The sequence below is a fragment of the Kroppenstedtia sanguinis genome (assembly GCF_050433445.1).
GTDB classification, from domain to species: Bacteria; Bacillota; Bacilli; order Thermoactinomycetales; family DSM-45169; genus Kroppenstedtia; species Kroppenstedtia sanguinis.
Map to the genome: position 1 here is coordinate 1 of NZ_JBNPXF010000025.1, position 53,650 is coordinate 53,650.

The 53,650-nt window shown below is 49.5% G+C and carries 41 protein-coding genes, 9 tRNA genes and 1 rRNA gene; 13 read left to right on the top strand and 38 right to left on the bottom strand.

The features are described 5' to 3' along the window. Positions 1-270 precede the first annotated feature (270 nt). Positions 271-696: a DUF2621 family protein gene (locus JOD24_RS13455; RefSeq protein WP_429247084.1), complete on the bottom strand. Its 426-nt coding sequence runs from the start codon at positions 694-696 to the stop codon at positions 271-273. Positions 697-995: 299 nt separating this feature from the next. On the opposite strand from JOD24_RS13455, the gene JOD24_RS13460 reads away from it, so the two are divergent. After that, positions 996-3,242 carry a transglycosylase domain-containing protein gene (locus tag JOD24_RS13460; RefSeq protein ID WP_380164801.1) on the top strand — a complete coding sequence of 749 codons (2,247 nt, stop codon included), beginning with the start codon at positions 996-998 and terminating at the stop codon, positions 3,240-3,242. Positions 3,243-3,359: 117 nt separating this feature from the next. On the opposite strand, the gene JOD24_RS13465 is transcribed toward JOD24_RS13460, so the two are convergent. The 3 genes from JOD24_RS13465 to JOD24_RS13475 all read right to left on the bottom strand — a co-directional run bounded on the left by JOD24_RS13465 (position 3,360) and on the right by JOD24_RS13475 (position 7,146). Continuing rightward, positions 3,360-4,130 (bottom strand): SDR family NAD(P)-dependent oxidoreductase, encoded by a 771-nt coding sequence (locus JOD24_RS13465; RefSeq protein ID WP_380164803.1) that lies wholly within the window; start codon positions 4,128-4,130, stop codon positions 3,360-3,362. 434 nt (positions 4,131-4,564) lie between these two features. Beyond that, positions 4,565-6,082 carry an ABC transporter permease/substrate-binding protein gene (locus JOD24_RS13470; RefSeq protein ID WP_380164971.1) on the bottom strand — a complete coding sequence of 506 codons (1,518 nt, stop codon included), beginning with the start codon at positions 6,080-6,082 and terminating at the stop codon, positions 4,565-4,567. Between the two features lie 5 nt (positions 6,083-6,087). After that, positions 6,088-7,146, bottom strand: coding sequence for an ABC transporter ATP-binding protein (locus tag JOD24_RS13475; protein WP_380164805.1), 1,059 nt, complete (start codon positions 7,144-7,146; stop codon positions 6,088-6,090). 200 nt (positions 7,147-7,346) lie between these two features. Here JOD24_RS13475 and JOD24_RS13480 point away from each other — a divergent pair, with 200 nt between their 5' ends. The 3 genes from JOD24_RS13480 (at position 7,347) to JOD24_RS13490 (ending at position 8,763) form a co-directional block, all read left to right on the top strand. Next, positions 7,347-7,640, top strand: a complete 294-nt coding sequence (locus tag JOD24_RS13480; RefSeq protein ID WP_380164807.1) for an antibiotic biosynthesis monooxygenase family protein — start codon at positions 7,347-7,349, stop codon at positions 7,638-7,640. 42 nt (positions 7,641-7,682) lie between these two features. Further along, positions 7,683-8,132, top strand: coding sequence for a hypothetical protein (locus JOD24_RS13485; RefSeq protein ID WP_380164809.1), 450 nt, complete (start codon positions 7,683-7,685; stop codon positions 8,130-8,132). A gap of 112 nt (positions 8,133-8,244) precedes the next feature. Further along, entirely contained in the window at positions 8,245-8,763 is a 519-nt protein-coding gene (locus JOD24_RS13490; RefSeq protein ID WP_429247085.1) for an NfeD family protein, read from the top strand. A gap of 144 nt (positions 8,764-8,907) precedes the next feature. On the opposite strand, the gene JOD24_RS13495 is transcribed toward JOD24_RS13490, so the two are convergent. The 4 genes from JOD24_RS13495 to JOD24_RS13510 all read right to left on the bottom strand — a co-directional run bounded on the left by JOD24_RS13495 (position 8,908) and on the right by JOD24_RS13510 (position 14,516). Next, a complete protein-coding gene (locus JOD24_RS13495) occupies positions 8,908-10,167 on the bottom strand; it encodes an MFS transporter (protein WP_429247086.1) in 1,260 nt (419 codons plus the stop codon). Positions 10,168-10,306: 139 nt separating this feature from the next. Next, positions 10,307-11,011 carry a helix-turn-helix domain-containing protein gene (locus JOD24_RS13500; RefSeq protein WP_380164815.1) on the bottom strand — a complete coding sequence of 235 codons (705 nt, stop codon included), beginning with the start codon at positions 11,009-11,011 and terminating at the stop codon, positions 10,307-10,309. 75 nt (positions 11,012-11,086) lie between these two features. Then, positions 11,087-12,343, bottom strand: a complete 1,257-nt coding sequence (locus tag JOD24_RS13505; RefSeq protein ID WP_380164817.1) for an MFS transporter — start codon at positions 12,341-12,343, stop codon at positions 11,087-11,089. A 235-nt stretch (positions 12,344-12,578) separates the two neighbouring features. After that, entirely contained in the window at positions 12,579-14,516 is a 1,938-nt protein-coding gene (locus JOD24_RS13510; protein WP_380164819.1) for a heavy metal translocating P-type ATPase, read from the bottom strand. Between the two features lie 335 nt (positions 14,517-14,851). On the opposite strand from JOD24_RS13510, the gene JOD24_RS13515 reads away from it, so the two are divergent. Next, positions 14,852-15,217, top strand: coding sequence for a DUF423 domain-containing protein (locus JOD24_RS13515; RefSeq protein WP_380164821.1), 366 nt, complete (start codon positions 14,852-14,854; stop codon positions 15,215-15,217). 67 nt (positions 15,218-15,284) lie between these two features. Here the strand turns inward: JOD24_RS13515 and JOD24_RS13520 are convergent, their stop codons facing one another. From JOD24_RS13520 to JOD24_RS13545, 6 genes are all read right to left on the bottom strand, one after another. Next, a complete protein-coding gene (locus tag JOD24_RS13520; RefSeq protein WP_429247087.1) occupies positions 15,285-16,802 on the bottom strand; it encodes a class I adenylate-forming enzyme family protein in 1,518 nt (505 codons plus the stop codon). A gap of 675 nt (positions 16,803-17,477) precedes the next feature. Beyond that, positions 17,478-18,635: a C39 family peptidase gene (locus JOD24_RS13525; RefSeq protein WP_380164825.1), complete on the bottom strand. Its 1,158-nt coding sequence runs from the start codon at positions 18,633-18,635 to the stop codon at positions 17,478-17,480. A 147-nt stretch (positions 18,636-18,782) separates the two neighbouring features. Beyond that, the gene (locus tag JOD24_RS13530; RefSeq protein WP_380164827.1) at positions 18,783-19,691 is read right to left on the bottom strand and encodes a C40 family peptidase; all 909 of its coding nucleotides are present in this window, start codon (positions 19,689-19,691) and stop codon (positions 18,783-18,785) included. A gap of 589 nt (positions 19,692-20,280) precedes the next feature. Then, positions 20,281-21,894, bottom strand: coding sequence for a peptide ABC transporter substrate-binding protein (locus tag JOD24_RS13535; RefSeq protein WP_380164831.1), 1,614 nt, complete (start codon positions 21,892-21,894; stop codon positions 20,281-20,283). Positions 21,895-22,751: 857 nt separating this feature from the next. Next, positions 22,752-23,354, bottom strand: coding sequence for a TetR/AcrR family transcriptional regulator (locus JOD24_RS13540; RefSeq protein ID WP_380164973.1), 603 nt, complete (start codon positions 23,352-23,354; stop codon positions 22,752-22,754). Positions 23,355-23,368: 14 nt separating this feature from the next. Further along, positions 23,369-24,088 carry an MBL fold metallo-hydrolase gene (locus tag JOD24_RS13545; protein WP_429247088.1) on the bottom strand — a complete coding sequence of 240 codons (720 nt, stop codon included), beginning with the start codon at positions 24,086-24,088 and terminating at the stop codon, positions 23,369-23,371. 723 nt (positions 24,089-24,811) lie between these two features. Between JOD24_RS13545 and JOD24_RS13550 the strand changes: the two genes are divergently transcribed. The 7 genes from JOD24_RS13550 to JOD24_RS13580 all read left to right on the top strand — a co-directional run bounded on the left by JOD24_RS13550 (position 24,812) and on the right by JOD24_RS13580 (position 33,886). Next, a complete protein-coding gene (locus JOD24_RS13550; protein WP_429247089.1) occupies positions 24,812-26,131 on the top strand; it encodes an alkaline phosphatase in 1,320 nt (439 codons plus the stop codon). Positions 26,132-26,587: 456 nt separating this feature from the next. Further along, positions 26,588-27,508 (top strand): ArsR/SmtB family transcription factor, encoded by a 921-nt coding sequence (locus JOD24_RS13555; protein ID WP_380167459.1) that lies wholly within the window; start codon positions 26,588-26,590, stop codon positions 27,506-27,508. A gap of 696 nt (positions 27,509-28,204) precedes the next feature. Beyond that, on the top strand, positions 28,205-29,377 hold the full coding sequence (locus JOD24_RS13560; protein ID WP_429247090.1) for an ABC transporter substrate-binding protein: 1,173 nt from the start codon (positions 28,205-28,207) through the stop codon (positions 29,375-29,377). Positions 29,378-29,414: 37 nt separating this feature from the next. Then, a complete protein-coding gene (locus JOD24_RS13565) occupies positions 29,415-30,281 on the top strand; it encodes a carbohydrate ABC transporter permease (RefSeq protein ID WP_429247091.1) in 867 nt (288 codons plus the stop codon). 13 nt (positions 30,282-30,294) lie between these two features. Beyond that, positions 30,295-31,173, top strand: coding sequence for a carbohydrate ABC transporter permease (locus tag JOD24_RS13570; protein ID WP_429247092.1), 879 nt, complete (start codon positions 30,295-30,297; stop codon positions 31,171-31,173). Positions 31,174-31,420: 247 nt separating this feature from the next. Beyond that, entirely contained in the window at positions 31,421-33,181 is a 1,761-nt protein-coding gene (locus JOD24_RS13575) for a glycoside hydrolase family 2 protein (protein ID WP_429247093.1), read from the top strand. A gap of 69 nt (positions 33,182-33,250) precedes the next feature. Continuing rightward, on the top strand, positions 33,251-33,886 hold the full coding sequence (locus tag JOD24_RS13580; RefSeq protein WP_380167467.1) for a YesL family protein: 636 nt from the start codon (positions 33,251-33,253) through the stop codon (positions 33,884-33,886). Positions 33,887-34,162: 276 nt separating this feature from the next. On the opposite strand, the gene JOD24_RS13585 is transcribed toward JOD24_RS13580, so the two are convergent. The 7 genes from JOD24_RS13585 to JOD24_RS13615 form a co-directional block, all read right to left on the bottom strand. Continuing rightward, positions 34,163-34,696 carry a disulfide bond formation protein DsbD gene (locus tag JOD24_RS13585; protein WP_380167469.1) on the bottom strand — a complete coding sequence of 178 codons (534 nt, stop codon included), beginning with the start codon at positions 34,694-34,696 and terminating at the stop codon, positions 34,163-34,165. Between the two features lie 259 nt (positions 34,697-34,955). Further along, on the bottom strand, positions 34,956-36,782 hold the full coding sequence (glmS, locus tag JOD24_RS13590) for a glutamine--fructose-6-phosphate transaminase (isomerizing) (protein WP_429247094.1): 1,827 nt from the start codon (positions 36,780-36,782) through the stop codon (positions 34,956-34,958). Positions 36,783-37,663: 881 nt separating this feature from the next. Next, the gene (locus tag JOD24_RS13595; protein WP_429247095.1) at positions 37,664-38,116 is read right to left on the bottom strand and encodes a DinB family protein; all 453 of its coding nucleotides are present in this window, start codon (positions 38,114-38,116) and stop codon (positions 37,664-37,666) included. Positions 38,117-38,205: 89 nt separating this feature from the next. After that, a complete protein-coding gene (locus JOD24_RS13600) occupies positions 38,206-38,814 on the bottom strand; it encodes a class I SAM-dependent methyltransferase (protein ID WP_429247096.1) in 609 nt (202 codons plus the stop codon). A 578-nt stretch (positions 38,815-39,392) separates the two neighbouring features. After that, positions 39,393-40,613, bottom strand: a complete 1,221-nt coding sequence (locus JOD24_RS13605) for a sugar ABC transporter permease (protein WP_380167477.1) — start codon at positions 40,611-40,613, stop codon at positions 39,393-39,395. 6 nt (positions 40,614-40,619) lie between these two features. Further along, positions 40,620-41,396: an ATP-binding cassette domain-containing protein gene (locus JOD24_RS13610; protein WP_380167479.1), complete on the bottom strand. Its 777-nt coding sequence runs from the start codon at positions 41,394-41,396 to the stop codon at positions 40,620-40,622. Between the two features lie 58 nt (positions 41,397-41,454). Beyond that, positions 41,455-42,540, bottom strand: a complete 1,086-nt coding sequence (locus JOD24_RS13615) for a sugar ABC transporter substrate-binding protein (RefSeq protein WP_429247097.1) — start codon at positions 42,538-42,540, stop codon at positions 41,455-41,457. A 374-nt stretch (positions 42,541-42,914) separates the two neighbouring features. Here JOD24_RS13615 and JOD24_RS13620 point away from each other — a divergent pair, with 374 nt between their 5' ends. Beyond that, on the top strand, positions 42,915-44,099 hold the full coding sequence (locus JOD24_RS13620) for an ROK family protein (protein WP_380167483.1): 1,185 nt from the start codon (positions 42,915-42,917) through the stop codon (positions 44,097-44,099). Positions 44,100-44,227: 128 nt separating this feature from the next. Here the strand turns inward: JOD24_RS13620 and JOD24_RS13625 are convergent, their stop codons facing one another. The 17 genes from JOD24_RS13625 to JOD24_RS13705 all read right to left on the bottom strand — a co-directional run. Continuing rightward, positions 44,228-45,181 (bottom strand): cation diffusion facilitator family transporter, encoded by a 954-nt coding sequence (locus tag JOD24_RS13625; protein ID WP_380167485.1) that lies wholly within the window; start codon positions 45,179-45,181, stop codon positions 44,228-44,230. A gap of 16 nt (positions 45,182-45,197) precedes the next feature. After that, entirely contained in the window at positions 45,198-45,533 is a 336-nt protein-coding gene (locus tag JOD24_RS13630) for an ArsR/SmtB family transcription factor (protein ID WP_380167487.1), read from the bottom strand. A 1,082-nt stretch (positions 45,534-46,615) separates the two neighbouring features. Continuing rightward, positions 46,616-47,974 (bottom strand): phosphoglucosamine mutase, encoded by a 1,359-nt coding sequence (glmM, locus tag JOD24_RS13635; protein WP_380167489.1) that lies wholly within the window; start codon positions 47,972-47,974, stop codon positions 46,616-46,618. Positions 47,975-48,002: 28 nt separating this feature from the next. Further along, positions 48,003-49,202 carry a CdaR family protein gene (locus tag JOD24_RS13640; RefSeq protein WP_380167491.1) on the bottom strand — a complete coding sequence of 400 codons (1,200 nt, stop codon included), beginning with the start codon at positions 49,200-49,202 and terminating at the stop codon, positions 48,003-48,005. Continuing rightward, the gene (cdaA, locus tag JOD24_RS13645) at positions 49,195-50,007 is read right to left on the bottom strand and encodes a diadenylate cyclase CdaA (protein ID WP_380167493.1); all 813 of its coding nucleotides are present in this window, start codon (positions 50,005-50,007) and stop codon (positions 49,195-49,197) included. The genes JOD24_RS13640 and cdaA overlap by 8 nt, the downstream gene beginning before the upstream one ends. Positions 50,008-50,151: 144 nt before the next feature. Beyond that, positions 50,152-50,787 carry a sigma-70 family RNA polymerase sigma factor gene (locus JOD24_RS13650; RefSeq protein ID WP_380167495.1) on the bottom strand — a complete coding sequence of 212 codons (636 nt, stop codon included), beginning with the start codon at positions 50,785-50,787 and terminating at the stop codon, positions 50,152-50,154. 455 nt (positions 50,788-51,242) lie between these two features. After that, a complete protein-coding gene (rocF, locus tag JOD24_RS13655; RefSeq protein WP_380167497.1) occupies positions 51,243-52,145 on the bottom strand; it encodes an arginase in 903 nt (300 codons plus the stop codon). Positions 52,146-52,474: 329 nt separating this feature from the next. After that, positions 52,475-52,549: transfer RNA gene (locus JOD24_RS13660), tRNA-Gly, on the bottom strand. Positions 52,550-52,558: 9 nt separating this feature from the next. After that, positions 52,559-52,634 (bottom strand) — tRNA-Lys (locus JOD24_RS13665). A 19-nt stretch (positions 52,635-52,653) separates the two neighbouring features. Next, a tRNA-Lys gene (locus JOD24_RS13670) sits at positions 52,654-52,729 on the bottom strand. 4 nt (positions 52,730-52,733) lie between these two features. Then, positions 52,734-52,808 (bottom strand) — tRNA-Gln (locus JOD24_RS13675). 5 nt (positions 52,809-52,813) lie between these two features. Beyond that, positions 52,814-52,898, bottom strand: a tRNA-Tyr gene (locus JOD24_RS13680). Positions 52,899-52,906: 8 nt separating this feature from the next. Further along, positions 52,907-52,982: transfer RNA gene (locus tag JOD24_RS13685), tRNA-Val, on the bottom strand. A gap of 89 nt (positions 52,983-53,071) precedes the next feature. Next, a tRNA-Glu gene (locus JOD24_RS13690) sits at positions 53,072-53,147 on the bottom strand. Between the two features lie 4 nt (positions 53,148-53,151). After that, a tRNA-Thr gene (locus JOD24_RS13695) sits at positions 53,152-53,227 on the bottom strand. Between the two features lie 2 nt (positions 53,228-53,229). Further along, a tRNA-Asn gene (locus tag JOD24_RS13700) sits at positions 53,230-53,304 on the bottom strand. 149 nt (positions 53,305-53,453) lie between these two features. Beyond that, positions 53,454-53,650, bottom strand: a 23S ribosomal RNA gene (locus JOD24_RS13705); the annotation flags it as partial.

Genomic DNA, 53,650 nt, shown 5'->3' on the forward strand with positions numbered 1-53,650 from the left:
GTACTTCCTTAATTTAGGGCTTCAGCCCTTTTGGATTGTAGTGCCTATGGTACTTCCTTAATTTAGGGCTTCAGCCCTTTTGGATTGTAGTGCCTATGGTACTTCCTTAATTTAGGGCTTCAGCCCTTTTGGATTGTAGTGCCTGTGGTACAAAGTCACTTTGATAGAAACACGCCTCCCTTCCACCGCTCATTTTCTGGTTCATCAACAGCCCTGGTTGCCAGCAACAAAAAAAGTCTCACCCATCCGATGATAGGTGAGACCCTGAGGTTATTGTAGCAGCTCCCGATAAGGAGTCAGATCGACCTCTTTTTTGTTCAAGGTTTCAATCAACCACTTGTGATCCCGTTTAGGTGTGGCCAGGATATAGCCGCGAATGATCAGACCCTCACTCATCCGATCCGCCTTTTCCTGAAGGGCCAGTTGCCCGATTTTCCCAGCGATGGTGCGTTGGGCAGTGTCACGAAAAGGACTGGGAACCGGTTGGGTCAACTCTTCCAAAAGAGCTAATTGTTCCTCGGTCCACAGATGACGGGTTTTTTCTATATAATAATCCTGCCAGTCCAAATCCGACTTGCCATCTTCTTTAGGCATGCCCTTCAAAAACTTGCGGAACATGAAATAACCGCCGGTCGCAAAAAACCAGACCATGAACAAAAACCAGGGGATCATCACCCATAGGATCCAATCCGGCATGGTGAACCACCTCAGCAGGGGCACAAAAGCACCCGGACAGTATCTGTTATTTTGACATACACCATTCCCCTTCAGAGGGGGCCAAAAAACACTTCACTGACTATTATAGGATGGAATCCAGACTCCCTGCAAGCTGAGATCTGGCACCCGAGCAACCGGGGAAGACCTGTGGGAAGAAAGGAAACGCACGACCCAGAAATATAAAATATAACCAATCTAAACATCTCTCAGGAAAAAGGTTCTGTTTCTTAATGACTTCCAGTATGATATATATTGTATCTTGGGAGGAGAGAAAAGGGATGAACGCTCGAAAATTAAAATCCATGGGTCGGTTATTTTGGAAGGCGATGATGACCAAAAAATGGTGGATGCTGGTTCTCTCCACCACGCTGCTCATCATCATGGGGGGATGCACCGCTGTGATGATGACCACCAACCTTTACGACCTGGAAAGCTTAAAAAACATGCAATTCGTCACCACAATCTATGACCATCAAGAAAAAAAAGCAACCACCCTGGGAGATGAGCAAAGAGAGTATGTGGAACTAGACAAGGTAAAAACCCCGGATTTGGCAAAAACCTTTGTCTATGTGGAAGATGAACGCTTCTACAAACATAACGGGGCAGATCTGAAGGGTCTCGGCCGTGCCCTTGCAGTGGACTTGCTCACCATGAGTCCCGCTGAGGGCGGGAGCACGATCACGATGCAGGTAGCCCGCAATCTGATTCTCAACGACAAAGACAAAACCTTCATGCGTAAGGTAAGCGAAATCACTCTTGCCTACAACCTGGAGCGCAAATACACGAAGAAGGAAATTTTGGAAGGTTATCTGAACTATATTTATCTGGGAAACAGCGTATCCGGAATTCAAATGGCATCCAAAATCTATTTTGGCAAGGATTTGACCAAAGAAAAGCTAGAGCCCCACGAGGTCGCTCTCTTAGCGGGATTGCCCAAGGCTCCCGAGGGATACAACCCCTATCAAAACCCCAAGGCTGCCAAGCAGCGACGCAATGTGGTGCTGAAAAAGATGGCTGAATTTGAATTGATCACCGAAGAAGAGAAAGAGAAGTATCAGAAAAAAGACCTGGGAATCGACCAGAAACACCTCAATAAATACAAGAAGCCGGAAAATTTCCAGGCCTACAGGGAACATTTGTTGAAAGAGGCGGAAGAGCGTTACGGCCTCAACTCACAAGAACTGGTGAACGGGCGGTATAAAATATACACCGGCTTAAACAAAAAGGCGCAACTCTCTTTGGAGCGAGCTCTCAAGGATGACTCCTTCTACAAGGGAAGCGACAAGTTGGATGCCGGAGCCACCTTGATCGACCCTAAAACCGGGGCGATTGCTGCTATCGGAGGCGGCCGCCATTACCTTCCCGGTTTTCCCAACCGGGCTTTGGCCCCGATTCAACCCGGTTCATCGATCAAGCCTTTGACGGTGTACGCACCTGCTATCCAAGATAAAGGGTACAATGAAAACAGCATGGTATCCGATGATCCCTTTACCTATAAAGGGTGGTCACCACGAAACATGGACCGGACCTTTCATGGCACAGTTCCCTTAAAAGTCGTTGTTGCAAAATCCCTCAATGCGTCGACGGCACGCCTGCTCACTGAAGTGGTGGGTATAGACAAAGGCTACAAATACGGGCAAAAGCTAGGCCTGAATCTGGAATCGGCGGACAAATCGCCAGCGCCCTTGGCACTGGGGGGTCTGACTAAAGGGGTCAATACCGTACAGATGGCCCAAGCCTACTCCACTTTTGCTCATAATGGCAAGTATAATGAAGCCCATACGATTACCAAAATCCTGGATGTAGACGGCAATCTGGTGCAACCCAAGAAGAAAGTGAAAAAAGATGTGAAGGTCTTCTCCAAAGACACGTCTCAAACTATGACTCGGATTCTGAAGTATGCCGTGGACTACGGTTCCGGACAGAATGCTCAACTCCCCGATGGCCGGGATGTAGCGGGCAAGACAGGGACCACCCAAGGTAGCAAAATTGCGTGGTTTGTGGGGTATACTCCGGAATATTTGATGGCTACCACCGTCTTCAATGACAATGGCGGCCAAGTGGATCTGACCGGTGGTGAATACCCGGCGAGGATCTTTCACCAAGTGATGAGCGATGCTGTGAAAGGAACCAAGGTCAGTCGGTTCAAAACATCCTCTGGAGGCGGCACCTCCAAAGGAAACAGCAACAACTCTGGCGATGGCGGGTGGAAAACCTTCCACGGTGATGACAATCAAGGCCAACAGGAACAAAAACGCGATGGAAATAACTCCAACACGAATCCCGATCCGAACCCTAACGGAGATAACCAGGGACAACCTGGGGATCCGAATGGAACCCCTCCTCCCAGTCAACCACCTGGGCGTCCTGGGAATAACCAAGGGGGAGACGACACACCCGGCGGCGACGACGGACCGCCAGATGATGGCAACAACGGGAACCCCGGCGGTGACAATGGCGGCGGTAACCCACCCCCTAGCAATGACCAGGGAGGAAACCCCGGTGGAAATGAAAACGGCGGATAAAACCAAGGCCCTCCAAACAACCCCACTGCCGACTGGCAGTGGGGTTGTCTTATACAGAAACAGGCCACATTATTTTTTCGACTAATAGACAGGATAAAGTCTGCCGTAGCAGTGGAATTACTTGAACTTGCTCAGATCTGGATAACCACTAACAGCCCAGGCACCATCCACCAGCAGGCTTGCGCCATTCACATAAGAGGCGTCATCACTGACCAAAAACATCGCAGGTCCTGCGATTTCATCGGGATCAGCAGCTCGTCTCATGGGTATACGTTCCATATATGCTTCATTAATCGCTTCCACACCGGTTAACCCGCTCGTGAGAGGAGTGGTCACCAATCCAGGCAGAATGGCGTTGACTCGGATGTCATGCTGCGACAGTTCCAAAGCGGCATTTTTCGTCAACATTTCCACTCCGGCTTTTGCCGATGAATACGCTGCCCCATAAAACATAGGTACATGTGCATTTAATGAGGCCACGTTTACAATCGCTCCCCCACCGTGTTCCTTCATATATTTCGCTTCATGTTTTAAAGACAAAAATACACCTTTGAGACATAAATCGACTGTGAAATCCCAATCCTTTTCACTTTGCTCAACAATCGCTCCCTCTTTGGAAGCACCCGCCACATTGAATGCACAATCCAATCTCTGAAATGTATCCACGGTTTTTTGGACCAATGCTTCAATATCCGCTTCTTTCGTGACATCGGTTACAGATCCAATTAAATTTCCTGGATGCTTTTCTTCCAGTTCCTGCAACTTTTCGCTGTTCAAATCTGCAACCGCTACTTTAGCACCTGCATTTAGCAAACGTTGCACGATCGCATACCCAATGCCTGAAGCTCCGCCTGTCACAATCGCGACTTTTCCAGATAAATGGGTCATTTGAATACCTCCATGAAATTCAATGTAGAAGAACAGGCGTGTTGATTAACCATATCAGCTAGGAAATAGGGTCGGGATGGTGGGGCTTTGATTCGCCTTTGCACCCATAGGGCACAAGTCTCGCCAGGGTCGCTTTCCGCTCCCGGGTCTCGCTATCCTTTCTTTGCAAGAGATCGTAGCCCTCCCACCCTCCCCGTCCCCTCAAGCAATATTTTACGATAGAGGCAAGGGGAAGAGCGAAAGGTCAGCTTTGTTTCGCCGCCCATTCCCTGGTTAATCAACTACCTTGGTAGAAGAACCGTCTTACTGGATCCTCACTGGACTTCAGGCTCTTCCATCCATTTTACACCTGCATTCCCGGGTTGATACAGGAGCGTTGACTCCATTTTTTTCATTCCCAATAAATCAAACTGTCCTCATATATAAAGCCAGTATCAATCTATCAATCCTTTCTTCTCCAGGAACTCCCGGGCTACATGGGCCGGATCTTCATCTTTAAAGTCGACCCGGTGGTTCATCCGTTGCATTTCCTCTTCTGTGATCTGCCCTGCCAGTCGGTTGAGGGTCTTCTCCAGTTCCGGATGTTTCTCCAAGGTCTCCTGTCGCATGAGGGGGGCTCCCTGGTAAGGCGGGAACAGATTTTTATCATCTTTCAGCGCTATTAGGTTGTATTCGATCATATAACCGTCAGTGGAGTAGGCATCGATCAGATCCACATCTCCGCTCTGAATCGCTTTCGAGCGCAGTCCGGCGTCCATGGTCCGAATATGAGGCAGGGTCAGCTCATATTTTTGACGAATGCCCTGGTATCCATCGGAACGGTCCTTAAACTCAAAGGTAAATCCTGCCGTCAGATCCGCAGCGTGAGGCCGGAGATCGGAGATGGTGTGGAGGTTGTATTTTTTCGCTGTTTCCTGACTTACCGCCAAAGCATAAGTATTGTTGTAGGCCATCGGTTTCAACAACACCATGTCGTACTTCTTTTTCATCCCCTCCGCAGCTTGGCGATACACCTGATCCTGATCCGTACCGACTGCCTCTTCCTTCAAAAGGCTGGTGATGGCGGTACCCGTAAACTCCGGATAGAGATCGATATCCTCTTTTTGCAGAGCCTTGAACAAAAAGTCGGTACCTCCCAGGTCTGACTTCAGTTTGACATTCAGATCCGTCTCCTCTTCAATCAAGAGCTTGTACATATGGATTAAAATCTCTGGTTCCGCACCCAACTTACCACCGATCACTAGATCTCCTCCCGATCCGGTGGCAACCAGAGGAGCCAGCGCTACCAGGGCGGCCACGGCCACCACCACGAGGATCGGTTTGAAGGATGCCTTCTGTGATCTTTTCTCTGTCAACCGAAGCACTCCGTCAAAAAAGAGAGCCAAAAGCGCGGCCGGAATCGCCCCCAAAAGGATATAGCCGTTATCCGCTCGCTGAATCCCCGTCAGAATCAGATCTCCGAGTCCTCCCGCCCCGATGAGTGCGGCCAGGGTGGCGGTGCCCACGATCAATACCATCGCCGTCCGGACACCCGCCATGATCACAGGCATCGCCAGAGGCAACTCCACCTTGACCAACCGGTGCCAGGAACTCATTCCCATCCCTGTAGCAGCTTCGATCAGGGCCGGATCCACTTCCCGGATGCCGGTATATGTATTACGGAGGATCGGTAGCAAGGCGTATGCAGTCAAGGCGATGACTGCCGGGGTTTTCCCGATCCCGATCAGGGGAATCATAAATCCGAGCAAAGCTAGACTCGGGATCGTCTGCAAAACAGCTGTCACTCCGATCACCGGTTCCGCCACTCGCTGTCTCCGTGTCAACCAGACCCCCAAAGGCAGGGCGAGCAACACGGCAATCAGGAGGGAAAGAAGGGAGAGTTGTAGATGCTCCCAAGTAGTTTGCAGCAGAATATCAGAGCGTTTTTGCAGCAACTGAAACCACTCGCTCAAAATATTCACGACCTCCGCCCCCCTGCATCCACCTGTTCCAAATACTCCACGATGCTCCGCCAGCTCAATACACCGACCAACTCCTCCCCTTGGAGAACAGGCAATTGATCACACTCGGTTTCCCGGAAAACACCCAAGGCCTCCTGCAGGCAGGTGTCATGAGAAAGGATTGGCACATCCCGATGCAGGGTTCCTCCCTCCCAGCGACCCAAAAAGCGGTTCCCTTCTCCCCGGAGAAACAGGGGCTCCTCTTCGCCGGTCCAACGGTCGGCCTCCGCTTCATCAGTCACCAGGCGACTGTGCCGGTCCACCATCACCTCGACAGCGGTCATCCAAGGACTCTTGCGATCACCGACAAACTGCTTTACAAAGTCATCCTCCGGGTGGAGAAGCAACTCTTCCGGCGTATCGATTTGGACTACTCTCCCCTCCTTCATCAGACAGATGCGGTCCCCCAAAGCTAGGGCCTCGTCCATATCGTGGGTGACAAACACCACCGTCTTGCGAATCTCCCGCTGTAAACTCCGGATGTCCTGCTGGAGTCGTTCCCGGCTGATCGGATCCAGAGCACTGAAGGGCTCGTCCATCAAGATCAGATCCGGATCCGCCGCCAAGGCCCGGGCTACCCCGACCCGCTGTTGCTGGCCTCCGGACAATTCCGCCGGTTTTCGGTTCCGATAGGCAGTCGGTTCCATCCCCACCATCTCCAGCAGCTCATCCACGCGTCGGTGGATCCGGAGCCGATCCCACTTTCTCATCTCCGGGACCACGGCGATATTTTCCGCCACACTCATATGGGGGAATAAGGCGATCTGTTGCAGAACATACCCAATATTCCAGCGCAGTTCATGGATAGGCAAGGTATGAATTTCCCGTCCGTGGAACAGGATCTCCCCTTTTGTCGGTTCAATCAGGCGATTGATCAGTTTCATGGTGGTGGTTTTGCCACAGCCACTGGGACCGATCAGGACAAAAAACTCCCCTTCCTTCACGTCAAAGTCCAGGGATGTCAACGCATCCGTGCCATCCTCATAGGTTTTGGACACGGAGGAAAATGTGATCAAAAGAAGCCCTCCCCCTTTGCTGACAGCGAACATAATCTTTATATCCCTTTCCGTTTCCCTTCATGTGAAAACCTGTTTTTTAGCCGGAACAATGGATATGACAAAGTTATGAGTTTTTCTGTCCAGTCCGTAGCGATTGACAGAAAGGGGACAAAACTCCGGTGAATTTGTGTAAAATGAAGGAGAAGGAGGAGGGTTCTATGTATCAAGTAAACAATCGGATTTCGGTAGATTCTCGAGAACGCCTACAGTCACTGGTGGAGCGCTTCCGTCGGGCTCCTGAAAGTATGAAACAGGTGCCCGGCTTCATTTCCTTTCGACTCCTGAAAGCGGAGGATGAAACCTACTTGGTGGCAGAGACGGTTTTCAACAGCAAGGAGGATTTTATTCGCTGGACGGAGAGTGAACACTTCACCCAAGCCCACGGAGGACGCAAAGGCTCAGCCCCCTCACAGAACAGCGGTGCAGAAGGGTTTGAGATCCTCATCGGCTAAATCCGTTGAACCACAGATGCTAAGAAAAGGGGAGAACCCATGATGGATTACAAAATTGCCTTGTTTGTCCATGTGTTGAGTGTCGCCAGCTGGTTTGGTGGATTGACGGTGATGACCGTCTGGTTGCGCAAATCGACCAAACTACATGATACAGGCATCTCCATGGACCAAAGCCTGAAAAACGTTCACAATCTGAATGTCCGCATGATGGTTCCCGTGGCCGTCCTTGCTCTGATCAGCGGATTGTATATGCTGATCCAAGGTGATATGAAACCATTGTACCTGGTCATTAAAGAACGGTTTGCAAGCTTGATCGTCCTCGCCTATGTGGTCGGTTTCCCGATCTACGGCGGCCGACTCTTCAAAAAGTTGCAGGGAGAGACCGATTCCACAGCCAAGACTGCAATTGTCAAGCGTTATATCAACCTCCTCAACCTAACTTTGCTCCTGCTCGTCTTCATCCTTCTGGTCGTCACCTTCAAATTCCAATAAGTCGGATGCCGCCGCCGTTTCAGGTCGGCGGATTTTTTTATTTCAGGTGAAACTTATAGGCGACTGATCCGTAAATATAAGACGACAATTATGTTCCGGGAGGGATACTGGAATGGACTGGACCCTTGTTTTTTGGGGATGTTTTCTGGTCGGAATTCTGTTCACCGCACTATCCTGGATCATCGGGAACCTGCTAGAGGGATTGGTGGAGGGAGTCACGAGCGGTGCTCCTCTGTTCCACCCGATGATCTGGGTAGGAGCTTTGACAGTTTTCGGGACGGCGGGCCTCATCCTGTCAAAAACCACCCCCTTGAAGGGGAGCTTCCTCAGCTTATCGGCCTTGGGGCTAGCTGGGGTGGCTACTTTCCTACTATACCTTCGGGGGGCTAAATCGATAGGAAATGCGGAGAGTTCCGCCGATTTGATCGGACGGCAGGGGAAGGTGACCACGACCATTCCCGCCGGAGGTTGTGGAGAATTGCTGATCTGGACAGGTGACAAACACACCAACCAGATCGCCTTCAGTCATTATCATCATCCGATCCCTCAGGGGGCCTCCGTGATCATTCGCAAGGTGGAAGAGTCCATCCTGTGGGTCACCCCGATTGAACCTCACCCCGATAAGGAGTGAACCCATTGTGTCCCTTGAATAGGAGGCACTACCACCTGAATACCAATCGATTCAGCGAAGAAGTCCTACAGGAGAACGATCAGGAATGGCTATACCTTCGGCCATAAAAGCCTGCGATGTGCAGGCTTTTATGGCAAACTGAGATTATCTTTCTTTCGCTTTCGTAACCACCCCCTCTTTCGGAATTTCCGATTGTGTATCTCGCACCACCCTTCGCCCCCACACCACGCCGATCCAGGCTCCCACCATCAGAAAAAAAAGGATCCCGTAGGCCCAAGCGGCCCCTCGCTCGGGAACCATTTGGGTAAAAAGACCCAGAAATAAAATTCGCAAGATATACCCCAGGGCCTGGAAAAAACTGTTCACCCTGCCGATGAAGGAGTTGGGCACTCGCTCCATCATCAGGGTATTGCGGGCCACTCGGGTCCCGGCATTGCCCCAACCGAACAGTACCTTCATCGTCAGGAAGACCCCCACCATCGGGACCCAAGCCAGGACCGCCGTCGACAACGTGAACAGTCCTACGGTGATGAGGAGCGCAACATAGGAACCCCAGCGGCGTGCCAGCCAGGGGAGGGTGAAGCCCGCCGTCACCGCTCCGACGGCATACAACATCTCCTGCAATCCCATCACTATGACATCCGACTTTAGAGTATCCACCACATAGAGGGGATTCAGATAATTACTAGCCATCACCCCGATAAAGGGAAGCATCGTGCAAAAGAAAAAAAGAGTTAACCCCCTCCGGCTACGCAGATAGGATAGGCTTTGAGAGAAATCGTTCCACCATCCACCTGCACCTGGGGGGAGCGCTGTCTGCCTGCCAGGATGCCTGTAAGGGAGGAGAGAGATCAGAATCAGAGCGAACAAAAAAGTAGCTGCGTTGATCAACAAAATCCAATGAAGATCCACCACACCCAACAACAGGCTCCCTAGGCCCCCGCTAATCACCGTCGCCACCTGACTCTGCACTTCCAACAAGCTGTTCAGGATCCGATATCGGGAGCGGTCGAAGATCTCCTGTACAAGGGCGAACTGGGTCGGGAAGTGAAGATTGTAATACAGAGTACTGGAAGCGCTGACCACTACCAGTTGCCAGGGAGCAAAGGTCCCCTCGAACCATCCCCAAAGGGCAAAGGGGAGCGTCACCGCCCATCCCAGGAATTGATTTAACTGCAATAAACCTTTGCGGGAGAAACGGTCTACCCACACGCCGATGAGGGGAGAAAGCAGGAAAGAAACCCCCGTCATCCCAAACATCAGATATCCAAACACCGCTTCCCCACCAGGCTGTTGAATCAAGAACCAGGGAATGGCGATTCCCGAGATCCCCGTACCTACAGAGGAGGCAATGTTGGCTGTCAACAACAGATAGATTCTCCGATCTTTCAAAAGAGGTTCCATAAGTTCACCTGATTTCCACCGTTATTCCCCGCCATCATACCACCCCCTTCCCCGCCCCACTTCCTCTAAAGGCCTGTGAAGTAGCTACCAAAAAAGCCCCGTCTAGACGGGGCTTTTCTCAGACCTAGGTCTTATCCTTCTACTCAGGTCTGTCGTTTTTTTCTTCCTTCTTCTGCTTCGTTGCTTCCTCCTCCCCATATGGGGGAATCAGCCCCAGCTTCTGGGCATCTTCGATTCGGTAACTAATCAGCACGTACTGGTAGGTCCCCTTTTCATTTTCATCCTCATCAAAAGGATAGGGAAAATCGGGATCCGGCCACTGGGTGATCTCTTCCCCCTCCTTCGACCAGGCCTGGTGCACCCGCCTGAGAGATTCCATCCACTCTTTAGCGGTGATGTATTCGCTTTGGCTATTGATGCTCAATTGATAGGGAAACTTCTCGATCCTCTGCCCCGCCTGCTCCCGCTCTTGCAAGATCCGTGTCATCTGTGCAAACATCCTCAGACCGGGATCTACATTTTGCCGGATGGCTGCGATGGCCAGATGGGGATTCTCTGCCCACACTTTCGGATCCGTCCGGTAAATCACATCTTCGAGATTGGCGGTTTGATAAACTCGCTCCGTCAGGTTCCCCACCTGACGGGTTTCAGCCACTTCCAGCATCTCAAACTCCACCAGTTTGTTCACATGATAATAGAGACGGGAAGGCTGTTCCCCCAAGGCTTCCGCCAGTTGTTTCACCGTCCGCGGTTCCTCGGTGCACAGATGCAGGATCCGATGTCGACGGGGATCCGAGATCAGCTTCATCCACTCGATGTTATCTACCTTTCGCCATTTGGTCAAAACCGGGTGCCTCCTTGTTCCTGAAACCCTTTTTCTCAGGATAACACACCCGTCTCAACCGGTACGAGCAGGGCTTCAATCCCAAGTCCACACCATCTTCACCTGCCATAGAACCCACCACATAAAGAGAGTCATGAGGACCCCTGCCACCAGAAGAATCCAGGGCATCGGAACCCCCATGGACAGAATGATCGAAACCAATCCGTGGGAAAGAGGAATCAGCCCCATCGAACCGGTGGACAGCAGGCTGGAGATCCTCCCTAATTTATCTGGTTCCACTCTTTCCTGAATCAGGGAACTAGACAGAATATTGCCTGCCGACAGGAAGGCACCAAAGGGGATCAGCACCAGCAAGGCCTGCCACAGGGTGCTCACTTGCCCGAAGAGCGCCAGCATCACCCCCACCAGACTGATGAGGATAATATTGCTGACCGCCCGTCTGCGCCGAAGATTGAGCCAACCGACCGACACGGCTCCCAGAACCATGCCACCGGCCAAAGCGCTTTCCAAATAGCTGAGATCCAGCGCATTCCCCTGCAGATACTGATCCACCATCACCGGAAGGGAGATTTGTCCCGGACCGGTCAAAACCAGGTTGGTAAACAAGCTAATCCCCATGATGACAAACACAAACCGGGTTTGCCGGGCATATCGGAGTCCTTCCTGTAGCTCCTGCAATGGAGAGGTGGCGGGCCGGGATAGACTACTACCCGCCGATTCCAATTTGATAAACAGGATGACAATACTTCCCAGCAACAAAAACACAGCCGCCAACCCGAAGGAAGCAGTAAAGGAGCCATAAGCGACGGCAAATCCCGCCACGGCCGGCCCCACCACCATGGAAACCTGCTGAGTCGTCTGTACCAGGGCGTTAGCCCGAGTGAGCTGCTCTTTGGCGACTAGAGCCGGGAGAAGGGATTGGGACGCCGGCCAAAAGAAAGCATCCAAAACACCGAAGCACACAGCAAAAATCATCAATCCCCCATAGGGAAGGCTTCCGGCGGCCAACAACCCCACCATCCCTGCCACCAGTACGCATCGGGTAAAATCCGACACAAACAATACTCGCGTTTTAGAAAAACGGTCAGCGACCACGCCTCCGATCACCATCAGGAAAACCCGGGGCAGGGTGGTCGCCATCAATACCCATCCCAACCCCTCCGGACGCCCCAATCCCCGTACCACATACCAGGACTCAGTTAATAGATAGATCGACAAGGCCAACCCAGACAGGGTACCCGCCAGCCACATCATCACAAACTGGCGATTGTGAAGCAACGGAACCGCAGGCTTTTCCGCTTCCACCCCCGTGTTTACCGCCAAATTCCCCACTTGCCTCTCCCCCTTTAAACCCATCCTAACCCGATGCCATCCCATCGGCTCCAGTCGGCCCACTCCTCACCAGAACGGATTTCCTCCCCATTGAAATAAATTTTAGCGATGAAATTATCTTTAGTAAAGGTTTTTTTATGTTACCCACGAAAAATCCGGTAAGGTTTTTTTATGTTTACCCACGAAAAATCCGGTCCTGAGTGCAGGACCGGATTTTTTACCTTCCCTTATTCTATTACCTCAGCAGTCGCAAACCGTTCAGGATCACCAGTAAGGTGCTACCTTCGTGGCCGACCACGCCCCAGGGCAATGGGATCCCCTGGATGAAGTTGGTAAGGATCAGAAGTGCGATCACCCCGAGTGCAAAGAAGAGATTCTGCCGAACAATCTTCCAGGTTCGTTTGCCAAGGGCGATCGCCTCCGCCACCTTGTTCAGATCATCATTCATCAGGACCACCCGGGCGGTTTCTAGAGCGACATCACTACCCGCCGCCCCCATGGCGATGCCCACAGAGGCAACCGCCAAGGCCGGCGCATCATTCACTCCGTCCCCCACCATCACCACAGGACCATATTTTTTTTCCAACTCCCGGATCGCCTTCACTTTCTCTTCCGGAAGCAATCCTGCACGAACTTGTTCGATTCCGGCCTGTCCGGCGATCGCCTCGGCAGTTTGTTGACGATCCCCAGTCAGCATCACAGGGGTCACCCCCAGCTTCTGCAACTGTTCCACGGCGGCCTTCGCTTCCGGACGGATGGTATCTTTGAAAGCGATCAACCCCATAGGGCCTGCTTCACCGGCAAGGCAGACCACTGTCTTGCCTTCCGCCTCCAATCGCATCAACGAATCGGTCCCCATTCCCTCAGGCAAGAGCCACGCCGGCTTGCCCAAGCGCCGGACCTGTCCGTCCCACTCCGCCTCCACACCCCGGCCGGTTTGGGATTCAAACCGTTCGGGTTGTCGGAAGGTGACTCCCCGCCGACCCGCTTCGCCGACGATGGCCCGGGCCAGAGGATGCTCCGACAGAGACTCCAGCGTCGCTGCCTCTTGCAACAGCCGCTCCTCATCAATCTCTTGTAGCGGGATCAAGTCGGTCACCGCAAGCTCCCCCTGGGTCAGGGTTCCCGTCTTGTCAAAAGCGACTACCTGGGCTTGCGCGAGCGTTTGGACATAAGCCCCTCCCTTAAATAGTAGCCCTTTGCGGGCACCACTGGACATAGCGGAGAGGACCGCCGGCATGATGGAGGCGACCACAGCACAGGGGGAAGCCACCACCATAAACACCATCGCCCGGTAAACCGTGTCTCCCCAGCTCCATCCCAGGAGAACAGGAGGGATAAGAAGCAACAGACCGGTCACCCCTAGCACAGCTTTAACATAGATCCCTTCCAATCGTTCGATCTTACTTTGGGAAGGGGGCGCCTGTTCCTCCGCTTCCCGAACCAGACGCAGGATTTTGGCAAAGGTGCTCTCCTCCGCCCGACGGTCCACACGGATGAGGAGAGAGCCCGTTCCATTCATCGTGCCGGCAAAAACCTCCATCTCCTCGCTTTTTTCCACCGGAACCGATTCCCCAGTAATCGTGGCCTGGTTCACTTCCGATGCCCCCCGGATCACCGTTCCGTCGGTGGGAATCTGTTCTCCGGGTTTCACTAGAACCCAGTCCCCTACACGCAGTTGGTCGATGGAGACCTCCCGTTCTTCTCCCTTCACCCAAATCCGGGCCGTCTCAGGCTTCAATGAGAGAAGGGCCGACAAATCCCGACGGCTTCTTTGCTCCGAATACGTCTCCAAAGCCCCACTCAAGGCGAAGATAAAGATCAATAGCGCCCCTTCAGCCCAATACCCGATCCCTGCTGCTCCAGCGGCTGCCAACAGCATTAGCAGATTGACATCCAATTTCTTCTCTTTTACAAGGGAGACCACCCCCTCTCGAGCTTTGGCAAATCCTCCGATCACATAAGCGGTCAGGTACAAAATAACGGAGAGGGTTCCAAAGTTCCCTTCGCTCCACCAAGCCAGCAAGATCAACAAGCCACTGAGACCTGCTGCGATCGCTTCCCCATGAGTGGTAAAAAAATCAGACCTGTGATGGGGGTGATCGTTATATGATGGTTTTTCTTTCAAGCCGGAAGGGATCTGAACCGACGTTTTCACGTTCGTATTGATCATTCATAAACACCTGCCCCTGCTGTAGTTGATAATAAAATTCATTGTTATCCTCCCTGAAAGCAACACATGCTGCTCGCCGAACCCGGCAAACAGCATGACAAACACAAGAAGTAGGATCGATTTTTTCTTTTCAGTTTGGACTCCATAAGTAGTTTATAATTATTATAAAGTAATACTGATTATATGTAAACACCTTATCGCAGGTGATACCCAATAAAAACAATCCTCTATAGCTGATTCTGCACACATTTGTCAAAGAGGTGAATCCGCGTGCGTTTCAAGGAGGAAACATTTATACTGAAAAAAGGTTACTCCGTCTAAGGGGGGATAGTGGGATGAAACTGTTCATCCTTCTCGGAGCTATAAACATGTTTTTGGGCATCGCCCTCGGGGCCTTCGGCGCCCATGGCCTAGAAGGCAAAATATCTGAACGCATGCTGGCCAACTGGCAAACCGGGACTCAGTATCACATGATCCATGCCTTGGGACTCCTGTTTGTTGGTCTGCTGATGGGCCGGGTCAGTCCCTCTTCTCTGCTTCCCGCCGGCGGCTGGCTCCTGTTGGCAGGAATTGTGCTGTTTTCTGGAAGCCTGTATGTGATGGCCTTAACCAACGTAAAAATTTTGGGGGCCATCACTCCCATCGGCGGAGTCTCCTTTCTGGTCGGTTGGGTATTGATCGCCATCGCGGCCATGAAATAGCCGAACATATAAAAACCACCCACATTTTGATGGTGCGGGTGGTTTTTATATGTTCGGTTTCCAGCAGTCAAACTTGCTTTTGCTTGTTTGCATACTCTCGCAGCAGGTATTTCATCACCTTGCCCATACCGTTTTTGGGGAGTTCATCGACGAAAACCACTTCATGCAGGTTATAATCGGGGAGGTTCTGACGCGCATGGCGAAGAATTTCATCTGGAGTGATTGAGGCATCCGCTTTCTTGACTACATAAGCCCGAGCCAGCTCGCCCCATACTGGATGCTCCACCCCCACGACCGCCGACTCCATGACGTCTTCCAATTGAGAGAGGACCTGTTCCACCTGTGCCGGGAAAACTTTTTCCCCACTGGTGATAATCATATCCCGTAAACGGTCCACTACATAAAGCAATCCTTGATCATCCATCCAGCCCACGTCTCGGGTGTGGTACCAACCTTTTTGGATCACTTCCTCCGTCGCTTTTTCTTGGTTCCAATATCCTGCGAAAACCAACGGACCCCGACAGACCACTTCGCCGATTTCTCCCGAGGGCAAAGCCTCTCCTGTGATAGGATCCAGGATCTTCATCTCCGTCAAATAGACCGATTTCCCCACCGAGTCACAATTCTCCAATCCCATATCAGGCGTCCAATAAGTAATTGCACCGGTATATTCCGTGGCCCCATATACCTGAACCACCTGGTATCCCAATTCATACATCCCACGAATCAGATTTTCCGGGACCAAGGATCCTCCACATAAGATCATCCGCAGATCCGGAACATCGACTTCCTGTGATTTCACCCCTTCATACATAAAGCTCAGCATCGAAGGAACGGACATCATCCCGGTGATTTTTTCCGCCCGGATAAGATCCCAAATCTTCAAGGGATGAAATTCGTTACCCACTACCAAGGCCATACCCCGGATCAAACAACCGATGATAAACATCATCCCGCTGATATGAAAGAGAGGAGTGACGAAGAGAAAGCGATCTTGCGCCCGCAAATCCAAGGTCATCGTGTTGGATAAACCACCGGCATAGATATTGGCGTGGGTACAGACCACTCCCTTGGGTCGACCGGTGGTTCCCGATGTGTAAATAATCAAGACGGGATCTTCTTCCTGTACATCCACTTCCGGTTCGGTGACGGGATACCCTTCGACCAGATGTTCAAAAGCAGAGGGATCCTCCCCGTTAGCTACACAAACCTCCATCTCGATAAAAGAAAACTCACCCAACAACGGGGTGACCTGTTCAAAGTCCCCGTCATGAAACAGCACTTTAGGGGTGCAATCCTGGAGAATATAGCGAAAGTCATCTGTCTTCAACCGCCAGTTCAGAGCTACAGTGACTGCTCCCACTTTGGCCGCTGCCAAATAGACAATGGGCAGTGGGTGACTGTTTTTGCTGATCACCGCAATCCGATCCCCTTTTTTCACCCCGATCCGAAGCAGAAAATGAGCCGTTTGATTTACGATGGCATTATACTCCCGGTAAGTGAATCGTTTCGTAGAGGATACCAGAGCTTCCCATTCCGGCGATAGTCGGGCTCGATGCAACAACAAATCTCCAATAACAGCCATATGTACCTCCTAAGTAGCAATTTAGTATATAAATTCAGGCGTGTTGATTCGCCCTATTTAGGGTGGGGAGATCGTGTTCACCCACGCGACCGTTGCCATCCGGCAAGGAAGTGAAAACTGGCCGCTCCAAATCTGACCATCGGGCAGGGGCAAATCCTCACGGAAGCAACACAGGGAAGATGTTGTCCCTAAACGCCCTCTCGTAAGACTTCTCCGCCGGGTAGGATGGAAACCTTGCTATCGAGATTGTAGTGCCTGTGGTGCTACCTTAATCCAGAGCTTCAGCTCCTTTGGATTGTAGTGCCTATGGTACAAAGGTCGCTTTGCACCCACAGGGCACAAGTCTCGCCAGGGTCGCTTCCGCTCCCAGGTCTCGCTATGGCAGCACACGACTCCCTTTCGCCGCCCATTTTCTGGTTAACCAACAGCCTTGATATAAATTATCTTAATTCATCCATTGCTTTTTTTAAATATCTACAGGTTTTTTCGACAATAAACGACATTTTTTCACCATAAAGTCTTATCCGTTACCTATCCAAACCCCATGAAGTCCCTGGAAAACGCAAAGTAAAACCTCTTACCATTTCCCTTTCCCACAAAATAGCAACCCATTTTTCGCTAGTTTTCCTTCAAGAAATCCCTCTTTTTCAGGAAGGTTCCACACAAGAATAAATTCTACCTCGGAGTTTTCCACCGCGGCGGATAGATCAGGTAGGTGGTTCCATTGGAATGTTTCAGCCACAATTTTTCCAGCTCCGACCGCTTGTAAGTGAACCGAACCTGGTCGTCTGCCGGCCCCGCCGGGTCATTGACCAGAACGTCCCCATGCTTGTCAAATCCTCGCACCACCAACAGATGACCGTTGGAACTTTGGATCGGACTACCGGTAAGTTCCCCCTTTTCAAAAGCCAAGCTAATGATCACCGGCACTCCCGTCTCTACCCATCTTTCCAGCTCAGCCATATTCTCCATTCGGACCACCTTGCCCTCTAAGCCCCGGGAAGCGGCATACGCCGTATTGAATGGCCAATTTCCAGCCCCGTTATAAACGGAGTCCCAGACCCCCTTCACCACAGTGGGCACCGATCGATTCCACTGGCTCTTTCCTGTGATATTCGCCCAATATGCCATCACCATGGATGTGGAAGTAGGAGAGCACCAGACTTCCCCGCCATCGGGATAGATCATCTGAGAACGCATCGGAACATCCAGTGAAGAAGGCACACCCCCGAATGGAACCCGCCCAGGCTCATTCTCTCCCAGAGAGAGGGTGAGGCCCAACGAACGAAATGTCGGGGTGAGAAGCCGGTTCTCAGTAAACAAGGTGACACGGGCTTGCACCTGGGAAGCCGGATGATTCATCAGCAATGTATCCGTCGCCACCCGGCCCTGCTCGTCCTTCTGTCCGCTGACCGAATGCCGTGGGAAGGGTTGATCATGGGAATGCCAAACCCCCATACTATACCAGCCTGTCCACCCGACCTCCGTCCGGGCCCGCAGCTCCACCTCCACCCAGGTCCCCTCCGGGGTCACAGCCTGCCAAGAAGCGATTCCCTCATCAAAATCGACTGCATCCACCGGAGCCGTCCAACGGCCATAATAATAATCACCGCCGTGATATCGGCCCGATGGATCGGTGCCCTTGTGAAGCCGATTCCGGTTCAACACCAAGTTGGATCCTTTTTTATGAGTGCCATCAAAGTGTCCACCCTTAAAATCCTTCACTTCCCGGAAACTCTTATTGCCCACTTTTCCCTGAGCCTCTGCCATCGGTGACCAGATTCCCAGGATCAATAACAATGAAAGAGCTACAAACCCCAACCGCTCCTTCATTCCGACACCTCCTGATCGAATGGGTTCTCTAAACATTTCTCCCTTCAGATCCTCGTTCCTGCAAATTAGTTAGAAATATCTGACTAAAAATCTGAAATAAAGGAAAACCGCCCGTCATCCAATTCTTCGGACAACGGGCGGTTTTTTTCAGCGAATCACGCGACGGGCACTGACATAGCGCTCGCTCCAGTAAGGTTCACTCAGACTGCTGATGGTGACATCACTTCGGGGATTGGTGGCATGAATCAGCTTCCCATTCCCTATATAGATGGCGACATGGCTGATCCCTCCACCCCCGGTCCGGAAAAAGACAAGATCTCCTTTTCTCAAGTTTGAGCGGCTGACTGCAGATCCGTAAGCGGCTTGGGCAGAGCTGGTCCGGGGAAGATCATATCCTTTTTGTTTAAATACAAACCGGGTGAATCCGGAACAGTCAAAACGCTCAGGTCCTTCCGCCCCGTACTGATAAGAGGCATTCAAGAGGCCACGTGCTTCTTGGATGATCGCATTCGCCATTCCTTGTACCTGCCCTTGAGCTTGGGATTTTCCAGAAAGCTGGGTCTTTCCCTTCCTGTCTTGAGATTCCTCCGCTGATGCTGAGGTAGAGATGTCAGCCGAAGATTTCACAGATCCGTCCACACGAATCCGATCCCCGACATAAATCCGGTTCGGGTTTTCCACCTGCGGATTCTTCTTCAACAGCGCTTTTAAACCGATTTGGTGTTTCGCCGCAATTTTGCTCAGAGTGTCTCCCTTTTTGACTACGTAATAACCTGCGGATCCCTTAGCATCACTGGAGCCTGGGTTCGCCCCCATATGCATCCGGATCCCGGAAGAGAGCACATGAAACTCCATCTTCTGAGGGGCTTGTTGCACAGAGGGGATTTTCTGAACCGATTGACGACCTTTGTTCACATGGGAATCTGTTTTTTCATCCTGCTCCGGGATGGTCGCGGCTTGGGCTGACTGAGTACCCAACAGCAGGGAACCGACCAGGGTCAGGGAAGTCATCACCTTCTTGTCAGGATGATAAACCATCAAATTCCTCCATTTCATTTCATCCTCCCGGTCCTGTAACAGAGACCACCTCCATAACGAAAACCGGAAACCGGGTCTTACAAATTGGATAAGATGATGATTTTCATATATATGGATCCACTTGCGAGAATATGACTTTCATAGACAGCAAGCCTCTCCACGCTGCGTACACTCTCCCCATACCGGAGATATTCAAAAGATCCTGTCGGCTGTTCCCGACAGGATTTTTCCCTTTGTTCATTTTTCCACAGAGGTCAGGCGTGTTGATTAGCCATATTTTGGATGGGGAGATCGTGTTCTACCACGCGACCGTTGCCATCCGGCAAGGAAGTGAAAACTGGCCGCTCCAAATCTTCCGATCGGGCAGGGGCAAAGCCTTACGGAAGCAACACAGGGAAGAATGTTGCCCCTAAACGCCCTCTCTCCAGATTCTCCGCTGGGTAGGATGGCTACCTTCATCTAGAGCTTCAGCTCCTTTGGATTGTAGTGCCCATGGTACAAAGGTCGCTTTGCACCCATAGGGTACAAGTCTCGCCAAGGTCGCTTCCGCTCCCAGGTCTCGCTATGGCAGCACACGACTCCCTTCCGCCGCCCATTTTCTGGTTAATCAACAGCCCTGCACAGAGGTATATTTCAGCAGAAAAGACGGACCTGCTGGGGGGCGGACCAGGCCTTTGACGTTTTCCCTCCACAAATAAGTGTAGGAGCGATAATACAGGGGAACCATCGGCGCTTTCTCCAGCAAAATCTGTTCCGCCTTCCCGGCGATTCTCACCTGTTTCTCCAAGTCGCGAGTATCCTCTGCTGCACGGAGCAACCGATCATACTCCGGATCACTCCAACCCCCATAATTATAAGGCCCATCTGTCCTCCACACATCCATAAAATAGAGAGGATCATTGTATGCAGCGCCCCAGGTGGCAAAGGCGATATCATAATCCTTCTTCATCAAGGAGTCCAGATAAGCTTTCAAGGGTTGCGTCCGGACCTTCACTTCCAACCCCAGCTGATGCTTCAACTGCTCCTGAATAAACTCGGCGGTCTTCCGGTTCAGTTCCGTGTCATCGGTGAGATACTCCAGTTGAGGTGCCTTTTTCATCCCCAATTCCTGCAAACCTTCTCGGAACTGTTTTTTCGCTGTGGCCGGATCCATTTTTGGTTTCTTTTCAGTAACGATTTCCCGGAAAGTTTTCTCCCCATCTCCCGTGATTCCAGGTGGAACAAAGCCGTAGGCTGCCGGGGCCACATCCTTCAATACCACCTTGGAGTGGGCCTCTCGGTCAATAGCCGAAGCCACTGCACGGCGAACTTTTTCATTGGAAAACAATTTCTGCTCTTGATTCATCACCAGATAACCCAGGGAGGCACCGCTGACCGATTTGAAATCTTTCCGATCCTTAAACTGGCTGGAAAAGTCTCCGCCCAGCTTGGTAACATCCAGTTCTCCGGTGTTATAGAGGTTCACTCCTGTCCCCGGATCTTTCACCACTTTCCAGGAGACCTCATCCAGCTTGACACGATCTTTGTCCCAATATCCTTCGTTTTTTACATATTTCCATCCGGAGTTGTGTTTCCAATCCGCCAGTTTGAAAGGACCGTTGTACAACAGCGTGTCCGTCTCTTGAGCATAACGTTTGCCCATCTTCTCCACAAAAGCTTTTTTTTGCGGGTAGAAGGAGGGAACCGTGGTTTTGCTCAGAAAGGCGGGCACGGGATGTTGCAAGGTGACTTTCAAAGTTTTGTCATCCAGCGCTTTCACCCCGACACTTTCAGCCTTCCCTTTCCCTTGATTGTACTTTTGCGCGTTTTCTATATCATAGAAAATAAAAGCGTATTCGGATGCCGTTTTGGGATTAAGCGCCCGCTTCCAAGCATATTCAAAATCCTGCGCTGTGACCGAAGAACCATCCGACCAGTGGGCATCCCGCAGATGGAAGGTATACGTCTTTCCATCCTGGCTCACCTTTGGCATCTCTTTGGCTACCCCTGGCACCAGCCGTTTGTGAGGGTCAAGAGTCATTAATCCCTCCATGGTGTTGGCCAATACAGTGAACGAAACACCGTCAGAACTCTTAGCACTATCCAACATCGGTGGTTCCTGCTCCTCGGACATCCCCAGTACCTTCTGCTCCCCTTGTCCTGATTGTTCGGAAGGTGCCGGCCCGCCACAAGCAGACAAGACCAGAGTCATAGCCATCAAGATCCATCCGACTTTTTTCATTCTCTCAATCACCTAGTTTCCCTGTTTATTTAGTTGGTTATAACCCATCCTACTACCAACTGAACAAAAAAAATAGCGCTGAGATAGTTTCCGGAAAAGTAAATTTAACGGAACTAGAACCCATCGTGTGTTGATCCGACTTATGGATAATATCCGCAAATCGGGAACAATTATTGTATCGGGCGTCATTACCAAAAATCCTTTTTAAGGGAACCCAGGGAAAGGTGGACATGTGTGTTGATTAGCCACATATTGGGCATGAGAAGATCCTGTTCACCTATGCGACCGTTGCCATCCGGCAAGAAAGTGGAGACTAAGAATCCTCCGATCAGATAGGGTGGAAAAGCCAAGCGAAAAACACAAGAAAGAATGTTGCCCCTAGGGCTTCCGGTCAATTCAAGTGTTAAGAAAAGACGGTCCCCTCGGGTTTGACCAGCAAGTTCTATCCCGAAAGCGGGGCAAGACATCGGAGGGAGGATGGGGTTTCACATAGAATCAGGGCTGTTGATTAACCAGTAAATGGGTGAAGGAAACTAAATCGACCTTTCGCTCTTCCCACTGCCCCATCGTAAAATATGGCTTGAGTGGGACGGGAATGGTGGGGCGGCTACGATCTCTTGCAAAGAACGCATAGCGAGACCCGGGAGCGGAAAGAGACCCTGGCGAGACTTGTGCCCTATGGGTGCAAAGGCTCTTCACCGTCCCACCATCCCGACCTTATTTCCTGCCTAAAATATGGCTAATCAACACGCCTGACATGGAATGACTTTGGCTCATCAGAACTTTGACGCCGAAATGTGAAACCCCACCCCGATCAGCCCAGTCCTACATATGGATTTACCAGACACACCCTCCAGTCAGACTTCACCACGGGGTAGGTAGGAACGAGGTTCCTTTGTGCTCGCCTCCCGGACTCCTGTGAGGTAAGCATCAATCAGCAAATGGAAACTTACATCCAGATCCAGGGGAAGCCTGAATCCACCCACCTGCTCCAAAGAGGTGAATCCGTGTAAGATGCTACGCAATCCCCGTACAACGTGAAGGGCGGTCTCTTCGTCTAAATCGTAAACTTCCAGTACCTGCAGGATCAAGTCTACAATGGGACTGCCCGCCTCTTTCACCGAAGTATCCCGTGGATCGGAGCGAAAAGTGGCTTCATATAATCCAGGATGCTCCCTGGCAAAAGTCAAGTAAGCATCCCCCATCCTGTGCAGTGCATCATCTCCCGCCCGACCCACCACAGCCTCTGTCATGGCACGGTGAAGACATCTATAACCATGAACTGCCAGCTGGATACGCAAATCCGGTAAACCCTCCACATGGTTATAAAGAGAGGGAGAACGTACACCCAGCTCGCGAGCCAGAGAGGCCAAGCTAACAGCATCCAGTCCCTGGGCATCTGCCATGTCCGCAGCTGTCTGTACAAGGGTGGAAAGAGAGAGACCGATCTTGGGTGATATGATTACCGCCTCCTTTACGATGATGCCCTTTGCAAGTTGCGTTCCGCTTCGGCAATGGCCCGGTCGATGGCGGCTCCCGGTTGGATCAGCATATCTCCATGCCCTACAGCCAGGAGGGATGGATCCAGTTTACGCAACTTACGGGCGCTTTCCAAAGAAAGCCGCTGGTTCCAGGTAGCTAGGGCCGGAAAGGGAAACCGCCATCGTACTTGTCCCGCAACCGCCACCCCGCCTCGGGTTTGAAAAGCGTCACCGGCAATCAGCGCGTGATTACGTGTGTCCAGGAAGGACATCGATCCTGGCGTATGTCCCGCTGAAGTCACTGCCAGCAGCGAACCGACTTGGTCCCCCTCCCGCAACCACACCTCTCCCCGCGTTTTCAGGCCACTGGGGACTCCGCCACGGATCGGAGTTTCAGGTTCTCCAGGATCCAAAGTTCGATCTCCAGTCAACAAACGGGCATCCCGGTGGGAAATATGAACCGGCACATCAGGAAGTTCTGCTTTTAATGCGTCTAGTGCCCCCACATGATCATTGTGGGCATGAGTCAATAGAATCCTGGTAATCGGCTTCCCCATCTCCTTCGCCGCCTGCAAAATCCCTCTCATGCTGTAGGGGAGTGCCGCATCCACCAGAGTCAATTCTTTCTCTTCCTCCACCAGATAACAGTTGACGGGAAACATCCGGGGTAAAAACGTCAACTGAGTCAAAAACTGTTCACGAAGTATTCGCATAGAAACTCCTCTCCATACTAGTGCCCCTTCAGGCAACTTTGATCTCGTTTTTCAGCAAGGCGGGGGCGGGATGGTGGGGCGGCTCCGATCTCTTGCAAAGAGCGCATAGCGAGACCGGGAACGGAGTGACCTTGGCGAGACTTGTGCCCTATGGGTACAAAGGCGAATCAAATCCCCACCATCCCATCCCATCTGTGATTTTCCACACAATGTTAGCTGAGGGGGCACTAGATAATAAGGTTAGTTTCATTATAACTAATGATATTAGTTTTGTATATGTAAATTGGACTGTTGATGAACCATAAAAATGGATGATGGGAACGAAACGACCCTTTCACTCTTCCCATTGCCCCATCGTAAAATATTGCTTGAGTGGGACGGCTACGATCTCTTGCAAAGAACGCATAGCGAGACCCGGGAGCGGAAAGCGACCCTGGCGAGACTTGTGCCCTATGGGTGCAAAGGCTCTTCACCGTCCCCCCATCCCGACCTTATTTTCTACCTAAAATATGGCTAAACATTACGCGTGATTTAAAAACTCAGTTTCGGAGTTTAGGGATCGGTTCTCCCGGGTCTCAATGAATCAGAATCAGCGGCAAAGAGGAGTTGTGTGCGATCCAAACCAACTTTTGATCCATTGTTTCTTCATCCCTTCTTAACTCCCGGTTAACATCCAAATCCCATAATCGAGTTGAACCTAATTCGGTTGGGAGGAATAAACCCATGTTCAAAAAAACAACCGTCATCGCTTTGACATTCGCGCTGCTTCTCTCCGCGCTGACAGTCGGTGTTCAATCTACATCGGTTCAAGCGGGCCCGGCAAAAGGAAAAAAAGTGGACAACGTCATCTTTATGATTCCCGACGGCTATTCTTCCGCTTATGCGACAAACTATCGTTGGTTTAAGGGATCAACCCCTGTCATGGACAACTATCTCGTTGGGATGATGAAAACCTACTCTGCCAACTCCAAGGTAACCGATTCCGCTGCAGCCGGTACGGCGATGGCCACAGGCACAAAAACAGATAACGGGAAGATCAGTGTATCTCCCGAGGGTAAAAATCTGAAAACGATTCTGGAGGCATCTGTGGACTCAGGCAAATCCTCCGGACTGGTAGCTACCTCGACGATCACCCACGCCACCCCCGCCGTCTTCGCCTCCCATGTGGCTTCCAGGGCGGATGAAGCGAACATCGCCCCACAACTTTTAACCAATGTGGATGTGATCCTGGGCGGTGGAAAACAGTATTTTACCCCTGAATCCAAGGGCGGAAAACAAAAAGAACGGAACCTGCTGAAAGAAGCCAAAAAGGACGGCTACCAAGTAGTCAACAACCGGAAACAGTTAATGTCCGCCGAAAATGAGAAGTTACTTGGACTCTTTGCTGACGATGCTTTGGCTCCCGAATTAGACCGGAAGGGTACGAAAGAACCCAGTCTGGCGGAAATGACCGACAAAGCGATTCAAACACTGGATCAAAACCGAAAAGGATTCTTCCTGATGGTGGAAGGAAGTCAGATTGACTGGGCGGGTCACGCCAATGACCCGGCTTGGGCCATGTCCGATGCGGAAGCCTTTGAAAAAGCAGTCAAAGTCGCGATTGATTTCGCCAAGAAAGATAGAAACACGCTGGTGGTGATCGTCGGTGATCACGACACAGGTGGAATGTCTGTCGGAGGTTACAATCAGTATGCCGCCAACCCGGAAGTTCTGCGGAACGTAAAGACCACAGGCGAGGGGATGGCCGCAAAATTAAATAAAGATCGCAGCAATGTGACAGAAGTGCTCAAAAGCGATGCTGGGATCGATCTGAAGGAAGAAGAAGTGAAGAAAATCAAATCCGCCGACGATCCGACCTCGGCGATCAACAAGGTGATCAGCCAACGGGCACTGGTGGGATGGACCACCGGCCAACATACCGGTGTCGATAATCCTCTTTATGCATACGGCCCGAAATCCCAACTGTTTGCGGGATTGAAGGACAATACGGATCTTCCCAAACTGATGGCAAAAGCGATGAAAGTAAAATTGAAAAACAACTGAGATAAAAAATGAGTCAACGATCCTGCCATGATGGCAGGATCGATTTCTTTTTTAGATTGATTAAACCGGAAGGATTCATTATATAAGAGATTTCAGGCGTGTTAATTAGCCATATTTTAGGCAGGAAATAGGGTCAGGATGGTAGGACGGTGAAGAGCCTTTGCACCCATAGGGCACAAGTCTCGCCAGGGTCGCTTTCCGCTCCCGGGTCTCGCTATGCGTTCTTTGCAAGAGATCGTAGCCGTCCCACCATCCCCGTCCCCTCAAGCCATATTTTACATGGGGGCAATGGGAAGAGCGAGAGGTCAGTTTCGTTTCTACCACCCATTTCCTGGTTAATCAACAGCCCTGAAGAGATTTTTCATTTTCGATTCATAGTCACGGTGGGACCCCAGCTTTCGAACCCCCGGTGGGGAAGCTATAATAATAACAAATCACTTTATTGGAGGGGACCTTATGTTAGAGTTGACGATCGATGAATCCGATGTTCTTTTAAAAGTAGCACACGCTCTATCCTCTGAAGTCAGAATCAATATATTGAAATTATTAAATTATAGGAAAATGAATGTGAACCAACTGTCAGAAAATCTTTCATTACCTGTTTCAACCATTTCCTTTAACGTGAGGATACTCGAAAAAGCAGGATTGATTTCTACGGAATTACAGCCGGCTTCCAGGGGAACCATGAAGGTTTGTACTCGAAACTTCGATGATATTCACATGGATTTAAACATGGCTACCGGATATAACAACCCGAAAAACTCCTATCAAATAGAAATGCCTGTAGGACATTACATAGACTCTGAAATCCACCCCACCTGCGGATTAATTAATACCAATGGGATTCTTAAACCTGAAGATGAACCTTCACTTTTCTATCATCCGGAACGGATGTCCGCCCAATTAATCTGGTTTAGAAAAGGCTATGTCAAATACCGATTTCCTTTTCTTGTGCCGGCAGATGCAAAGCTTGAGTCCATTCAATTTTCAGTGGAACTCTGTTCTGAAGCTCCTCGCTATGATCATGATTGGCCCTCTGATATTACTGTATCGATCAATGGAAATGAGGTATGCACTTGGACATGCCCCGGTGATTTCGGTGATAGAAGAGGAAGACTAAATCCACATTGGGTTCCTTCGATGCACACTCAGTACGGTTTGTTAAAAACATGGAAAGTCAATGAGAAAGGGACCTTTCTTGACGATATCAAGGTATCGGATGTGACTTTAGAGGACCTTCACCTGAAAGGGGAGAAGTCCGTTTCTTTCAAAATCGGAGTTAAGGCAGATGCCTCCAATATCGGAGGGATCAATTTGTTTGGCAAGGGGTTCGGGGATCATGATCAAGACATCCTCATGAGACTGATTTACTCTTAGCTCCCCTATCCATTCGTTGCAAAAGCTACGCAATGAATGGGTTCCCCGTTTCTCAATTTTCTAACAAGTGGGTTGACCCAAGGGCATGAAAGCGTTATATTTAATTCGATATAAATGTTTAAAACAAGTTTATTGTATTAAACACCGTATCAGTTATCATTAAACAACATAGAGAATCAGACGATGGACTGACTTCAGAGTTGTGGATTTAATGGAAGGTTTCATCCAGCCTTTCGCTCTTCCCCTCAGTCGTGTTGATTAGTCATATCTCAAGTGGGAAATAAGTCGGGATGGTGAGATGGTGAACAGCCTTTGCGCTCTTGGCAAGAGATCGTAGCCCTCCCACCATCCTCGTCCCCTCAAACAATATTTTACGATGGGGGCAATGGGCAGAGAGAAAGGGTCGTTTCGTTCCCATCATCCACTTTAGAGTTCATCATCAGCCCTGTCTTCCCCTTGGCTTCTGGGGAGTGGAATGGGGTAGATCCGATCTCTATAGGTGTAAAGGAACTCCCAACCTGCCCCCCAGCCAATGAATCCTGCTGTCCACCAATTTCATGAGGAGTGATGCAGGTGAGGAATAAACATTACACCGTGTTGCTATGTCTCATACTGTTGTGCGGTCTCATGTCAGGATGCTCCAATCTCGGAATCGCCTCCTCAGCAGATGACAAGATCGAGCTTGAATATTGGACCTTGTTTGGTGGTGGAGATGCCGAATTCATGAAGGAAATTGTTCAGAAATTTAACGAAACCCATCCTGATATTCATGTAAATTACATCCAATTATCCTTCGATGATTATTACACCAAGTTAGTCACAGGCATTGCGGCTGGAAAAGCACCTGAAATTGCGGTCTCACATACTTCAAATCTCCCACAGCTTGTTGAACTGGGGATTGTGAATGACCTCGATTCCGTTTCCAAGGATGTCGACTGGGACGGGTTCAATCAGAATGTTTTGGAGTCCACCACTTTCGATGGGAAACACTTTGCCATTCCCCTGGATACCCATCCGATCGCCTTCTATTACAACAAGAAACTTTTGCGGGATGCAGATCTGTTAAATGATCAAGGCCAGCCTGTATTTGAGGAGACGCCTGAAGGTTTCGTCAATTTTTTGAAAGCGCTTAAAAAAGAATTACCTCCAGACGTTGCTCCTATGTCCTTTCCCACTACAGGCGTCGATTCTTATAGACTCTGGTGGTCCTTCTACCATCAGCTTGGCGCAGACGACGTGCTGTCCGATGATTTAAGTTCGGCAGACATCGATCTGGAGAAAGCGGCGATAGCTACAAATTACACCAAAGATCTATTTTACAAACATCAGGTCATTCCATTGCATATATCTGATTTTTGCCGAACATTCCAAAGTGGAAAAGCCGCTACTTTCATATCCGGTGTATGGACAACGGGGATTTGGGAGGACACAGAAGGACTGGATTTCGGTGTGATCCCATTACCGACTATTTTCGATAAGCAGGCAGTGTGGGGAGATTCACATACACTGTTTTTACCCAAACAGGAGAAGCCTGACCAGGAAAAACAACAGGCCGCACTTACCTTCGCAAGTTTTGTTGCCGAAAACGGACAAATCTGGGCGAAGGCCGGGCATATCCCTGTAAAACAATCCGTCTATAAGAAAGAGGCCTTCAAAAAACTCCCTCACAGAAGCAAGTATGTAGAAGCCGCCGATCACGTGGTTTTTCCGAAACGATCCGCCGTAAACGCCCCGGTGGAAACCATTCTGAACAGAAACCTGGATGCCGTCCTGAATGGAGACGCACCGGCTGAAAAGGCATTCAAAAAAGCAGAGAAGGAGATTCAAGAGCTGTTGGAAAACTCCTTGCTTACACCGGATCAATCCTAAATCTCCTGGACATCGTGCAGAGAGAGGTGAATGGCAGATGAAAGGAACAAAATTGTCGGGAAATATAAAAGCAATTCCCTTTTTACTTCCCTTTTTCATTTTCTATGTTGTATTCACCATATTCCCGATCGTCAAAGGGCTTCAAATGAGTTTTTACGACTGGTCGCTGATTCAAAAAATGGATTTTGTCGGGTTGAAAAACTATATAATGATGTTTCAGGATCCCGACTTTTGGTCTTCGCTCTGGAACACGACTTTGTTTACGATTTTATCCACACCAACCATGATTGTACTGGGCCTTTCCCTGGCATTAATGGCCAATACCCGCTCGAAATTGCGCGGATTTTTCCGAGGGGCATATTTCCTCCCGTCGATTTTATCCGTATCTGTGATCTCTTATATCGCTATATTTATTCTGCAACCCTATACTGGGTTTTTGAATTCATTTCTACATCTGATCGGAATCGAAGGCGAGCCCTTGTGGCTGGCTAACTCCACACTTGCGTGGGTATCGATTGTCGGAGTCACCCTGTGGTGGACCGTTGGATTTAACATGATCTTATTTCTGGCAGCCTTGCAGGAAATTCCAGATTATTTGTACGAGGCAGCAAATATCGACGGTGCGACCCCCTGGCAAAAGTTCTGGAATATCACGTTTCCCCAATTAATCCCAATCGGCAGAGTCGTCTTGCTTCTGCAAATACTCTCTTCTTATAAAGTGTTTGCTCAGATCCTGTTAATCACTGGCGGCGGGCCGGGAACAACCACCCGACCACTCATTCAATATATTTATGAAACAGGATTTGATAAGTTTAACCTGGGCTATGCGGCGACCATGTCCTATGCACTGTTCTTCATCCTGCTGATCCTGTCGTTAATTCAACTGAGAAACCGGTCTGATTAGGGAGTGATATAGGTTGGAACCGAGAAAAGCGACTGCAGGTCACGTCATCTACACAAGGGCACAGAAAAAACCAAAATGGAACCCAGGCAATATCTTGCGCAACCTGATCCCGTTTATGACCGCTGTGCTCTTTATCATTCCACTCATCTGGATGTTTTTTGTATCTCTTAAAAAGCAGGGGAGCGGGATCGGCAATGTACTCCAATGGTTCGCCCCGCCTTATACATTTGAGAATTACGTCCATGTGATTATGGATACAGATGTGCTTAGATGGCTTGTAAACAGCCTGATTGTCGGCATCATCACGACCCTCGTTACACTCATCGTCACTTCACTGGCGGCCTTTGCCATCTCGCAGATTCAGTTCAGTTACAAGAAATTTATTTTCGTATTTTTTCTTGCTGGAATGATGGTTCCAGGCGAGGCGACAATTATTCCGCTATACCAGATTGTAAAAGACCTCAACCTGCTGGATTCATATGCCGGCTTGATTTTGCCCGGAATTGCTTCACCACTAGGTGTCATCATTTTAAAGAGTTTCTTCGACGGAGTGCCCAAAGAGGTGATTGAAAGTGCCAAAATGGACGGTTGTTCATTGTTTAAGATCTACTATAAAATAGTAGTCCCCCTCGCAAAGCCAGCCATCGCATCCATCGCGATTTTTACTTTCATCGGTTCCTGGAATAACTTTTTGTGGCCCTATCTGGCGATTTTCTCGGAAAATTTGTATACGCTTCCAATCGGTATCCCAACATTCAATTCTAACTATTCCCAGGATTATATTGTGCCGATGACGGTGAATGCGGTAGCTTCAATACCCGTGATCATTGCATTCTTTTTCTTCGAAAAACAGATTGTTAAAGGAATCAGTTTTACCGGGATTAAAGGGTGAAACGCAGGCGTGTTGATTAGCCCTATTTTAGGCAGGAAATAAGGTCGGGATGGTGGGACGGTGGAGAGCCTTTGCGCTCTTTGCAAGAGATCGTAGCCGTCCCACCATCCCCGTCCCCTCAAGCGATATTTTACGATGGGGGTAATAGAAAGAGCGAAAGGTCAATTTCGTTTCCACCACCCATTTCCCGGTTAATCAACAGCCCTAGGTGAAACAGATCCTATCACAATTAAAAGGGGTAGATATTGTGCAAACAGATCAAACCATTCCGACTCACTATCCGCGGCCGCAATTTAAAAGAAAAGAGTGGGTAAACCTGAACGGCAACTGGAATTTTGATTTTGACGACAAGGATTTAGGCGAACAGGAAAAGTGGTTTTTGAAACATCGCTATCACCGTGAAATTAGGGTTCCCTTCACCTATGAATCCAAAGCAAGCGGGATCGGTGAAGAATCCTTTCATCCCTATGTATGGTACCAGCGATCTTTTGAAGTTCCGGAGCTGGAACCCGAACAACGCCTCCTCCTCCATTTTAACGCATCCGACTACATAACGAAGGTGTGGGTGGATGGCCAGTTCGTTGGACGACATCAGGGGGGCTACACGAAATTCTCATTTGATATCACGAATTATCTACAAAATGCAAGGGAACACGAACTCGTCGTGAAAGTGGAAGACAGCCAGAGCTGCGATCAGCCTCGCGGCAAGCAACGCTGGATTAACGAAAACTTTGGGTGCTGGTATGTGCAAACAACGGGAATCTGGCAAACAGTCTGGCTGGAGTTAGTTCATGAAAGTCATCTCGAATCGGTGCAGATCACACCGGATATAGATACCAGCTCTGTTTCCTTTGTATATCAAGTGGCTGAACAAGCCAAACGGGATGATCTTCGCATTCAAACGGATATTTATTTTGAAGGAAAGCCGGTTAAATCATTCAGCCAACATGTGGACACTTCTTCCCCTGAATTAAAAGTGAATTTAGCAAGCTCCGCCGGTGGGGAATGGAAAGTGAAACTATGGCACCCACAGCATCCGCATCTGTATGATGTCATTTTTACTCTGTATCAGGGAGAAACCCTTGTTGATCGAGTTGAATCTTACTTCGGAATGCGGAAGGTATCCATTGAAAACGGTCAGGTCTTACTGAATAACTCACCAATCTATCAGAAACTCCTTCTAGACCAGGGATATTGGCCGGATACGATGTTGACCCCGCCGTCGGAAGAAGTGATGATTGAAGATATTGATAAAACCATCGAGATGGGCTTTAACGGAGTTCGCAAACACCAGAAAGTTGAAGATCCTTGCTTTTTATATTGGTGTGATAAAAAGGGACTGCTCGTCTGGTCCGAGGTGGCCGCTACCTACGAATTTTCTCGGGAAGCTATCGATAACTTTACTAAGGAATGGATCGATATTGTTCAACAGAACTATAACCATCCATCCATTATTACCTGGGTGCCTTTTAACGAATCCTGGGGTGTGAAAAACATCTTTACTGACGAAAGACAACAAAAGTTCACAGAAGCGATTTACTATCTGACGAAGTCTCTAGATGCCATGCGTCCCGTGATCGTGAATGACGGCTGGGAGCATACGGTATCTGATATTATTGCGCTCCACGATTATGAAGAATTCGGGGAAGTGTTTTCCCAGCGCTATGCCGACAAAGATAAAATTGTAAACAACGAGATATCACACAATCTGCAAAAGTTCGCGATGGCCAAGGGATACAACTACCAAGGTCAACCCATTATTATAAGCGAATACGGCGGGATTGCGTTCGAAGCTGAACAGGGTTGGGGCTACGGAAACCAGGTCGCAACAGAAGAAGAATTTTTGCGCCGTTATGAAGCGATCACAGCGGCCATCAAAAATTGCGAGTACATCTCAGGATATTGCTATACCCAAATTACAGATGTTCAGCAGGAAATTAACGGGCTACTCACTGAAGACAGAAAACCGAAAATCAGCCTGGAAAAGATTCGCAAAATCAATAGTTGATATCGAACTCACAGTGCTTGTCTAAGCACTGTGAGGTTTTTAATACTGCAACTGAAGGGGATGGGAGATGTGGAATTCGGCAAAGGGATGTCACGTATATTTAATATCTGTGACTGGATCATGAAATTAGCCATAGTTAATCTGCTATGGCTGGTGTTTACCATCGCAGGTTTGGTCATTTTTGGTGTAGCTCCAGCGACCGTGGCTATGTTTTCCGTGATCAGAAAATGGATCATGGGCGAAGAAGACATTCCAATTTTTAAAAGCTTTTGGAAGTATTATCGAACGGATTTTCTGAAATCAAATCTTCTGGGTCTTACTTTTTTCCTGATCGGCTGTATTTTGTATGTAGACTTAAAGTTTGCGCTGGATTATGAAGGTTCTTTTAGCACCGTTTTTCTTGTGCCGGTAATCCTCGCATGCGCCAGTTATTTATTGACACTTGCCTACTTGTTTCCCGTATTTGTTCACTACGAATGGCCTGGTTTTAAACAATGCATCCAAAATGCCTTTCTGATTGGCATCGCCCAGTTGCCCTCCACTCTTCTCATGATCGGCGGCGTTTTTTTATCTTATCTTCTCTTCCGATTTATGCCGGTGACGCTGTTGTTTTACTGTGCGAGCTTGATCGGTTATTTCCTTTACCGGAGCGCCCACCGGGCATTTCTGAAAATCGAGCGAGCAAAGGCCGCGGAAGAAATGTGATGATTATGATGACGTGTGTGCGATCCTGAGTAGGCAACACATCTCCCTCTCTAGAAGCGTTGTGATTTACATCGATCTTGGACGGTCAGGATGGGATTGCACCTATCGAACCCTATTTGATCGGTCATTGCGTGAAGCCGCATTATTCCGTTCAACAATGCGGCTTTTCTTAACAAATAGTTGTTTATTTTTACCAACAATTCATAAACAACCCAAAAAAAGTTGCAAAAAAGATGTTTTCGTTACTAAACAATCGCTCCCTATTCTTAAAAATCACTATTTTATTGATTTCACGATATTTTTTGCATCCACCAAAGATAATCCGTATCTCTCCCTTAATGTTTTAATCGTCTGTATCTCTGTCATTGACTTCATCATTTCATTTGCTTCCACTTTCAAATCATCATATTCGGAAGTCCTTGCGAATGAATCATTTAAACTATCGTCTATTCTATTGATTACACTGCTAAATGCAATAACAACAGGAAATAAAGATAGAATTACAGCAATCCATTCAACCACAGTTTTAAGGGCTCCTTGAAGATGAAAAACATCATGTATCAGATAATTAGCGAGTTGGATCAGTCCGAACACAATGGCAACAGATACGATAAACGAAAATACAACTAACATGATCTGGGACACTGACAACCGTTTCAACTTTTTAATCTTGCCGTTGCCAAGCGAAAAACAAAGAAAAGCTGCAGATAATAACACTAACTGCCAATCCGTATATCCATACCAAACCCATAAAGCAACCATACCCCAAATTAAAATCCATCCGGTTAGATTGAAAAATTTTATATTCATTTCAACAACATTCCCCTTTTGGCTGGCGTTACACAAGATAACTATAGAAAATTGATCTGCCTATACAGTTCCTTGTCCAGACAGATAACTTTTTTATTACTCAACATAATCTGGCCCGTTTGCGCTATACTCTTATCTTACTTTTACCATAAGAAACCCCTTTAGACAAATTTCGTCTAAAGGGATAAAACGGTGCAACTTTATTTTAAACGGTACGACTTTTTTCACTCAATAACATTGAAGAGGCAATAGTTCCCCCTTACTCCACCGTCACGCTCTTCGCCAGGTTACGCGGCTTGTCGACGTTGAGGCCGCGGGCCACTGAGACGTGGTAGGCGAGGAGCTGGAGGGGGATGACCGCCAACACCGGAGTGATGAAAGGAAGCGTTTCCGGGATGGTGAGGATCTCATCGACGGACTTGCCCACTTCCGTGTCTCCCTCTAGGGTGAGACCCAGGACATGGGCACCTCTCGCCTTTACCTCGATGATGTTGGATACCATTTTATCCCGAACCGCTTGTTGGGTGGCCAGAGCGATCACCGGGATCCCCTCCTCGATCAGAGCCAGGGACCCGTGCTTCAATTCCCCTGCGGCACAGGCTTCCGAGTGGATGTAAGTGATCTCCTTCAGCTTCAGGGAGCCCTCCATCACCACCGCAACATCCAAACCCCGTCCAATAAAGAAAAGATCCTCGTGGTCGGCGATCCTGCGGGCAAAACGCTCCACCGATGCCGTGTCCGCCAAGAGGCGCCGGATCTGTTCCGGCAGGCGAAGCAGGGCGGTGGCGGTAGCGGATAATTCTTCCCTGCTGAGGGTCCCCGTGACTCGGGCCAGATGCAGACCCAAAAGAGTGAGGGCGACCAACTGAGTAGTATACGCCTTGGTGGAAGCGACAGCAATCTCCGGACCGGCCCAGGTCATTAAGACTTCATCAGCCTCCCGGGCCACACTGCTGCCCACCACGTTGGTGATGCCCAATACCTTGGCGCCGCCTTTTTTGGCTTCACGAAGGGCAGCCAAAGTATCTGCGGTCTCTCCCGACTGGCTGATGACGATCACTAAGGTAGACCGGGTAATCAAGGGATCCCGATACCGGTATTCCGATGCCACATCCACCTCTACCGGGATGCGGGTCCATTTTTCCAGCACCGTTTTACCGACCAGCCCGGCATGGTAGGCTGTACCACAGGCCACCAGATGAATCCGGTCAATCTTCTTCAGCTCTTCTTCCGTAAAGTTGAGTTCCCGTGACAAATCGACGATGCCGTCCTTCACCCGACCGGCCAGGGTATCCCGGATCGCCCGGGGCTGTTCAAAGATTTCCTTCTGCATGAAATAATCATAGCCATCTTTTTCAGCAGTAAGAGCATCCCAAGTCACATGGAGGAGCTCCTTGTCGACGGACTCTCCATCCAGGGTGGTCAGCTCCATCCACTCCCGAGTGAGCACGGCCATTTCCCCGTCTTCCAGCACGTACACATCTCGGGTGTGTTCCAGAATGGCCGGGATATCCGAGGCAATAAAGTTTTCCCCGTCTCCGACACCGATGATCAAGGGACTGGCCAGGCGAACTGCCACGATCTTGTCCGGCTCTTTGCGGCTGATGATGGCCAGGGCGTAAGCTCCCCTCATCCGTCGAACCGCACGGCGGACTGTGGACACCACATCCCCATCATCCAGATCCGCCAGCAGATGGGCGATCACTTCGGTGTCTGTCTCCGAGATGAAAGTGTGCCCTTTTTTCTGAAGCTCTTCCTTCAGCTCCAAATAGTTTTCAATAATCCCGTTGTGAACCACGGCAAATTGTTGTCCTCGGTCCAGGTGAGGATGAGCATTTTCATCAGAAGGTTTTCCGTGGGTCGCCCAACGGGTGTGACCAATCCCCACTTGTCCAAGCAGGGAGCGGGCTTGCAACCGCTCTTCCAAGGTGGACAGAGGCCCTTTTGTCTTTTCCACTTCCATTTTCCCCTCATGGCAGAGAGCGATGCCTGCCGAATCATACCCACGATACTCCAGTTTGCGGAGCCCTTCCACCAGAATCTCCCGAGCTTGTTTCGATCCGATGTATCCTACGATTCCACACATGTTTCTCCAACCCCCTGAAAAATGAACAGGGCATGGCCGCTTCCCTCAAGGAAAGCGGCACCCCATATCACCATGGTTTTGCCGCTGTCTCCGGAAGCAGGCGATTTTTTTCTGTTTGGATCCGAAAACGGCGTTCGTTGTCGATCTGCTCCTGATGCCATCCATCACTTGCTGTCGGGATGGCGCACCGTACTAGAACTTTTGTGGGATGGGTCACCCCGTCCTTTTGTGTTCCAGTCCATCGGCTCCGGTGCCGAGCCGGGAGGGATCCGCCGAAACCTCGATTCCCCTCCACCTCGTCAACTGCAGCTCTCCTACCGCAGTCCTGGCGCTTCACAACCTTCTCTAATCCTAGACTCGCTGTCCTTGCCCCCATCACCTCCTCATATGCTACTTCTATATGCTATGCAAGAGACTTCACTTTGTAAAGTAAAAAAATCGTGAACCGACCGAAGGAGATAAGTTAAGGTTCAACATCAGCCGTTAAGATCTAGATACCGAGAAGCAAGTCATTCTTATAGGAAGGTTGGACAATGTTCACAATCGATGAATTGAATACGATCCAAAATTGCGCCAAAGAGGGATGACCGAGCCACAATACCTCATCCAAGGGACAATCTATGGAATAAATAATGTTACATATACCAACTTCAGCGTCCTTTACCCCAGCGATTTAAACCTTTCCCAAAGGTAGCTTCTAATGTGAGAAAAGGCCGCATCCCTCCCTTAGGGAATGCGACCTTTTCAATAGTAGTTCATGACCAGTTCACCCATGGACATGATGATGAAAATTTCTCTTTCATATTCGGGAATCTGGCTTTGAAATATATTTGCCGCTGGGGTTTATTCTAGGATCGTACCCGATGACAGATATACAATTGTTAGCGGAAAAACGGGACTTCTTTCACTCCAACCAAACGGGCATAAACAAAAAGTTGGCCTTTATGATGAACCTCGTGATCATACATTGCAGTCAGATAATTTTTCTTTGGTCCTTTAAGTTTTGGGATCGATGAATGATTTTGGGCCTCCAAATCTTCATCATTCAAGGATTCGTATGCAGCCTTTGTCTTCTCTGTGAAATCCTTCACCGCTTGGCGTATCTCTCCCATCGTCTTACATTCAGGAATGTCTGGTGGAGCAAACTCTTCGGTTTTGACCATCGAAACGAACACTTCATTCCATCCAGCCACATGCAATGCAAGTTCCCCCAGTGTCATCGCTCCATCCCATGGTCTGAAGTCCATATGTTCGTCATCGATGGTTTCCAGTAATTCCTCCAACACATTCCGATGTTGTAACCATTCATTCATCATTTGCTTTGCTTGTCCCATTTAAATTCCTCCCTGATGGGATTTCGTTACCAAACCTATCCCTTTAAAACCGGGTGTTGTCACTCTATTAAACATAGCACTTTTCAAAGTCATTTCTTTCGCAGCACCACCAGGTTGGCATTCAACCCCTCCGGGATTGAGTCCGTGATCAATTGGACGGGCAGGACAGGACTGAGATCGAAGGCCGGACTGAAATGACGCTCCACCGCCTCTGGAGTGACGAGGACGAAACTTTGCCCTTCCCATTGCACTTCCCTGCATCCCCGGAGCAGTACCTTGCCTCCCGGCTTTAACACCCGGGCCAATTCGGCGGCGTAGCGGGGACGATCTTCTTCCCCGATCATGTGAAAACAGCCCCGGTCATTCACCAGATCCACGGATGCATCAGCCACCGGCAATTCCAGAGCATTCCCTTGCTTCCAATCCACCTGGACCCCCGCCTTAGTAGCACGGTCTTGGGCGATCTGGAGAGCTGCCTCGCTCAGATCAACACCAGTGGCATGAAAGCCTTGTCCCGCCAGAAAGATCGCCTCCCGCCCCGCTCCACAACCCACATCCAGTGCCACCGCCTCCGACGGCCATGAACCTGCGGCAACAAAGGCAACCAACTCGTTGGAAGGATGGGAATAATCCCAGTGTTGGCGGTAGTCTCCGCTGGTATAGTAAGCGTTCCACTCCTCGGCTGTTTTGATGCTCATAAACCATGTCCCTCCCCTGTTAAAAGAACTCCCACCTCCTCTGTATTCTACAATCGTCAGCCCCCATCCTTTCCCAAGTGATAATATAGGTCGATCATCTAATGCAGAAGGACTTTCCCGTTAAAGTAAAACCTCCAAACATACTCTAAACGGCCATGTAACTGAACAGACTACCGCTGCCGGAATGTCGACAGCTTAGAGACATTATTTTGATAGGCGTAATCAGGCGTGTTGATTAGCCATATTTTGGGTGGGGAGATCGTGTTCACCCATGCGACCGTTGCCATCCGGCAAGGAAGTGAAAACTGGCCGCTCCAAATCTGACCATCGGGCAGGGGCAAAGCCTTACGGAAGCAACACAGGGAAGAATGTTGCCCCTAAACGCCCTCTCTCCAGATTCTCCACTGGGTAGGATGGCTACCTTTATTCCAGGGCTTCAGCCCATCGAGATTGTAGTGCCTGTGGCGCAAAGGTCGCTTTGGCAGCACACGACTCCCTTCCGCTGCCCATCTTCCGGTTAATCAACAGCCCTGACCATATGTATGTTGCGTTTTATAGGACGTATTCCAAAATCAGATTCACCTTCCCGCTCGGATTCGCCGCCTTCTCGTCAGGGTGTCAATCGTCACTGCAATGAGGAGGATGCTACCCTCGACCAAATATTTCGTACTTGACGGGGCACTCAGCAAGTCCATCCCATTTTCCACGCTACCCAGTACCAAGGCACCTGCCAAAGCATTATACACACTTCCCCGACCGCCAAATAGACTAGTTCCCCCAATAATGGCCGCTGCAATGGATAATAATAACAAGTCACCTGTTCCCGTAGCAGGAGAGGCTGCCCCTAATCTGGATGCACCCATAATTCCCCCGATCGCTGCAAGGCCTGAAGCGAGAATAAAGACACTGATTTTGACCGATTTGACCTGAATTCCTGCACGCCGGGCTGCTTCCGTATTCCCGCCCAATGCATAGATGTGGCGTCCAAATACCGTAGACTGTGTGATCCATCCAAACACAAAAACTAAAACGATCAGAATTAGCGCGGATAAAGGAATCCCCTTATACAAATTCAGAACCCCAACCACGGCGACAGTCACTGCCACAATCCCGCTCAGACTCAGTATCAATTGATTAAAAGGGCGAACCGGCAACCCTTTACTTGTACGACGTTTCCGCGCTCTCAGGTTGATGCCTGCATAGATGGCAACCGTTGCGAGTCCCACAATCCATCCTAACCATCCTGGGAGATAGGTATCGGAAATCGCCAACAGTGTCGGATTAATCACCGGAACCGTTCCGGTGTCCCCCAGAAGCGCTAATAAAATTCCCTGATATCCCAAAGAGCCAGCCAGTGTCACAATAAATGCCGGCACCCCGATCATTGTGACCCAGAACCCTTGAAAAAGACCAATGACCACTCCGGCGAGAATGGCAATCCCAATCGCTGCGAGGGCACCCACAGGACCCGTCCAAACCGTGGCCAGTATGACAAGGATTCCAGCAGAAACTCCGCTGACCGCAGCGATCGATAAGTCAATTTCCCCCAACAAAAGGACAAACGTGACACCAATTGCCAGCGTCCCAATCACGACAATTTGTTGTACGAGATTGGATAGATTGCGCGGCTCTAAAAAATGAGGGTTCAACATTTGAAAGGCGATCCATATCACAATCAATGCCAATATCACCGGCAAAAGTCCCAGTTCGCCTCCCGCGATCCGCTCCCGGATGGAAGAGAACAGACCCTCATCAGAGGAAAGTTTCCTGTTTTCCGACTCTTTTTCCGTCGAGATCATCGACACTTATACCCCAACCTTTCCTGCGGCACCGGTAATGGCTGCAACCACTTCTTCACGGGTTACGGTATCCTTATGGAAATTGGCAATGGTCTCTCCCAGTCTCAGTACCGTAATTCGGTCGGCAACCTGAAACACGTCACTTAAATTATGAGAAATGATAATCACTGCAATCCCTCGGTCAGCCAGCTTCCTGACCAACTCAAGTACGGACTGGGTTTGAGCAACCCCCAGTGCGGCGGTCGGTTCGTCGAGAAGAACCAATTTCGATCCCCAAAGAACTGCCCTCGCTACTGCCACCGTTTGCCGCTGTCCTCCAGAAAGACTGGCTACCGGCGTGGTCAGCGAAGGTAGGTGAATTCCGAGGGAATCCAACACTGGAATAGCCTGTTTTTCCATCTCCTCTTTATCGACAACGGAAAGCACCCCTGGAATTAAAGTTCGCCTCAATTCCCGACCGAGAAAAAGATTGGAGACAATATCCAGGTTGTCACATAAAGCCAAATCCTGATAGACCGTCTGGATCCCCCATGATTCTGCGACGTCGGGGCCACTTAATTTCGCAGTTGTCCCCTGGATCAAAATTTCCCCTTCATCCGGTTGATTGACGCCGGAAATCATCTTGATCGTTGTCGATTTTCCAGCCCCGTTGTCTCCTACCAGAGCCAGCACTTCACCGGAAGCGACTTGGAGATTGACTCCATTTAACGCTTGTACCGCCCCAAACCGCTTTCGTAGATTTTGCACACGTAACACCACTTGTTGATTTTTCTCATCACTCACAGTTCTCCCTCCTCTAAAAGATTTCTCAGGGGGATCCGTGTCCCCCTGAGAAAATAAATTAATGTTTCGGACATTTATTCGCAGCTTCGCCAGTACAAACTTTGTCCCATGTTGTATATCCGCCTTGGATGACTGTATCTGCCATGTTTTCCTTCGTTACAGCAATCGGATCTAACAGAATGGAGGGAACATCCGTCATTTTGTTGTTGGTTTTACCATTGACCAAGCCTTTGGGAGGCTTTTTACCTTCTGCTAAAGCGACTGCCAATTTAGCGGCTGCAGTCGCTTCTTTTTTAACATCCTTATAAACGCTCATCGATTGGTAACCCAGCACAATATTCCTCAAACCGTCATCTGTGGCATCCTGTCCGGTCACCGGTACTTTCCCAGCCAATCCCTGTGCTTTTAAGGCTTTAATCGCAGCCCCTGCATTGCTGTCATTCGCCGCCAACACCCCGTCCACCTGATTATTCAACTTGGTTAGCGCCTGCTCCGATTCACGTAAGGCATGATCCGCTGACCAATCAGGAGTGTAGCTTTCGTAACCGTTCTCCAAGGTTCCATCCTTGAACAAGGGATCCAGGATATTATGAGCACCTTTCCTGTATAACAGCGCATTGTTGTCGGTCTGCGCCCCGTTGATCATGATGACCTTTCCGCCTTTTTTGGTGTTGTCAGCAAGATACTTTCCTTGCAATTCACCGACTTTCTCATTGTCAAAGGAAATATAGTAGTCTACCTTTGCGTTGAGGATCAGGCGGTCATAGGATATCACTTTGACGTCTGCTTCATGTGCTTTTCTGACAATGGTGGCAGCAGCTTTGGAATCCTGCGGATCCAGAACGAGTACTTGTGCTCCATCTGTGATCGCAGATTCAGCCTGTTTTTGTTGTGCCTGTGAATCCCCCTGTGCGTTTTGGTAGATCACTTCCACATCCGGGTTCAATTTTTTAACCGTCTTCTCAAAATTGGGTTTATCCTGACTTTCATAACGAGCCGAGGTCCCCGTTTCCGGGAGAAGAAGCGCAACCTTTAAGTCTTTATCTTTCCCCGCATCCGAATCACCACTTGCGTTGCAACCCGTAACCGCCATCAACAGAATCCCTACGAATAGAAAAACCCAGAATTTCTTATGAAGTCCCACCTAAACCCCCCCTAATTTTTGAGTTACTGAACACCGACATCGCAAGACCCGAAAGCGAAGCGCCCTGGGCATGACTTTTGTCTGTGTGAGTCTCTTTGATGTTAATCCCAAAACAAAACCTTCTGACATCTAGGAATTTTATCTGGACAGAACATTTTTCTTGGAAAAAGAGTCAACTGCTTTATGTACTTTAGTGTAAAACGCCGACAAAACTTTCGGAATCATCGTATCATCCTGAATCTTTGTTTGTCAACTGTCCGAACAAAGCTTATAATGTTTTTTCAGGCCTCTGACAGGTTGAAGCAAGGAATCAAAGGACCGAAGCGTCCCTCGCCATACAAGAGAAAAACTTCGTTTAGAGGGAGGAATAAACCATGGTGAAAAAGACAGGCAATCACAAGCTGGTGAAACAAATAAATAAATCTCTTGTTCTCGACATCATTAAAAGCCAGAATGTCATCTCTCGGGCCGAAGTTTCTCAACGATCCGGCTTGAACAAAGGGACAGTGTCGGCACTGGTCCAAGAATTGATCGACAGTCACTTCATCTGCGAAATGGGACCCGGACCCTCCAGCGGAGGGCGGCCTCCGGTGATGCTCTCGTTTAACCAACGGGCGGGTTACTCCATCGGTATCGATTTAGGAGTAAATTATATCCTTGGGATCTTAACGGATCTGCAAGGGAATATCGTTCAGGAACAATATAGAAAACTGACCCATTTTACTTTTGACCGTGTCGTACAACAATTAATTGCAGTCATTGAATGCTTAATCGATACCACTCCGGATAGCAACCTGGGGATCATCGGAATCGGCATCGGTGTCCCTGGAATGGTCGATCCTGCGGGAACCATTTTATTTGCTCCCAAATTTAATTGGGGAAGTGTCAATTTAAAAGAAAAAATAGCAGACCGCTTTCACTTTCCTGTCATTATTGAAAATGATGCAAACGCGGGGGCTTACGGTGAAATGCTGTATGGAGCGGGAAAAAATATTTCCAATCTCATTTATGTCGGTGTCGGCGGTGGAATCGGAACCGGTGTCATCCTCGATCATGAACTCTATAAAGGGACCCAGGGAATCGGGGGCGAAATGGGGCACGTGACCATCGAGGCTAACGGAAAAAGATGTCGTTGTGGGAATCGAGGGTGTTGGGAATTGTATGCATCCGAAAGCGCTCTGTTAGAGGCGGCAAGACAGCTTCCGGATTTCGAAAAGGAATCTGAATTAGATATGGACAGGTTAGTGCAAGCAGCACATAAAGGTCATCCCGAGATCCTTCATCTGTTGAATCAAGTGGGTCAATATTTAGGAGTCGGGTTAACCACTATCGTGAATACCTTTAATCCCGAATGGATTATTATCGGCAATCGCTTCTCGAAAATCCGCGACTGGATCCAAGATCCCATTCAACGAGTACTGGAACAACGACTGTTACCCGATCATCGGAAACATCTGACGGTCACATTCTCAGCTCTCGGGATTTACTCCTGTGCCCTTGGCTCCTCCTCCCTCCCCATCTCCAACTTCTTCGCCCGGGATAAAGTCACCGTGGAATAGTGTTGTTGTAAAAGACGCAGTCTCCTCTCTATGACCTCTGAAATCAAATTTCTGATCCCCCTATGTATGAGTAGGCCGGATCCGTCAGGGGGATGTTTCCCCCTGAACAGGGAAAATCAGTGGCACAATCAGTGGTAATGATGGGAATGTCCCGCTGATTCCGCCTCCACCTTACACAGAATTGAATCATCATGCTGATGGGCAGACGTTTCTAATTGAATGGTCATGTGGTGGATATTTTGCTGTTCCAGGTCCTGTTCGATTTGACGGAGCAATCCTTCACTCTCTGCTATGGACAACTGGTCATCTACCACTGCTACATGGCAAGAAAGTGCATTTAACCCACTTGTAACAGACCAAATATGCAAGTCGTGCACACTGTGTATACCTTTTGTATTCTGTATGGTCTGAATCACATCGTCTACATTGACATTATCCGGTGTCCCTTCCATCAGGACATGAAGAGCAGATTTGGTAACATAATAGCCACTGCGTAATACCAGTGCGGCCACGATCACACTTGCCAGCGGATCCGCCCAGCCCCATCCGAAAAAGATGATGAGTAGTGCAGCGATGATGGCACCCAGAGACCCCAGCATATCGCTAATGACATGCAAGTATGCCCCACGCAAGTTCAAGTTTTTTTCTACATCCGCTCCACGCATCATAATCCACGCAACAAGGATATTAATCAGCAATCCAATGAAGGCCACCAAGAACATTCCGCCGGAAGCCACTTCAGGGGGATTCTGGATACGATCAATGGCTTCGTAAAAAATGTAAATCGCAATGAAAATCAATGTCAATCCGTTAAGAACAGCCGCCAATATCTCAAATCGCTTATATCCATAGGTTTTACTATGGTTCGCCGCCTTTTCTCCAAATGTAAAGGCCAGCAACGCGATCACCATTGATATAGAATCACTTAACATATGACCCGCATCTGCCAACAAGGTGAGACTATTGGTAAGAAATCCACCGATAGCCTCAACAATCATGTAGAACGTAATAATCAACAAGCTGATCCATAATACCTTTTTATTTGCAACATGTGTATGGTTGTGTCCATGATCGTGTTCCATGTTGATTCCTCCTCACTCAATGATGCAAAGCATGCTGAATGGCCTGCTTCAGTAAATTCATGACATGTTCGTCATCCTCCGAATAAAATAACGTTCTCCCATCCCTTCTATATTTGACTAACCTTAAATTTTTCAGGAAACGCAATTGATGAGAGACGCTCGATTGGCTTAAATTTAATGTCTCTGCTATATCATTGACGGAGTGCTCCCCTGTACACAATAGATTTAAAATGCGAATTCGAGTGGGGTCACTCAATGCTTTGAAGGTTTGAGAAACGACAAACAACGTTTCATCATCCAAGTGTTGCTCCTCTTCATGAAAAATCTGTTCATCTTTCTTCTCCTCAGACATCAAAAAACCACCTCGATAAATTTGATTTCTGTCCCAATCGCTCATCCTCTTCACTCATTCCCATGATTCCAAACTACATCATCCGGTTCATAGAAAAATCTTGAACAAGCATTCACTCCCCATATATGAACATATAATCATATATTATGATAACTGAAAGTGGACTCCATTGTCAATGCATGAATTTGCAGAAATGAATAGACCCGACCAGGGCTGTTGATTAACCAGAAAATGGGCAGCGGAAGGGAGTCGTGTGCTGCCATAGCGAGACCTGGGAGCGGAAGCGACCTTGGCGAGACTTGTACCCTATGGGTGCAAAGCGACCTTTGCGCCACAGGCACTACAATCCAAAGGAGCTGAAGCTCTAGATTAAGGGTTGCCATCCTACCCAGCGGAGAATCTGGAGGGAGGGCGTTTAGGGGCAACCTCTTCCCTGTGTTGCTTCCGTAAGGCTTTGCCCCTGCCCGATCGGAAGATTTGGAGCGGCCAGTTTTCACTTCCTTGCCGGATGGCAACGGTCGCGTGGGTGAACACGATCTCCCCACCCAAAATATGGCTAATCAACACACCTGAGACCCGACCCATCTAGGCAAGAGAAATCACGAACCATACTGGCAGGGCTGTTGGTTAACCATAAAGTGGATGATGGGAACGAAACGATCCTTTCGCTCTCCCCATTGCCCCCATCGTAAATATTGCTTGAGGGGACGGGGATGGTGGGACGGCTACGATCTCTTGCAAAGAACGCATAGCGAGACCCGGGAGCGGAAAGCGACCCTGGCGAGACTTGTGCCCTATGGGTGCAAAGGCTCTTCACCCTCCCACCATCCCGACCTTATTTCCTGCCTAAAATACGGCTAATCAACACGTCTGGATTATTCCCTAACTAATGAGGTGAACTGAATTGCGTCTCGGCCACAGAAAGAGTTACAAAAGGATCAATCCACAATCATTGTGGAGTAGATGACAGTCTCCTCCACCTTCAGTTCAGGCCTTTTATAACCTTGCGGTACACGCGGCTATGAAAAAATAATAAACCGACCGTCATCTGTATCGGTCGGTTCAGTTTCAGATTTCGTCTGTCAGGAGAGTTGGCTCCGGATCACATCGGCAATATTGTCGACATAAGACTCCAATTGCTCTTTGTCCGGCCCTTCCGCCATGACCCGAATCAGAGGTTCTGTACCTGAAGGACGCACCAGTACGCGTCCGTCCTCCCCGAGGGCCTCTTCCACTTCTCGGATCTTGCCCATGATCTGCTGATTCTGATCCCAATGTTCCTTCTCCTTGACGGATACATTCACCAGAATTTGCGGATAGCGGGTCATAGTTTGAGCCAGCTGGTTCAAAGTGGTTGCCTTCTCCTTGACGACCCGCAACAATTGCAAGGCGGTCAGCATCCCATCTCCAGTGGTATTATAGTCAAGGAAAATAATGTGGCCGGATTGCTCCCCACCGAGATTAAAACCGCCCTGGCGCATTTTTTCCATCACATAACGGTCGCCCACTTTGGTTTGTTCGGTTCGAATCTCCATGGATTCCATCGCTTTGTACAGACCGATGTTACTCATGACAGTGGTGACCAGGGTATCCTCCTTCAGCTCCCCCTGTTCTTTCATGAAATCAGCACAGATACAAAGGATCTGATCCCCATCCACCAACTTTCCCTCTCCATCCACAGCGATCAATCGATCGGCGTCACCGTCAAAGGCAAGCCCCAGATGTGCGTTCCGGTGCAAAACTTCCTGCCGCAACCTTTCCGGATGGGTAGACCCGCAATCCACATTGATATTGACTCCATCCGGATCTGCACACATGGCGGTCACATCGGCTCCCAGATCACGGAGGAGCATCGGTGCCAACTGGGAGGCGGCCCCATTGGCACAGTCAACCACGATATCCATCCCGCACAAATCGGTCTGAATGGTGGATTGCAGATGTTGGAGATAGAGCTGATATGCATCCTTCCGGTCTTCCAAGCGACCGATCTGTGCACCCACGGGCCGGGGAAGCCGATCCTTCTCCTCATCTAGCAAAGCTTCGATCTCCGCTTCCAGGGAATCGAACAGTTTAAAACCATCGTGACCGAAAAACTTGATTCCGTTATCTTCGAAGGGATTATGGGAAGCAGAGATCATCACACCTGCGTTGGCCTTCAGCTCCTGGGTCAACCAAGCCACACCTGGTGTGGTGATCACCCCGAGGCGGGCCACATTGACTCCGATGGAAAGCATCCCCGCCACCAACGACGATTCCAACATCTCTCCAGAAAGGCGAGGATCCCGTCCTACGAGTACTAAAGGTGTTTTGTCTGGATCATCATTGCGGTTCTGTTGTGTCAATACATAGGCGCCAGCCCGCCCCACTCGATAAGCCAATTCTGGGGTAAGCTCCCGGTTGGCTACTCCTCGGATGCCATCGGTACCAAAGTAATTTCCCATGTTTCTCCTCCTTGTGCTCCATCTATCTCTATTCCACCCGTACGGTCACTGTTGGAGATGGACCCTCCGCCATCCGGATGAAATCCGGCGTTTCCACCAGAACAGGAACCTCGTATTCTCCCGGTTTCTTTTGTTTCGACAGATCGACATAGGCTTTCAGATCTCCTGGTTTCAACCCTTTCAGCCGACGGGGAGCGCCGAACAACGTGAGATCCACCTGGTTTCCACTTACGATCTCCACCTGTGCTTCTCCTTTGGCTCCCCTGATTTCCACCGGGAGATTTTGAAAGGTCTTTTCTTTCCCCTTGACCACTTTGACATCCAATGTAATCTGCTCAGGCTTCACTTGGACGGCGTCACCACCGACGGGAATTTCCATCACGATGGTCCGGTTTCGGTTCATACCCGACAAATCTAACACAGGCCCCGGATACGTTTTTAGTCCAGTAAGGTAATTTTTCGTGCCATATACCGTCACCTGATCCGGTTCTGTCTTGACGCTCTCCACTGCCCATTCTTTTGGGGGAACACCGGAATATTGTACCGTCAAGGGGAGTTGCACATGTGGGCTGGCCACGGGAATCTCCACATCCACCTTCTGCGGATGGACTTCGATCCCGTTGAGTTCACCATCCTCTCCGTATACTTGTAACGATACGGATCTGGAGATCGTTTCTGTCGCCCCTTCAGCATTTACCACCGCTCGAACCCTCCGCACCTTTTCCAGGTCAGACCGGGTCCCTTTCACCTCGACCCGCTCCGGCTTGGCTACCGGTTTTCCCACCTTATAGCCCGGCTTGGGATGTCCGATCACTTCTGTCTCCACAGGAATCACCCGGCTCCGTTTGGACTCCAGGGTGACCTCTACCCTTTGTGGACGTACCTCCGCCTCCACCCCACCGGGAACCCCTCTTACCTTCACCGGAAGATCCCGGTGGATTCCTTCTTTTTGGTTGCGAAGGTCGACATAGGCTTCGAAGTGGGAGGGAGTGACCCGCTTCATGGAGGGGATGTGCCCGCGGAGATAGAGATCCACCGAATCAGGCATTTTACGGATGGCCAATCGATCTTCATCGTAAAGAACCGTCAAGGGAACATGGGTTACAATATGGTCGACTTGTTTGCTATGAAAGAGATTGCCTTCATCGTTGACGATCAACCAAAGCATGACAGCCAATAAAAGGGCAACCAGTTTGATCACATTGTTGTTCTGGAGCCATTTATCCATCCTTGTCCCCCTTCCGGTTCCAGAAGGACGTCTGCCGACCGGAGGGCTTCAACTCCTCGTACAGACGGGAGAGCATCTCTTCTTCCGAAAGACCCCGCTCCAATTGTCCCTGCATCGCCAAGGAGATCTGCCCGGTTTCCTCGGAGACGATGATGACGACCGCATCCGTCAACTCACTGATCCCCATTCCAGCTCGGTGACGGGTGCCCAATTCGTTGCTGATGAAAGGATTTTCCGACAAGGGTAAATAGCAGCCCGCCGCTGCAATGCGATCCTGCCGAACGATTACAGCACCATCATGGAGGGGAGCCTTCGGTGTGAAGATATTGATGAGGATTTCCGAGTTCAGATCGGCATCCAGATTGATTCCCGATTCCACATAGTCAGACAGACCGGTCCGCCTCTCGACCACAATCAAAGCACCGATCCGCCGCTTCCCGAGATAGGAGACCGCTTTGACCATATCCCCCACAATCCGTGTGACCATCTGTTCATCTTCACCTACACCTCGGTTAAAAAAGCGTCCCCGTCCAAGTTGTTCCAGGGCACGACGAAGTTCCGGTTGAAAGATGATAATCACCACAATAATACCCCAGGAGAACAGATTTTCCATCAACCACTGCAGGGTGGACAAGTGGAACAGACTGGACAACATCCAGACCGCCAGAACCACAGAAATCCCTTTCAGCAATTGAACCGCCCGGGTTCCTCTGACCAGCATCAACAACTTATAAATCATATAGGTGACGATTAAGATATCGACAATATCATTCACATATTGGGTGATCCCATCCAGTTTGCTCATCGGACCCCTCCACAGCCCCAACAGTCCATAGTATGCTACCAGCCGCTTGGGCAAAATACCTTCTTATCTCTCCATTATGCGGTAAGAAACCAAAAAAAGAAATGCCCAGGGGAAAAAGACTCCCGAGGGCGTGGTATCGACAGATCAATAAGTAGGTATAAGTTGTTTGACGAGGGCTTTTCTCCCGCGATGCACTCGGGTTTTAACCGTGGTGACAGGCATAGATAATGCTTCACCGATTTCCGCTAGAGGCATTTCCTTCATATATCTCATAAACATGACCGACTGATAATGACTGGGAAGCTCATGCATCGCCCGCCGGACTTCTCGCCGCTGTTCCCTCTCAAAAAAGTGTTCCTCCGGAGTTTTATCAGTAGCAGGAATGAATTGGTACAGACAGCATTCCTTTCCCCGATCCAAGGGGGCATCCAAATAAAATTCGGCCTTTTTCTTGCGGATCCGGTCGATACAAAGGTTGCTCGCAATCCGGTAAATCCAGGCGGAAAATTGGTTCCCGCAGTTGAATCGACCTAGGTGGAGATAAGCACGCAGTAAGGTCTCCTGAACGATGTCCTCCGCCTCCTGAGGATGCTGCAGTTTTCTGTAAGCCAACAGATAAAGAGGATGTTCATAAGGTCGGATCAATTGGATAAAGGCGTTTTGATCTCCGGATTGTGCAAGAGTGATCCATTTTTTCTCATCTATCGTGTATTCGTCATCACCCTTTCCCGCCTTTTCCAATGACCCATCCATTCTGAGTTTTGCCGGCAATCTCTTCATAAAAAACTTCCCGCTCCTATCTTTTCTTGACCTTTGTCCAGTGAGGCCCGTCTCATCCTTCCGGCTGTGAATGAAATTGTTGCTTTTTCCAATCATTATGGTAATGGATCATTGGCGGAATTTCTACTTATTTCAACACGATCCAGGGGTCTGTACCTCAAAATATACCAAACGGATTAGAGAGTCATTTTTTAACTAGACTCAACAGGGTAGTCCTCGACTTTTTAATTCTCTGAACACAAAAATTCCCGGCCCTTTTTTGAGCCGGGAATCTTTCTTTTCTTTTTCAAAGTTCAAAGCCAGGGATGTTGATTAAACATCAAGTGGATGATGGAACATTGCCCCATCGCAAAAACATTGCTTGAGGGGACGGGAATAGCGGGACGGCTACGATCTCTTGCCCCACCAGCCGACCTGATTTCCTTCCTAGAATATGGCCAATCAACACGCCTGGTTCAAAGCACCTTTTCACCGAATACGGAACCGATCAGCGCTACAGCAGCTTGGGCCGTCCGATTGCCATGATCCAGAATCGGGTTGACTTCCACAAATTCAGCAGAGGTGAGACGATGGGAAGCTGCCAACATCTCCATCGCCAAATGCCCCTCTCGATAGGTGATTCCACCAACCACCGGCGTTCCCACACCGGGAGCATCATGGGGATCCAGGCCATCCAAGTCGAGGCTCAGATGAACGCCGTCAGTCCCATCGGTCACGATGCGCAGAGTTTCTTCCATCACGGCTCCCATGCCCAAACGGTCGATGTCATGCATGGTAAAAACCTGGATCCCCTGTTGGCGAATCAACGTTCGTTCACCTTCATCGAGATCACGGGCTCCGATCACCACTACATTCTCCGGATGAACTTTGGGAGAAAAACCACTGATGTTCACAAGATCAGAGTGACCGATCCCTAAGCTGGCAGCAAGCGGCATCCCATGGATATTTCCCGAGGGACTGGTATCAGCGGTATTCAGATCCCCATGAGCGTCAAACCAAATGACTCCCAGCCGTTTGTAATGCTTGGCTACACCGGCAATCGTGCCAATCGCAATGCTGTGGTCTCCTCCCAACACTAAAGGGAACCGGCCCTTTTGAATCTCATGATCCAAGGTAACGGCCAATTCCTCAGATACTTGGGTAATTTCACGCAAATATTTCAATTTGGATGATCCCACTTTATATGATTCCGGGGTGGGAACTGCTAAATTGCCAGCGTCTTTTACATTGCACCCCAGTTCGGACAACTTTTCTTTTAAAGAAGCATATCGTATGGCACTGGGGCCCATGTCGACCCCCCGGCGGTCTGCCCCTAAATCCATGGGAACACCGACGATAGTGATGTCTTTGTTGTACATGTGAAGAAACCCCCTTCTCTCAGCGGCTATTCTCCCTTTATCTCATCTTATCATATCGAAATGGAGCAAGAAGCCTATTTTACAGTAAACTCCCCCTTTATACACTATTGTGTGAAAAGACGATTATATAGATGTAAAGATGAGTATAAGGAGGATATAACGTGATTTTTACTCCAGCCGGCGTTCCGTATAACTCTGTATTCCACCGATTTTTAGGGATTACAACAGCGGAAGGAATGTAACCATCTTTTTTCAGATGCATCCTTATACACAAATACAAAAGCAAATTAAATGACAAAAACACCTGTCGATCTCGACAGGTGTTTTTTTGGAGCGGAAGACGGGATTCGAACCCGCGACCCTCGCCTTGGCAAGGCGATGCTCTACCCCTGAGCCACTTCCGCATATGTATATGGTGGGTTGTGCAGGGATCGAACCTGCGACAGCCTGATTAAGAGTCAGGTGCTCTACCAACTGAGCTAACAACCCATCGTTTTTATATAAACTATGGTGACCCATCCAGGATTCGAACCTGGGACACCCTGATTAAAAGTCAGGTGCTCTGCCGACTGAGCTAATGGGTCATAATGGCTGGGGCGGTAGGGATCGAACCTACGCATCACGGAGTCAAAGTCCGTTGCCTTACCACTTGGCTACGCCCCATTAGATGGTGGAGGGGGTAGGATTCGAACCTACGAAGGCAAAGCCGGCAGATTTACAGTCTGCTGCGTTTGGCCACTTCGCTACCCCTCCGTGAAGAGTGGTGGACGGTGCAGGGCTCGAACCTGCGACCCCCTGCTTGTAAGGCAGGTGCTCTCCCAACTGAGCTAACCGTCCACATTTGACGGAAAATGCGAGGTGGGAAGTGAGAGACGGAAATGAAGGAAGCTTTTCCACAGCTCACATCCCACAACTCACATTCAGCATGGTGACCCGTAGGGGATTCGAACCCCTGTATGCCAGCGTGAAAGGCTGGTGTGTTAACCGCTTCACCAACGGGCCGTAGTGGAGCTCCCAACCAGACTCGAACTGGTGACCTCTTCCTTACCATGGAAGCGCTCTACCAACTGAGCTATGGGAGCATTGGCTCCTCAGGCAGGACTCGAACCTGCAACCTACCGGTTAACAGCCGGGCGCTCTACCATTGAGCTACTGAGGATCATGAACAAGTCCATTTTTCACGGACAAATCTCATTATATAACGTTTCTCCCCAATTATCAAGAGAAATTTTCTTATGAAATTGTTTAGGATGGATGTCACCCTGAAAACCGGATACAGACTACAGAGCCAAAGATTGCGAAGCAATTCAGGAGAAGTCCTCGACCGATTCGTATCCGTCAGCTAAACGTGTTGCCACGCGTACACCTCGGACCGATCTACCTCGTCATCTACAAGGGGTCTTACTCCAGTAAGGATGGGAAATCTCATCTTGAGGGGGGCTTCGCGCTTAGATGCTTTCAGCGCTTATCCCTTCCGCACTTGGCTACCCAGCGATGCATCTGGC

Coding starts and splice junctions, on each gene's coding strand:
- JOD24_RS13455 (WP_429247084.1), bottom strand. CDS start 696: ATGCCGGATTGGATCCTATGGGTGATGATCCCCTGGTTTTTGTTCATG.
- JOD24_RS13460 (WP_380164801.1), top strand. CDS start 996: ATGAACGCTCGAAAATTAAAATCCATGGGTCGGTTATTTTGGAAGGCG.
- JOD24_RS13465 (WP_380164803.1), bottom strand. CDS start 4,130: ATGACCCATTTATCTGGAAAAGTCGCGATTGTGACAGGCGGAGCTTCA.
- JOD24_RS13480 (WP_380164807.1), top strand. CDS start 7,347: ATGTATCAAGTAAACAATCGGATTTCGGTAGATTCTCGAGAACGCCTA.
- JOD24_RS13485 (WP_380164809.1), top strand. CDS start 7,683: ATGGATTACAAAATTGCCTTGTTTGTCCATGTGTTGAGTGTCGCCAGC.
- JOD24_RS13490 (WP_429247085.1), top strand. CDS start 8,245: ATGGACTGGACCCTTGTTTTTTGGGGATGTTTTCTGGTCGGAATTCTG.
- JOD24_RS13495 (WP_429247086.1), bottom strand. CDS start 10,167: ATGGAACCTCTTTTGAAAGATCGGAGAATCTATCTGTTGTTGACAGCC.
- JOD24_RS13510 (WP_380164819.1), bottom strand. CDS start 14,516: ATGATCAATACGAACGTGAAAACGTCGGTTCAGATCCCTTCCGGCTTG.
- JOD24_RS13515 (WP_380164821.1), top strand. CDS start 14,852: ATGAAACTGTTCATCCTTCTCGGAGCTATAAACATGTTTTTGGGCATC.
- JOD24_RS13520 (WP_429247087.1), bottom strand. CDS start 16,802: ATGGCTGTTATTGGAGATTTGTTGTTGCATCGAGCCCGACTATCGCCG.
- JOD24_RS13525 (WP_380164825.1), bottom strand. CDS start 18,635: ATGAAGGAGCGGTTGGGGTTTGTAGCTCTTTCATTGTTATTGATCCTG.
- JOD24_RS13530 (WP_380164827.1), bottom strand. CDS start 19,691: ATGAAATGGAGGAATTTGATGGTTTATCATCCTGACAAGAAGGTGATG.
- JOD24_RS13535 (WP_380164831.1), bottom strand. CDS start 21,894: ATGAAAAAAGTCGGATGGATCTTGATGGCTATGACTCTGGTCTTGTCT.
- JOD24_RS13545 (WP_429247088.1), bottom strand. CDS start 24,088: ATGCGAATACTTCGTGAACAGTTTTTGACTCAGTTGACGTTTTTACCC.
- JOD24_RS13550 (WP_429247089.1), top strand. CDS start 24,812: ATGTTCAAAAAAACAACCGTCATCGCTTTGACATTCGCGCTGCTTCTC.
- JOD24_RS13555 (WP_380167459.1), top strand. CDS start 26,588: ATGTTAGAGTTGACGATCGATGAATCCGATGTTCTTTTAAAAGTAGCA.
- JOD24_RS13565 (WP_429247091.1), top strand. CDS start 29,415: ATGAAAGGAACAAAATTGTCGGGAAATATAAAAGCAATTCCCTTTTTA.
- JOD24_RS13585 (WP_380167469.1), bottom strand. CDS start 34,696: ATGAATATAAAATTTTTCAATCTAACCGGATGGATTTTAATTTGGGGT.
- glmS (WP_429247094.1), bottom strand. CDS start 36,782: ATGTGTGGAATCGTAGGATACATCGGATCGAAACAAGCTCGGGAGATT.
- JOD24_RS13595 (WP_429247095.1), bottom strand. CDS start 38,116: ATGGGACAAGCAAAGCAAATGATGAATGAATGGTTACAACATCGGAAT.
- JOD24_RS13600 (WP_429247096.1), bottom strand. CDS start 38,814: ATGAGCATCAAAACAGCCGAGGAGTGGAACGCTTACTATACCAGCGGA.
- JOD24_RS13605 (WP_380167477.1), bottom strand. CDS start 40,613: ATGATCTCGACGGAAAAAGAGTCGGAAAACAGGAAACTTTCCTCTGAT.
- JOD24_RS13620 (WP_380167483.1), top strand. CDS start 42,915: ATGGTGAAAAAGACAGGCAATCACAAGCTGGTGAAACAAATAAATAAA.
- JOD24_RS13625 (WP_380167485.1), bottom strand. CDS start 45,181: ATGGAACACGATCATGGACACAACCATACACATGTTGCAAATAAAAAG.
- JOD24_RS13630 (WP_380167487.1), bottom strand. CDS start 45,533: ATGTCTGAGGAGAAGAAAGATGAACAGATTTTTCATGAAGAGGAGCAA.
- glmM (WP_380167489.1), bottom strand. CDS start 47,974: ATGGGAAATTACTTTGGTACCGATGGCATCCGAGGAGTAGCCAACCGG.
- JOD24_RS13640 (WP_380167491.1), bottom strand. CDS start 49,202: ATGGATAAATGGCTCCAGAACAACAATGTGATCAAACTGGTTGCCCTT.
- cdaA (WP_380167493.1), bottom strand. CDS start 50,007: ATGAGCAAACTGGATGGGATCACCCAATATGTGAATGATATTGTCGAT.
- JOD24_RS13650 (WP_380167495.1), bottom strand. CDS start 50,787: ATGAAGAGATTGCCGGCAAAACTCAGAATGGATGGGTCATTGGAAAAG.
- rocF (WP_380167497.1), bottom strand. CDS start 52,145: ATGTACAACAAAGACATCACTATCGTCGGTGTTCCCATGGATTTAGGG.